This is a genomic window from Streptomyces sp. NPDC104761, assembly GCF_055583445.1.
The window spans coordinates 171,090-226,983 of the sequence record NZ_JBVJNZ010000011.1 but is presented as its reverse complement, the minus strand read 5'-3'; the positions used below and the strand labels follow the sequence as shown (position 1 = coordinate 226,983).

The 55,894-nt window shown below is 70.5% G+C and carries 54 protein-coding genes and 1 tRNA gene (2 of these 55 only partly in view); 30 read left to right on the top strand and 25 right to left on the bottom strand.

The window, feature by feature from the left end:
* Both ACZ63F_RS28420 and ACZ63F_RS28415 read right to left on the bottom strand, forming a co-directional pair.
* Position 1, bottom strand: a 1-nt sliver of a protein-coding gene (locus tag ACZ63F_RS28420) for a hypothetical protein (protein WP_469714949.1). The gene continues 551 nt to the left of window position 1, outside the view; just 1 of its 552 coding nucleotides falls inside the window; only part of the start codon is in view: it crosses the left edge, with 1 base visible at position 1; the stop codon falls past the left edge of the window.
* A gap of 54 nt (positions 2 to 55) precedes the next feature.
* On the bottom strand, positions 56 to 730 hold the full coding sequence (locus ACZ63F_RS28415; RefSeq protein ID WP_351956885.1) for a bifunctional DNA primase/polymerase: 675 nt from the start codon (positions 728 to 730) through the stop codon (positions 56 to 58).
* Positions 731 to 1,405: 675 nt separating this feature from the next.
* Between ACZ63F_RS28415 and ACZ63F_RS28410 the strand changes: the two genes are divergently transcribed.
* Together ACZ63F_RS28410 and ACZ63F_RS28405 are read left to right on the top strand one after the other, a co-directional pair.
* Positions 1,406 to 2,791: a PP2C family protein-serine/threonine phosphatase gene (locus tag ACZ63F_RS28410; RefSeq protein ID WP_469714946.1), complete on the top strand. Its 1,386-nt coding sequence runs from the start codon at positions 1,406 to 1,408 to the stop codon at positions 2,789 to 2,791.
* Positions 2,792 to 2,924: 133 nt separating this feature from the next.
* Positions 2,925 to 4,394, top strand: a complete 1,470-nt coding sequence (locus ACZ63F_RS28405; RefSeq protein WP_469714944.1) for an aminopeptidase P family protein — start codon at positions 2,925 to 2,927, stop codon at positions 4,392 to 4,394.
* Positions 4,395 to 4,486: 92 nt separating this feature from the next.
* Here the strand turns inward: ACZ63F_RS28405 and ACZ63F_RS28400 are convergent, their stop codons facing one another.
* The 4 genes from ACZ63F_RS28400 to ACZ63F_RS28385 form a co-directional block, all read right to left on the bottom strand.
* Positions 4,487 to 5,305 (bottom strand): triphosphoribosyl-dephospho-CoA synthase, encoded by an 819-nt coding sequence (locus tag ACZ63F_RS28400; protein ID WP_469714942.1) that lies wholly within the window; start codon positions 5,303 to 5,305, stop codon positions 4,487 to 4,489.
* A 10-nt stretch (positions 5,306 to 5,315) separates the two neighbouring features.
* Positions 5,316 to 5,534, bottom strand: coding sequence for a hypothetical protein (locus ACZ63F_RS28395; RefSeq protein WP_469714938.1), 219 nt, complete (start codon positions 5,532 to 5,534; stop codon positions 5,316 to 5,318).
* Between the two features lie 99 nt (positions 5,535 to 5,633).
* Positions 5,634 to 6,209, bottom strand: a complete 576-nt coding sequence (locus tag ACZ63F_RS28390) for a GNAT family N-acetyltransferase (protein ID WP_469714935.1) — start codon at positions 6,207 to 6,209, stop codon at positions 5,634 to 5,636.
* Positions 6,210 to 6,247: 38 nt separating this feature from the next.
* Positions 6,248 to 6,697: an ATP-binding protein gene (locus tag ACZ63F_RS28385; RefSeq protein WP_469714932.1), complete on the bottom strand. Its 450-nt coding sequence runs from the start codon at positions 6,695 to 6,697 to the stop codon at positions 6,248 to 6,250.
* 263 nt (positions 6,698 to 6,960) lie between these two features.
* Here ACZ63F_RS28385 and ACZ63F_RS28380 point away from each other — a divergent pair, with 263 nt between their 5' ends.
* The 9 genes from ACZ63F_RS28380 to ACZ63F_RS28340 all read left to right on the top strand — a co-directional run bounded on the left by ACZ63F_RS28380 (position 6,961) and on the right by ACZ63F_RS28340 (position 17,139).
* A complete protein-coding gene (locus tag ACZ63F_RS28380) occupies positions 6,961 to 7,830 on the top strand; it encodes a hypothetical protein (RefSeq protein WP_469714930.1) in 870 nt (289 codons plus the stop codon).
* A gap of 296 nt (positions 7,831 to 8,126) precedes the next feature.
* Positions 8,127 to 8,867, top strand: coding sequence for a YcnI family copper-binding membrane protein (locus ACZ63F_RS28375; RefSeq protein WP_469715189.1), 741 nt, complete (start codon positions 8,127 to 8,129; stop codon positions 8,865 to 8,867).
* Between the two features lie 113 nt (positions 8,868 to 8,980).
* On the top strand, positions 8,981 to 9,637 hold the full coding sequence (locus ACZ63F_RS28370) for an SCO family protein (RefSeq protein WP_469714927.1): 657 nt from the start codon (positions 8,981 to 8,983) through the stop codon (positions 9,635 to 9,637).
* Complete coding sequence (locus tag ACZ63F_RS28365; protein ID WP_469714924.1) at positions 9,634 to 10,149, top strand: copper chaperone PCu(A)C; 516 nt, start codon at positions 9,634 to 9,636, stop codon at positions 10,147 to 10,149. Before ACZ63F_RS28370 ends, ACZ63F_RS28365 begins: the two co-directional genes overlap by 4 nt.
* Before the next feature lie 13 nt (positions 10,150 to 10,162).
* Positions 10,163 to 12,178 (top strand): copper resistance CopC/CopD family protein, encoded by a 2,016-nt coding sequence (locus tag ACZ63F_RS28360; RefSeq protein ID WP_469714921.1) that lies wholly within the window; start codon positions 10,163 to 10,165, stop codon positions 12,176 to 12,178.
* A gap of 8 nt (positions 12,179 to 12,186) precedes the next feature.
* On the top strand, positions 12,187 to 13,467 hold the full coding sequence (gene efeB / locus ACZ63F_RS28355; RefSeq protein ID WP_469714919.1) for an iron uptake transporter deferrochelatase/peroxidase subunit: 1,281 nt from the start codon (positions 12,187 to 12,189) through the stop codon (positions 13,465 to 13,467).
* Between the two features lie 134 nt (positions 13,468 to 13,601).
* Positions 13,602 to 14,537 (top strand): prephenate dehydratase, encoded by a 936-nt coding sequence (gene pheA, locus ACZ63F_RS28350; RefSeq protein ID WP_469714917.1) that lies wholly within the window; start codon positions 13,602 to 13,604, stop codon positions 14,535 to 14,537.
* Between the two features lie 530 nt (positions 14,538 to 15,067).
* Complete coding sequence (serS, locus tag ACZ63F_RS28345; protein WP_351956874.1) at positions 15,068 to 16,345, top strand: serine--tRNA ligase; 1,278 nt, start codon at positions 15,068 to 15,070, stop codon at positions 16,343 to 16,345.
* On the top strand, positions 16,342 to 17,139 hold the full coding sequence (locus ACZ63F_RS28340; protein WP_469714915.1) for an HAD family hydrolase: 798 nt from the start codon (positions 16,342 to 16,344) through the stop codon (positions 17,137 to 17,139). The genes serS and ACZ63F_RS28340 overlap by 4 nt, the downstream gene beginning before the upstream one ends.
* Before the next feature lie 64 nt (positions 17,140 to 17,203).
* Here the strand turns inward: ACZ63F_RS28340 and ACZ63F_RS28335 are convergent.
* The 6 genes from ACZ63F_RS28335 to ACZ63F_RS28310 form a co-directional block, all read right to left on the bottom strand.
* Positions 17,204 to 17,291: transfer RNA gene (locus ACZ63F_RS28335), tRNA-Ser, on the bottom strand.
* Positions 17,292 to 17,570: 279 nt separating this feature from the next.
* Positions 17,571 to 17,789, bottom strand: a complete 219-nt coding sequence (locus ACZ63F_RS28330) for an SGM_3592 family protein (RefSeq protein WP_469714913.1) — start codon at positions 17,787 to 17,789, stop codon at positions 17,571 to 17,573.
* Between the two features lie 79 nt (positions 17,790 to 17,868).
* The gene (locus tag ACZ63F_RS28325) at positions 17,869 to 18,588 is read right to left on the bottom strand and encodes an ABC transporter permease subunit (protein ID WP_093500942.1); all 720 of its coding nucleotides are present in this window, start codon (positions 18,586 to 18,588) and stop codon (positions 17,869 to 17,871) included.
* Between the two features lie 10 nt (positions 18,589 to 18,598).
* Positions 18,599 to 19,510: an ABC transporter ATP-binding protein gene (locus ACZ63F_RS28320; RefSeq protein WP_093500940.1), complete on the bottom strand. Its 912-nt coding sequence runs from the start codon at positions 19,508 to 19,510 to the stop codon at positions 18,599 to 18,601.
* Positions 19,507 to 20,412, bottom strand: coding sequence for an ABC transporter permease subunit (locus tag ACZ63F_RS28315; RefSeq protein ID WP_469714910.1), 906 nt, complete (start codon positions 20,410 to 20,412; stop codon positions 19,507 to 19,509). The genes ACZ63F_RS28320 and ACZ63F_RS28315 overlap by 4 nt, the downstream gene beginning before the upstream one ends.
* Positions 20,402 to 21,379 carry an ABC transporter ATP-binding protein gene (locus tag ACZ63F_RS28310; protein WP_352365755.1) on the bottom strand — a complete coding sequence of 326 codons (978 nt, stop codon included), beginning with the start codon at positions 21,377 to 21,379 and terminating at the stop codon, positions 20,402 to 20,404. Before ACZ63F_RS28310 ends, ACZ63F_RS28315 begins: the two co-directional genes overlap by 11 nt.
* Positions 21,380 to 21,621: 242 nt before the next feature.
* On the opposite strand from ACZ63F_RS28310, the gene ACZ63F_RS28305 reads away from it, so the two are divergent.
* The 7 genes from ACZ63F_RS28305 (at position 21,622) to ACZ63F_RS28275 (ending at position 28,533) form a co-directional block, all read left to right on the top strand.
* Entirely contained in the window at positions 21,622 to 22,470 is an 849-nt protein-coding gene (locus tag ACZ63F_RS28305; RefSeq protein ID WP_469714908.1) for a M24 family metallopeptidase, read from the top strand.
* Between the two features lie 5 nt (positions 22,471 to 22,475).
* Complete coding sequence (locus ACZ63F_RS28300) at positions 22,476 to 24,227, top strand: SDR family oxidoreductase (RefSeq protein ID WP_469715185.1); 1,752 nt, start codon at positions 22,476 to 22,478, stop codon at positions 24,225 to 24,227.
* A 245-nt stretch (positions 24,228 to 24,472) separates the two neighbouring features.
* The gene (locus tag ACZ63F_RS28295) at positions 24,473 to 25,432 is read left to right on the top strand and encodes a MerR family transcriptional regulator (RefSeq protein ID WP_469714905.1); all 960 of its coding nucleotides are present in this window, start codon (positions 24,473 to 24,475) and stop codon (positions 25,430 to 25,432) included.
* A gap of 109 nt (positions 25,433 to 25,541) precedes the next feature.
* Positions 25,542 to 26,117, top strand: a complete 576-nt coding sequence (locus ACZ63F_RS28290) for an RNA 2'-phosphotransferase (protein ID WP_469714901.1) — start codon at positions 25,542 to 25,544, stop codon at positions 26,115 to 26,117.
* 19 nt (positions 26,118 to 26,136) lie between these two features.
* Positions 26,137 to 26,610: a hypothetical protein gene (locus tag ACZ63F_RS28285; protein WP_469714897.1), complete on the top strand. Its 474-nt coding sequence runs from the start codon at positions 26,137 to 26,139 to the stop codon at positions 26,608 to 26,610.
* A 41-nt stretch (positions 26,611 to 26,651) separates the two neighbouring features.
* Positions 26,652 to 27,554 (top strand): LLM class flavin-dependent oxidoreductase, encoded by a 903-nt coding sequence (locus ACZ63F_RS28280; protein ID WP_469714894.1) that lies wholly within the window; start codon positions 26,652 to 26,654, stop codon positions 27,552 to 27,554.
* A gap of 91 nt (positions 27,555 to 27,645) precedes the next feature.
* Entirely contained in the window at positions 27,646 to 28,533 is an 888-nt protein-coding gene (locus ACZ63F_RS28275) for an HAD-IIB family hydrolase (protein WP_469714891.1), read from the top strand.
* Positions 28,534 to 28,551: 18 nt separating this feature from the next.
* On the opposite strand, the gene cydD is transcribed toward ACZ63F_RS28275, so the two are convergent.
* From cydD to hisC, 4 genes are all read right to left on the bottom strand, one after another.
* A complete protein-coding gene (gene cydD, locus ACZ63F_RS28270) occupies positions 28,552 to 32,160 on the bottom strand; it encodes a thiol reductant ABC exporter subunit CydD (RefSeq protein ID WP_469714889.1) in 3,609 nt (1,202 codons plus the stop codon).
* A gap of 50 nt (positions 32,161 to 32,210) precedes the next feature.
* Positions 32,211 to 33,218, bottom strand: a complete 1,008-nt coding sequence (gene cydB / locus ACZ63F_RS28265) for a cytochrome d ubiquinol oxidase subunit II (RefSeq protein WP_469714886.1) — start codon at positions 33,216 to 33,218, stop codon at positions 32,211 to 32,213.
* Between the two features lie 18 nt (positions 33,219 to 33,236).
* Complete coding sequence (locus ACZ63F_RS28260; RefSeq protein ID WP_457701564.1) at positions 33,237 to 34,745, bottom strand: cytochrome ubiquinol oxidase subunit I; 1,509 nt, start codon at positions 34,743 to 34,745, stop codon at positions 33,237 to 33,239.
* 270 nt (positions 34,746 to 35,015) lie between these two features.
* Complete coding sequence (hisC, locus tag ACZ63F_RS28255) at positions 35,016 to 36,095, bottom strand: histidinol-phosphate transaminase (RefSeq protein WP_352355853.1); 1,080 nt, start codon at positions 36,093 to 36,095, stop codon at positions 35,016 to 35,018.
* A gap of 469 nt (positions 36,096 to 36,564) precedes the next feature.
* Here hisC and ACZ63F_RS28250 point away from each other — a divergent pair, with 469 nt between their 5' ends.
* The 3 genes from ACZ63F_RS28250 (at position 36,565) to ACZ63F_RS28240 (ending at position 40,072) form a co-directional block, all read left to right on the top strand.
* Positions 36,565 to 37,677 carry a LacI family DNA-binding transcriptional regulator gene (locus tag ACZ63F_RS28250; protein WP_351956859.1) on the top strand — a complete coding sequence of 371 codons (1,113 nt, stop codon included), beginning with the start codon at positions 36,565 to 36,567 and terminating at the stop codon, positions 37,675 to 37,677.
* A 255-nt stretch (positions 37,678 to 37,932) separates the two neighbouring features.
* The gene (locus ACZ63F_RS28245) at positions 37,933 to 39,021 is read left to right on the top strand and encodes a metallophosphoesterase (RefSeq protein WP_469714881.1); all 1,089 of its coding nucleotides are present in this window, start codon (positions 37,933 to 37,935) and stop codon (positions 39,019 to 39,021) included.
* A gap of 181 nt (positions 39,022 to 39,202) precedes the next feature.
* Entirely contained in the window at positions 39,203 to 40,072 is an 870-nt protein-coding gene (locus ACZ63F_RS28240) for a hypothetical protein (RefSeq protein WP_469714879.1), read from the top strand.
* A gap of 93 nt (positions 40,073 to 40,165) precedes the next feature.
* Here ACZ63F_RS28240 and thiC read toward each other — a convergent pair whose 3' ends face one another.
* Positions 40,166 to 41,968: a phosphomethylpyrimidine synthase ThiC gene (gene thiC, locus ACZ63F_RS28235; RefSeq protein WP_469714877.1), complete on the bottom strand. Its 1,803-nt coding sequence runs from the start codon at positions 41,966 to 41,968 to the stop codon at positions 40,166 to 40,168.
* A 241-nt stretch (positions 41,969 to 42,209) separates the two neighbouring features.
* On the opposite strand from thiC, the gene ACZ63F_RS28230 reads away from it, so the two are divergent.
* Positions 42,210 to 43,814: a YibE/F family protein gene (locus tag ACZ63F_RS28230; protein WP_469714875.1), complete on the top strand. Its 1,605-nt coding sequence runs from the start codon at positions 42,210 to 42,212 to the stop codon at positions 43,812 to 43,814.
* A gap of 178 nt (positions 43,815 to 43,992) precedes the next feature.
* Here ACZ63F_RS28230 and ACZ63F_RS28225 read toward each other — a convergent pair whose 3' ends face one another.
* The 4 genes from ACZ63F_RS28225 to ACZ63F_RS28210 all read right to left on the bottom strand — a co-directional run bounded on the left by ACZ63F_RS28225 (position 43,993) and on the right by ACZ63F_RS28210 (position 46,223).
* Entirely contained in the window at positions 43,993 to 44,430 is a 438-nt protein-coding gene (locus ACZ63F_RS28225) for an SsgA family sporulation/cell division regulator (protein ID WP_469714872.1), read from the bottom strand.
* Positions 44,431 to 44,528: 98 nt separating this feature from the next.
* Positions 44,529 to 45,395, bottom strand: a complete 867-nt coding sequence (locus ACZ63F_RS28220; protein ID WP_469714870.1) for an IclR family transcriptional regulator — start codon at positions 45,393 to 45,395, stop codon at positions 44,529 to 44,531.
* A gap of 133 nt (positions 45,396 to 45,528) precedes the next feature.
* The gene (locus tag ACZ63F_RS28215; RefSeq protein WP_089100495.1) at positions 45,529 to 45,741 is read right to left on the bottom strand and encodes a DUF5326 family protein; all 213 of its coding nucleotides are present in this window, start codon (positions 45,739 to 45,741) and stop codon (positions 45,529 to 45,531) included.
* Positions 45,742 to 45,905: 164 nt separating this feature from the next.
* On the bottom strand, positions 45,906 to 46,223 hold the full coding sequence (locus tag ACZ63F_RS28210) for a cupin domain-containing protein (RefSeq protein WP_352355842.1): 318 nt from the start codon (positions 46,221 to 46,223) through the stop codon (positions 45,906 to 45,908).
* Between the two features lie 59 nt (positions 46,224 to 46,282).
* Here ACZ63F_RS28210 and ACZ63F_RS28205 point away from each other — a divergent pair, with 59 nt between their 5' ends.
* From ACZ63F_RS28205 to ACZ63F_RS28185, 5 genes are all read left to right on the top strand, one after another.
* A complete protein-coding gene (locus tag ACZ63F_RS28205) occupies positions 46,283 to 46,660 on the top strand; it encodes a phage holin family protein (RefSeq protein WP_351956854.1) in 378 nt (125 codons plus the stop codon).
* Positions 46,661 to 46,667: 7 nt separating this feature from the next.
* Positions 46,668 to 47,159, top strand: coding sequence for a low molecular weight protein-tyrosine-phosphatase (locus ACZ63F_RS28200; RefSeq protein WP_352355839.1), 492 nt, complete (start codon positions 46,668 to 46,670; stop codon positions 47,157 to 47,159).
* Positions 47,156 to 48,286: a cystathionine gamma-lyase gene (locus tag ACZ63F_RS28195; protein ID WP_469714862.1), complete on the top strand. Its 1,131-nt coding sequence runs from the start codon at positions 47,156 to 47,158 to the stop codon at positions 48,284 to 48,286. Before ACZ63F_RS28200 ends, ACZ63F_RS28195 begins: the two co-directional genes overlap by 4 nt.
* Before the next feature lie 228 nt (positions 48,287 to 48,514).
* On the top strand, positions 48,515 to 49,420 hold the full coding sequence (locus ACZ63F_RS28190) for a LysR family transcriptional regulator (RefSeq protein WP_469714860.1): 906 nt from the start codon (positions 48,515 to 48,517) through the stop codon (positions 49,418 to 49,420).
* Between the two features lie 86 nt (positions 49,421 to 49,506).
* Positions 49,507 to 49,989, top strand: coding sequence for an NUDIX domain-containing protein (locus ACZ63F_RS28185; RefSeq protein WP_093500896.1), 483 nt, complete (start codon positions 49,507 to 49,509; stop codon positions 49,987 to 49,989).
* A gap of 4 nt (positions 49,990 to 49,993) precedes the next feature.
* Here ACZ63F_RS28185 and ACZ63F_RS28180 read toward each other — a convergent pair whose 3' ends face one another.
* Together ACZ63F_RS28180 and ACZ63F_RS28175 are read right to left on the bottom strand one after the other, a co-directional pair.
* Positions 49,994 to 51,076: a globin domain-containing protein gene (locus tag ACZ63F_RS28180; RefSeq protein ID WP_469714856.1), complete on the bottom strand. Its 1,083-nt coding sequence runs from the start codon at positions 51,074 to 51,076 to the stop codon at positions 49,994 to 49,996.
* Positions 51,077 to 51,760: 684 nt separating this feature from the next.
* Positions 51,761 to 52,393 carry an HAD family hydrolase gene (locus ACZ63F_RS28175; protein ID WP_469715183.1) on the bottom strand — a complete coding sequence of 211 codons (633 nt, stop codon included), beginning with the start codon at positions 52,391 to 52,393 and terminating at the stop codon, positions 51,761 to 51,763.
* A gap of 193 nt (positions 52,394 to 52,586) precedes the next feature.
* Between ACZ63F_RS28175 and ACZ63F_RS28170 the strand changes: the two genes are divergently transcribed.
* Positions 52,587 to 53,453: a GNAT family N-acetyltransferase gene (locus ACZ63F_RS28170; protein ID WP_469714854.1), complete on the top strand. Its 867-nt coding sequence runs from the start codon at positions 52,587 to 52,589 to the stop codon at positions 53,451 to 53,453.
* A 69-nt stretch (positions 53,454 to 53,522) separates the two neighbouring features.
* Here the strand turns inward: ACZ63F_RS28170 and ACZ63F_RS28165 are convergent, their stop codons facing one another.
* Positions 53,523 to 53,942 (bottom strand): GlcG/HbpS family heme-binding protein, encoded by a 420-nt coding sequence (locus ACZ63F_RS28165; protein WP_469714852.1) that lies wholly within the window; start codon positions 53,940 to 53,942, stop codon positions 53,523 to 53,525.
* Between the two features lie 45 nt (positions 53,943 to 53,987).
* Positions 53,988 to 55,196 (bottom strand): MFS transporter, encoded by a 1,209-nt coding sequence (locus tag ACZ63F_RS28160; RefSeq protein WP_469714850.1) that lies wholly within the window; start codon positions 55,194 to 55,196, stop codon positions 53,988 to 53,990.
* Positions 55,197 to 55,338: 142 nt separating this feature from the next.
* Here ACZ63F_RS28160 and ACZ63F_RS28155 point away from each other — a divergent pair, with 142 nt between their 5' ends.
* Positions 55,339 to 55,797, top strand: coding sequence for a MarR family winged helix-turn-helix transcriptional regulator (locus ACZ63F_RS28155; RefSeq protein WP_352355823.1), 459 nt, complete (start codon positions 55,339 to 55,341; stop codon positions 55,795 to 55,797).
* A 9-nt stretch (positions 55,798 to 55,806) separates the two neighbouring features.
* Positions 55,807 to 55,894: the start of a GNAT family N-acetyltransferase gene (locus ACZ63F_RS28150; RefSeq protein WP_352355821.1), read on the top strand. The gene runs 365 nt beyond the window's last position; 88 of the gene's 453 nt are visible here — the first part of the coding sequence; its start codon is at positions 55,807 to 55,809; the stop codon falls past the right edge of the window.

Genomic DNA, 55,894 nt, shown 5'->3' with positions numbered 1-55,894 from the left:
TGTGCGGAGGGTAACCAGACGGACGCGACAAGCCGGGTTTGCGCGCCCGACACCCCTACAACTCGGGTGCGCTCACACCCGTACGGGTGAGGGCGTCGACCACGGCGTCCACCACGGCCTCCACATCGGGCACCCAGGGCTTGGCCGAGCCGGGCAGCGGGGCCCGCTCCCAGCGGATGGCGCCCTGGCCGGTCTCGGAGGGCGGCAGGGCGAGATAGCCGCCCTCGCCGTGGAAACGGAGCGAGCCGGGGACGAAGTCCTTGGCGTAGAGCAGCTCACCCAGCTGCTCCATGGAGTACGGCTTGACCAGCAGCGCCCAGCGGGTGGGCGCGGCGACCACCGGACCGAGGCGCATGCCACGGCGGTCGAGGAGGGTGAGGGCGCGGGAGGCGGCGAGGGCCGGCAGGCTGACCGCGCAGGGCGCCTTGCCGCCGGCGGCTCCGGTGGCGAGGACGATCGGGGCCGTCGGCCGGTTCCCCCACCACCAGCGCACCATGCGCTCGTCGGTGGTGGCGGCGAGCAGGCCTGGGTCGAAGGGGTGTGCACCGGGCACCGTGCACTCGGGGTCGGGACACGCGCACCGGGCCCGCCCCTGAGGGTCGGGAGCCACGCCCGGGAGTACGGGCCACTGCCATTCCGTCGCGAAGGTCAGGGCCGCGCCGAGAAGCTCAGGCCCCTTGTCGTTCCGCCTGGACAGGAGCCTGCGTCGCCTTCCGAGGATCTCGCGCATGAGCGCTCGTTCCTTTCCGTTGCACCGCTGGCAACACCGTGGACCACATCACACCATGTGTCGATCACTTCACTGTGCGTACCTGTTGGCGCATCACACCCCTGCGCTGAGCAAGGGGAACCCCACCGGGGTCGAGCGGGGGCCGCGCCCGCGTTCACAAGAACTGCGTCGTACTGCTCGTACCGCGTACTGCTCGTACTGCGTCTCGTACTGCGTCTATCAAAAGCACGGCCACGGCGTGGGGGTGGCGAAGTCTGGCGTTTTGCCGTTCCGAGTGTTTCTCTCCGCCTCCGCCACGGGAGGATGGGGCACGGTCGTCGGTGGTTAAGACGCCCGGGTCCGTCGCCAGGTTCCGGGTGGTCCCCAACCACCCCTGGCCTTCACCGAGTACGTACCCATCACGACCGCTGTGACGCTCCGTGGAGCAAGGCCAGTCGACCGCAATGAACCGTTGCCCGAGTCAGTTTTAAGCCAACTTTGCCTTTGTGCAAGTGGTCCGGAAGACCCCTTCGAGAACATCTCAAGGGGCCCACGGACACCAGGAATCCCAGCAGGACAATGCTGGACATCCCCTCACGAGTGCGTGTACATGTGGAGACACCGCCGGCGGCGCAGAAAGACATGGGGGTTTGCGATGCTTTTGAGCAATACGCACAGGTCTGAAAGCCGGACGCGATGAACGCGCCGCACCCTCCGAAAGTGGCTGGAATCGATTCAACGGTCCCCACTCCGGCACACACTGTCCCGCCGGTCCCCCCCGCCCCGGCCGCACCTGTGGTTCCCAAGGCCCCCACCGCCCCGGCACCCGGCACCGTCCTCCAGGACCGGCTGGCCGGCTGGGTCTCCGACCTCACCACCCTCCACGAACTGACCGAACGGCTCGCCCGGACCGACGCGCTGGAGCAGGCCCTCCACGAACTGCTGCGCGCCGGTGCCGCCCTGGTGGGCGCCCGGCGCGGGGTGGCGGCGCTGGAGCCCGCCGACGGGCTGGGCCCGCACACCACGCTCGGCCTCGGGCTCGGCCGCGCCGACCTCGGCCACCTGGAGACCGTCCCGCGCGGCGCGCTGCCGTACGACACCGGTACCGCCGCCGAGACCGCGCACCCCGACCTGTTCGCCGAGGACGGCCTCGACCCACGCCACCGCGAGGTCGCCGTCCGCCTCGGCTACGCCGCCAGCTACGCGCTTCCCCTCGGCACCGGCGTCGCCGACCGCCTCGGCTCGGTCGCCTGGCTGTACGACGAGCCGGCCCAGCCCGACGAGCGCCGGCGCCATCTGGCCGGCCTGTACGTCAGGCACGCGGCCGCACACCTGGCCAGGCTGCTGGAGGTCGAGCGCACGCGCGCGTGCATGGCGACCATCGCCGAGGAACTGCTCCCCTCCCGGCTGCCCCGGGTGGCCGGTGTCCAGCTCGCCGCCCGGCACCGCACCGGCCCGCGCGGCGGCGGCGACTGGTACGACGCGCTGCCGCTGCCCGACGCCGCCCTCGGCCTCGCCGTCGGCTCGGTCACCGGCTCCGGGCCGAGCGCGGTCGCCGCGATGGGCCGGCTGCGCGCCTCGCTGCGGGCGTACGCGGTGATGGAGGGCGAGGACCCGGTCGCGGTCCTCTCCGATCTGGAGCTGCTGCTGCGGCTGACCGAGCCGGCCCGCTCCGCCACCGCCCTGTTCGCCTACTGCGAGCCCGCGCTGCGCAAGGTCACCCTCGCCGGCGCAGGGCACAGCCCGCCGCTGCTGATCGGGGAGCACCGCACGCAGTTCGCCGAGACCTCGGTGTCCGCACCGCTCGGCATGCTCGCCTGCTGGGAGGCGCCCAGCGTGGAGATCGAGGCGGAGGCCGGCGAGACCGTGCTCCTCTACACCGACGGACTGCTGCACCGCACCGGCGACCCCATGGACCGCGCCTTCGCCCGGCTGCACACCGCCGCCGCGAGCGTCCCGCGCGCACTGCGCCGCGACCCCGGCGCGATCGCCGACCACGTCCTGCGCACGGTGCTGCCGGACGGCCTGGACGAGGCCGACAGCGAGGAGGACGTGGTCCTGCTGGCGGCCCGCTTCGACTGACCGGTCAGTCAACAGGACGGAACACGGCGCAAGCGCACGCACCTCACACGGCCGCGGGCCCCGAGTCCCTGGGACGCCGTCCGGTACGACCGTACGATGGACGGGATCCACTGCAGTGTCGAGGAGGATAACCGTGTCCGACGAGCTCACCCCGGAACATCCGGAGACCCCGGAGACCGAGTCGGAAGAGCCGATCAAGCAGCGCAAGAACGGCCTGTACCCGGGCGTGTCCGACGAGCTCGCCGAGAGCATGAAGTCCGGCTGGGCCGACACGGAGCTGCGCGATCTCCAGCCCGTCGAGCAGGCCGGGCACACCGCCCGCCGCCGCGCCGAGCTGTCCGCCCGCTTCCCGGGCGAGCGCCTGGTGATCCCGGCCGGCAACCTGAAGACCCGTTCGAACGACACGGACTACCCGTTCCGGGCGTCCGTCGAGTACGTCTACCTGACCGGCAACCAGACCGAGGACGGCGTACTCGTCCTCGAGCCGAAGGACGACGGCCACGTGGCCACCGTCTACCTGCTGCCCCGCTCCGACCGTGAGAACGGCGAGTTCTGGCTCTCCGGCCAGGGCGAGCTGTGGGTCGGCCGCCGCCACTCCCTCACCGAGTCCGAGGCGCTCTACGGCATCCCCGCCGCCGACGTGCGCGAGCTGGCCGACAAGCTCCGCGAGGCCACCGGCCCGGTGCGGGTCGTCCGCGGGTACGACGCCGGCATCCAGGCCGCGCTGACCGACAAGGTCACCGCCGAGCGCGACGAGGAGCTGCGGGTCTTCCTCTCCGAGGCCCGGCTGGTCAAGGACGACTGGGAGATCGGCGAGCTGCAGAAGGCCGTCGACTCCACGGTCCGCGGCTTCGAGGACGTCGTGAAGGTCCTCGACAAGGCCGAGGCCACCAGCGAGCGCTACATCGAGGGCACCTTCTTCCTCCGCGCGCGCGTGGAGGGCAACGACATCGGCTACGGCTCCATCTGCGCGGCCGGCCCGCACGCCTGCACGCTGCACTGGGTCCGCAACGACGGCCCGGTGCGCTCCGGCGACCTGCTCCTGCTGGACGCCGGCGTCGAGACGCACAGCCTCTACACCGCCGACGTCACGCGCACGCTGCCGGTCAACGGCACGTACAGCGAGATCCAGAAGAAGATCTACGACGCCGTGTACGACGCCCAGGAGGCCGGCATCGCGGCGGTGCAGCCGGGCGCCAAGTACCGCGACTTCCACGATGCCGCGCAGCGGGTGCTGGCCGAACGGCTCGTCGAGTGGGGGCTCGTTCAGGGGCCGGTGGAGCGGGTGCTGGAGCTGGGCCTGCAGCGCCGGTGGACGCTGCACGGCACCGGGCACATGCTCGGGCTGGACGTCCACGACTGTGCTGCCGCGCGGACCGAGACGTATGTGGAGGGCGTCCTGGAGGCGGGGATGGTGCTGACCGTCGAGCCCGGGCTGTACTTCCAGGCCGACGACCTGACCGTGCCGGAGGAGTACCGGGGGATCGGCGTCCGGATCGAGGACGACATCCTCGTGACGGCCGACGGGAACCGGAACCTGAGCGCTGGGCTGCCTCGGCGGTCGGACGAGGTCGAGGCCTGGATGGCCTCGCTCAAGGGCTGACGGGTGTGACATGGCCGGGTACCTGGGAGGGTGCCCGGCCATCGTTGCGTTCTGCGGGTGGGTGGGGGCTGGTCGCGCAGTTCCCCGCGCCCCTAGGCAGGGATCGGCAACGCGTCCAGGAAGAGAGCTCCGGCCAGCAGGCCCGCGCTGCCGCGCGGGCTCCAGCCTTTCTCGTGCAGGCCTGCGTCAAGGTTTCGGAGCGCCTCCGCGCCCGCCTCTGTCGCCGTGCCGCCCGCCTCCAGTACATCCCGCGCGCCTGCCTGGACCTGGCGCAGGCCCAGCGGGCCCGCGGTGTAGAGGAGTTCGGTGTCCTGGAGGGTGGACATCACGGTGAGCAAGGCGTCCAGGCGGGCCTGGTTCTCGGTGGCGCCCGCGGTGCGGGCCGCGGTGAGGGCGTCCAGGGCCCTGCGCACGTGCGGGAATCCGGCCCGGGCCTCGCCCCGGGCACCGGCCGCGCCGTACTTGACGGAGATCGACGAACCCCGGGAGGGGCGCTTGGGGGCGCCCTTGTCGTTGAACGCGGCGATCTTCCGCGCGTTCAGGGCGATCTCGCGGGCCTTGGCGCGGGGGTCCAGGGCGACCGCGGCGACCAGGAAGCCGAGGGCCCACAGGGCGCCCTTGTGGCCGCCGCCGGCCAGGCCGACCGAGTGCTCGGTGCACCGGCCGATCGCGCCGAGTTCCGCCCGCAGCACCGGTGTGGCTTCGCCGGTACGGCGGGCGGAGGCGGCCATCGCCGCGAGGCCCGGCACCAGCGCCCTGGCCGACCAGCGCAGCCTGTCGTGCTCCCGGCGCGTACTGCGGGCGTCCAGGTCACGCGGGTCGGGCAGGCCCGGCTTGGGGGCCAGGGCCAGCTGACCGGTGAGCGCGGCCACGGCGGCCTGGGCCAGCGCGTCGTCCTCGCGACTTGTCATGTCCCGTACCTTACGAGGAGGCGGAGGCCGAAGGGGAGGCGCTGCCGGTCGCACCGGCGCCGGACGCGTCGGCTCCGGTCGCATCGGTGTCCGTCGTGGCGGTGTCCGTCGTGGCGGCGAAGGCCGACTGGAAGCCGGCGACCGCGAGGCCGCCGGCCGCCAGCGTGCCGCCGGAGACCGCGAGGGCACGGCGGCGGGTGCTCGACGTGTTCCTGTGGTTTCCCGTCATGGCCGACGAAGCTAAGGACGCCGTTTGTCAGGGGCATGGGCGGAGGCTGGCAACGGCCTGTGAACGCCCAGGAGGCTGAACCGGTCGGGAAGCCACTGGTCACAGCGCCGGGGCGCGGTCGTGCAGGATCCGCTGGAACAGCCTGCTGTCCCGCCATTCTCCATTGATGTGCAGATACTGCGGGGCATCCCCGATGGTCTCGAACCCGCATTTCTTCAGCACGCGTTGGGACGTCGTGTTCTCGATCAGCGTGGACGCCTCGATCCGGTGAAGTCCCATCACATCCCGGGCGATCTCGCAGACCCGCTCCAGGGCGGCGGTGGCCAGACCGCGGCCCTGTTGATCACCGGCCACCCAATAGCCGACGTAAGAACTGCAGAAAGGACCGAGGGAAATCCCGGAAAGGGTGATCGCCCCGACGATCCGGCCGTCCTCGGCCGCCTCCATGAGGCAGGGGGCCACGAGGCCGTCCGCGGCCTGCCCGAGCAGGCCTTCGATGCGTTCGGCCTGGCCGTCGACGGTGAAGAAGGACTCGGGTCTGACCGGTTCCCAGGGTTCCAGATGACGTCTGCTGCCGACGTATGCGGCGCACAGCGCTTTCGCGTCGCCGACGGCTATGGGACGCAATATCACGCCGGGGATGAGCTGGCTTTCTTTAATCTTTCTGAGAATCATGCGCGCACCCTAGCGCGGGTGTTATGCCGGGGCGAGAGTCATGCCGAAAGCAGGGAAGGATCTTTCTTCCACTTGAGAATCTTGTCGAAGCTGACCACGGTGCCGCCGCGGCCGGGCTTGTTGCCGATGTGGACGTGGTCCGCGAGTTCTCTGATGAGACAGAGGCCTCTCCCGTTCTCGGCGTCGGGACGGGCGGGCCTGATGTCCTGGGTGCGGGCGAACCCCGGCGCGAGCCCCGGTCCCGAATCGGCCACCTCGATACGGCACTTCTCGCCGTCCAGGTAGGCGGTGACCCGGTACGCCTCCGAGGTAGGGCCGACCCCGCCGTGTTCGACGGCGTTCGCACAGGCCTCGCTGAGGGCGACGGAGAGGTCGAAGGAGATGTCGGGGTCGACGCCCGCCGTCTCCATCGTGCCGATCAGCAGTCGGCGGGCTAGCGGCACGCTCGCGGCCTCACGCCGCAGATGGAGTGACCACCAGATGCTCATGCTCCAGCCTCCTGGCTGCGGCTCGACATACCGATACCTATTGCCACCCGTGCGCGGGTGTAAGCACTCCGTTCATGTGAGAACGCCCATCCGGGGGATGCGCGGGTGGAGGTTTCGGTGTATGAGCGGGCGGTTCGCCACAAGGATGATCTTTCGGCTTTTTTTCTCGATCACCGTCCAGGGCGCAACGGAAACTTCGTGTAAAGGAATCTTCCGGACCTGACGTAAGACGGGTGCGGGTCCAGTGCGATGATGAGCGCGCCATGACTGCCCCCCACCCGCGCGCGGCGCGCACCGGAAGCGGACTGCGGCTCCTGCGGGCCGCGGTGTTCGCCGCGCTGTGCGTCGTGCTGGCCGCGGCGGGGCACACTCTGGCCTCCTGCGCGACCGTCCCGCTGTGGACGCTCGGCGCGGGCTTCGTGGGCACTCTGGCGCTCGTCGCCCCGCTGACCGGCCGGGCCCGCTCGCTGCCGGGAATCGTGGCCCTGCTCGCGGTGGTGCAGACCGTCCTCCACACCCTGTTCGGTCTGGGTCAGCACGGCGGTTCCGCGATGTCCGGCGGCTCGATGTCCGGGTCGTCCATGTCGTCGATGCCGTCCATGTCGTCGATGTCCATGAGCGACGCCTCGCTGGTGGAGCGGGCCGCACGGCTGGTGTGCGGGGCCGGGGCCGCGCAGATCAGCCCCGCCCACGCCTACAAGATCCTCACGGACGCGCATCTCGGCACCTCGGCTCCGGCCACCGGCACGAGCGGGGCGGCCCATGCCGCGGACGCCACCGGGGCCTTCGGTTCACTGCTGCCCTCCGTGCCCATGCTGCTCGGACACGTTCTCGCGGCCGTCGTGGCCGGGTGGCTGCTGCGCCGGGGCGACCTGGCACTACTGCGGCTGATCCAGTTGTCGGCCGATTCGGCGCACGGGGTCGCCGAGGGGGCGCTGATCCGTGCCCTGCGCGGGGCGCTCGCGCTCGCGCGCGCCCTGTGCGCCGGGCTCGTGGCCGTGCCCGAGGCGCCCGCGCGTGGCCGTCGCAGCGCCTGGGACATACCGCCGGCCCCGCGCACCGTCGCACTCCAGCACTCCGTGATCCGGCGCGGGCCGCCGGTGGCCGCCGCCGTACTCGTTCTCGCTGCCTGACACGACGCGACCAGAGCACTCCCCCGGGTCTGCCCGGACCGGAGGGTCCTGCCGCCGTCGTGCGGCACGTGCGCGTGCGCTTTCCGACGGCCCCGTCCGATTTCCGGCTTCGGTGCTTCGGTGCTTCGGTGCTTCGTTGCTTCGTTGCTTCGTTGCTTCGTTGCTTCCGGCATCGGGTTTCGGGCTTTCGGGCTTTCGGGTTTCCACGCGCCCCCTCAACGACAGAACTCACTCGGAGTGGAGTGCTCCCTGCCATGAAGGCTTCCGTCATGACCGCCATGTCCGCCGTGTCCGCCATGAAGGCCTCGCGCGTCATCGCCGTCGCCGCCGTCACGGGTACGGCCGTACTGGCCGTCTCCTCGCCCGCGTTCGCGCACGTCAGCGTGCAGCCCGAGGGCACCGCCGCCAAGGGCGGTTACGCGGTCATCGACTTCAAGGTCCCCAACGAGCGCGACGACGCCTCGACCACCAAGGTCGAGGTCAACTTCCCCGCCGACCACCCGATCGCGTCCGTGATGCCGCAGCCGATGGCCGGCTGGAAGATCGACGTCACCAAGTCCAAGCTGGCCAAGCCGCTGGAGATGCACGGCGAGAAGATCGACCAGGCGGTCACCAAGGTCACCTGGACCGCCGAGGACAAGGGCATCGAGCCGGGCTACTTCCAGAAGTTCCCGCTCTCCGTGGGCGCCCTGCCCGAGAACACCGACGAACTGGTCTTCAAGGCCGTCCAGACGTACTCCAACAAGGAGGTCGTCCGGTGGATCGAGGTCCAGCAGAAGGGCCAGGACGAGCCGGAGAACCCGGCCCCGGTCCTCGCGCTGTCCGCCGCCACCGATGATCACCACGGCTCGACCACGGCCGAGGACACCGCGGCCAGCACCGAGGCCGCGGCATCTTCCGACGACTCCGGCTCCTCGAGCGGCACCGACACCACCGCCCGCGTCCTCGGCGTCGTCGGCATCGCCGTCGGCGCGGCCGGGGTCGCCTACGGCGTCCTCGCCGGCCGCCGCCGGTCCACCACCGGCACCGAGGCCTGAGTTCCGCGTCCGTAACGCGCACGGGGGGTCGTGCGACGCTGTGACAGCTGTCGGGCAGCTGTCGTACGGCCCCCCGGTGCGCGCCGGATCTCTCACATCTGGGACATTTTCGTATGCGCAAGAAGACGTTCGCCGCGGCCGCGCTGCTCGCCGCCGCCACCCTGACCCTCTCCGCCTGCGGCAGCGGCGACAACGACGCGAAGTCACCCGTCACCGTGGTCTCCGGGGACACCTCGAACAAGGCCGCGACCATCCTGGACACGCCGTTCGAGAAGCCCGACCTGGTGCTCACCGACACCCAGGGCAAGAAGTACGACCTGCGCGCGGAGACCAGGGGCAGGCCGACGCTGATCTACTTCGGCTACACGCACTGCCCCGACGTCTGCCCGCTGACCATGAACAACCTCGCGGTCGCCAAGAAGGCGCTGTCCAAGGCCGACCAGGCGAAGCTGCGGGTCGTGTTCGTCACCACCGACCCGGCCCGCGACACCCCCTCCGAGCTCGGCAAGTGGCTCAAGGGCATCGACCCGAGCTTCGTCGGGCTGACCGGCGACTTCGCCACCATCCAGGCCGGTGCCCGCACCCTCGGCATCTCCATCGAGCCGACCCACAAGGACAAGAAGACCGGCAAGGTCGTCTCGGTGCACGGTACCCAGGTCATCGCGTTCTCGCCGAAGACCGACGGCGGATACGTCCTGTACGGGGAGGACGCCACCGTCGACGACTACACCAAGGACCTCCCCAAGCTCATCAAGGGGGAGAACCCGTGAAGTCCGTGACGTCCGTGAACCCGGCGAGGCCCGGGAACCCCGGGAAACGCCTCGCCCTGACCGGGATAGCCGTCGCGGGGGCGCTCGCCCTCGCGGGGTGCGGCGGTTCGGGCTCTTCGGGAGCCTCGGGCTCCTCGGGGGCCGAGCTGTCCGTCCAGGCCTCCTACATGCCCCAGCCGGTCTCCGCCGACATGGCCGCCGGATTCCTGACGATCACCAACAAGGGCGGCACGAAGGACGAGCTCACCTCCGTCACCAGCGACTCCGCCGGTGAGATCACCATGCACGAGACCAACGGCGGGGCGATGGAGGAGGTCAACTCCTTCGAGGTGCCCGCCCACGGTCAACTCGTGTTCAAAAGTGGTGGCAACCATCTGATGTTCGAGAAGCTGAAGCACCGCCCGGAGCAGGGCGACACGATCACCTTGAAACTCACGTTCGCCGAATCCGGTCCGCTCACCGTCGAGATGCCGGTGAAGTCCGCCACGTACAACCCGTCGACCGGACACTGAGGGAGGACCGACCTTGATGCGGACCATCACCCCCCGCCTGCGCACCCTGGTGCTGCTGTTCCTCGCCGTCACCGGCGCGCTGCTGGCCGGCGCCAGGCCGGCCTCGGCGCACGCCGCGCTGACCGGCAGCGACCCCTCCCAGGGGGTGGTGGTCACCAAGGCGCCCGACCAGGTCTCGCTCACGTTCTCCGAGAACGTCTCGATGAACGACAACTCGATCCGGGTCCTCGACCCCCGGGGCAAGCGGGTGGACCTCGCCAAGCCCGGCAACCTGAGCGGGACGACGTACGGCGTGCAGCTCAAGAGCGGGCTGGGCAAGGGCACGTACACCGTCGCCTGGCAGGTCGTCTCGGCGGACAGCCACCCCGTCGCCGGCGCCTTCACCTTCTCCGTCGGGGCGCCCTCCAGGACCGTCGCCTCGGTCGGGGACCAGGAGGCGGGCGGCGGCGTCGTCGGCTGGCTCTACGGCTTCGGGCGGTACATGTCGTACGCCGGGTACATCGTGCTCGTCGGCGGCGCCGCCTTCGTCCTCGCCTGCTGGCAGCGCGGCTCCGGGGTGCGGGCGATGCAGCGTCTGGTCGTCGGCGGCTGGCTGACGCTCACCGCGGCCACCCTCTGGCTGCTGCTCCTGCGCGGCTCCTACACGACCTCCGGAAGCGTCGGCGACATCTTCGACCTGAACCTCCTCGGCCAGGTGCTGCAGACCAAGACCGGCGCGGCCCTGGTCTCCCGGCTGCTGCTGCTCGCGGCGGCCGCTCTCTTCATCGCCGTCCTGTTCGGCGCCTACGACAAGCGCGAGGACGACGAGAAGCGCGACCTGACCTTCGGGCTGGCCGTCGGCGGAACCGTCGTGGCCGCCGGGCTCGCGGCGAGCTGGGCCATGGCCGAGCACGCCTCCACCGGACTCCAGCCGGGCATCGCGATGCCGGTCGACGTCATCCACCTGCTCGCCGTCGCCACCTGGCTGGGCGGGCTCACGGCCCTGCTGGTCGCCCTCTACCGGGCGCCCGCCGACACGCCGGTCGAGTCCGCCGCCGTACAGCGCTTCTCCCGCGTCGCCTTCGGGTCTGTGCTCGCGCTGGTCGCCACCGGCATCTACCAGTCCTGGCGCCAGCTCGGCTCCTGGTCGGCGTTCACCGACACGGCCTACGGCGAGCTGCTGCTGGTCAAGATCGGGCTCGTGGCGCTGCTCGTCGGCATCGCGTCCATCTCGCGACGGTGGACGGGGCGGCTCGCGGCTGCGGGGGTGACGGAGACCGTCGAAGAGACCGTGGAGAAAGAGGCGGCGGAGGCGGCGGAGGAAGCGGAGACCAAGGAGACGGTCAAGGCGTCCGCCGCCACGAAGGAGGCCTCCGGCAAGGCCGCCAAGTCCGGCCCCGGTGTTTCCGCCGTCTCCGGCGGCACCGGCGTCTCCGGCAAGGCCACGGCTACCGACGAGGACCCAGGGCGCGCCGCCCAGCTCGCCCGGCAGCAGTCCGCCATGGAGACCGCCCGGCAGAAGCGGCTCCGGGACGCCGACCCGCACCGCTTCGGCCTGCGCCGCTCGGTGCTGGCCGAGGCCGGGGTCGCCGTCGCCCTGCTCGCGGTCACGACCGTGCTGACGCAGACCGAGCCCGGCCGTACCGAGCAGGACGCCAAGGCCGCCACCGCGCCCGCCTCGTCCTCCTCCACGTCGAACTCGTCCTCGGGCGCGCTGACCCTCGACATGTCCTTCGACACCGGCGGCAAGGACGGCAAGGGCGTCGTCCGCGTCGACCTGGACCCCGCGTCCGTCGGCAGCAACGAGATGCACGTCTACGTCCAGCGTCCCAACGGCCGGGCCTTCGACATCCCCGAGGTGAAGGTCGCCTTCACCCTCGACGCCAAGAAGCTCGGGCCGATTCCCGTGAACCCCGACCACATCACCACCGGACACTGGGCGGCCAACGGGGTGCAGATCCCCATCGCCGGCGACTGGAAGGTCTCCGTCACCGTGCGGACCTCCGACATCGACCAGGTGACCGTCTCCAAGAGCGCGCAGATCGGCTGAACCGCACCATGCCCGAACAGTCCCAGTCCGTCACCGAGGACCGCACCGCAGCCGCCGAGGCGCCCCCGGCCGGGGGCGTCAGCCGGCGCGCCCTGCTCGGCACCGCCGGAGCCACCGGACTCGTACTCGGCGCCACGGGCGCCGGCGTCGGCTACGCGGCCGCCCCCACCCAGGCCGTCCCGCTCAGCTCGGTCGGATCCGACCGGGCGATGTTTCACGGGAAACATCAGCCGGGCATCACCGAGGGCCTCCAGGCGCGCGGCCATCTCGTCGCCTTCGACCTGGCGGCGGGCGCGGGCCGTACCGAGGCCGCCGCGCTGCTGCGCCGCTGGTCGACGACGGCCGAGCGGCTGATGGCGGGCGAGCCGATGACGCAGGACGACACCGACGTGGCCCGCGATGCGGGTCCCTCGGCGCTGACGGTCACCTTCGGCTTCGGCAACAGCTTCTTCACCCGTACCGGCCTGGAGAAACAACGGCCCTCCTCGCTGGACCCGCTGCCCGACTTCTCCTCGGACCACCTCGACAGGTCGCGCAGCAACGGCGACCTGTGGGTGCAGATCGGCGCCGACGACGCCCTGGTCGCCTTCCACGCCCTGCGGGCGATACAGAAGGACGCGGGCAGCGCCGCGAAGGTCCGCTGGCAGATGAACGGCTTCAACCGCACCCCGGGCGCCACCGCGCACCCCATGACGGCCCGCAACCTCATGGGCCAGCTGGACGGCACCCGCAATCCCAAGCCGACGGACTCGGACTTCGACCGGCGGATCTTCGTGCCGGCCAGCGGTTCGAGCGACCCCGCGTGGATGGCGAACGGCTCCTACGCCGTCGTACGCCGGATCCGCATGCTCCTCGACGACTGGGAGAAGCTGTCGCTCGCGGCCCAGGAGAACGTGATCGGACGGAAGAAGTCGAACGGGGCGCCGCTGACCGGGGGCACCGAGACGACGGCGATGGACCTGGAGAAGGCCAGGGCGGACGGGGAGTACGTCGTCCCGGTCAACGCGCACGCCCGGATCACCCGGCCCGACCAGAACGGGGGCGCGGCGATCCTGCGGCGCCCGTTCTCGTACCACGACGGCATCGACGCGGACGGGACACCGGACGCGGGGCTGCTCTTCGTCTGCTGGCAGGCGGATCCGCTGCGCGGGTTCGTGCCGCTGCAGCGGAAACTGGACCGTGGGGACGCGCTCTCGCAGTACATCCGGCACGAGGCGAGCGGCCTGTTCGCGGTGCCGGGCGGTGCTGCCGCCGGGGAGTATGTCGGGCAGCGGCTGCTGGAGGGGTGACATCCGCCTGCCGCAGCGATACCAGAGTGGTTTCTGATCACTATTGGTGCATTTCCGGGTTTCAAACCACCCGGTCGAGTGGATCCGATGAGACAAGTGAGCCGCGTCTCCCTGCGCCCATTAGGGTGAGGGACATGCCAGCGAGCTATGCGTATCTCGGTCCCGAAGGCACCTTCACCGAAGTCGCCCTGCGCACGCTTCCGGAGGCCGCCACCCGGGAGCTCATCCCGTACGTCTCCGTGCAGTCCGCGCTGGACGCCGTACGCAACGGTGAGGCCGAGGCCGCGTTCGTGCCGATCGAGAACTCCGTCGAGGGCGGGGTCACCACGACCCTCGACGAACTGGTCGCGGGCAAGCCGCTGATGATCTACCGCGAGGTGCTGCTGTCGATCACCTTCGCGCTGCTGGTCCGACCCGGCACCAAGCTCTCCGAGATCAAGACGGTCACCGCCCATCCGGTCGCCCAGCCGCAGGTCCGCAACTGGCTGCGGGCCCACCTCCCGGACGCCGTCTGGGAGTCCGCCGCCTCGAACGCGGACGGTGCCCGCCTGGTCCAGGAGGGCCGTTACGACGCGGCCTTCGCGGGTGAGTTCGCGGCCGAGCGGTACGGCCTGGAGGCCCTGGAGACCGGGATCCACGACGCGGAGAACGCGCAGACCCGGTTCGTCCTGGTCGGGCGCCCGGCCCGGCCCGCGGCCCCGACCGGCGCGGACAAGACGTCGGTCGTGCTCTGGCAGAACGACGACCACCCCGGCGGGCTCCGTGACCTGCTCGGCGAGTTCGCCACCCGGGGCATCAACCTCATGCTGCTGCAGTCCCGGCCGACCGGCGCCGGCATCGGCAACTACTGCTTCTGCATCGACGCCGAGGGCCACATCTCCGACCGGCGGGTGGCGGAGGCCCTGATGGGGCTGAAGCGGATCTGCCGCCAGGTGCGGTTCCTGGGGTCCTACCCGCGGGCGGACGTCGCGCCGGGCGAGACCGTGGGGCCCACACTGCCGGGGACGTCGGACGAGGAGTTCGTGGCGGCCTCGGACTGGGTGGCGCGCTGCCAGGACGGCCGTTTCTAGCCGGTCGTACGCTCATATCTTCGTTATCCACAGGGGTTATCCACAGGTGCCCATCTCGACCTGGGGACAAGTCGACAGTGACGCGTGAGTCTGTCGACAAATCGGCCTACGGGCCGTCGGCGCGGCTCCGCCCGCCCGCATCACCCTTCGTCCACTCGTTTCCCATGGTTCATCTTTTGGAGCGACGCCTTTCCACTCGAAAGAGGGTGTTGCCCCGGTTTGATGTGGGAATTCCTCTCTTCACGCGCCGCTCGCGGAGTGATCAATTCCGGAGTCCACACGTCATCCACACACCCTGTGGATAACTCTCGGGAGGGTGTGGATTCCTGTGGACAACCGCGCCTGCAAGTCCCGGTCTCCACAAGGGAATCCAGTCAACCGCGGGCCGCACGCCTGCCCCGTCCCGGGGAGTGAGACACTTTTTATTGACACGCTCGGCAATTCCCCCATAACGGAACGTAAGCCGCGATTCGGAACACGTATGAATAGTGATTCGTGGGCGGCAACCCCGCACCGGTAGCCTTGGCTCCGTGATTGACCTTCGCCTGCTCCGTGAGGACCCCGACCGTGTGCGCGCGTCCCAGCGCGCCCGTGGAGAGGACGTCGCGCTCGTCGACGCCCTCCTCTCCGCCGACGAGCGGCGCAGGTCCTCCGGCGTCCGCTTCGACGAGCTGCGCAACGAGCAGAAGTCGCTCGGCAAGCTCATCCCCAAGGCCTCCGGTGACGAGAAGGCCGAGCTGCTGAAGAAGGCCGGCCAGCTCGCCGCCGACGTCAAGGCCGCCGACGCCGAGCGCGACGCGGCCGACGCCGAGACCCAGGAGCTGCTGCTCCGGCTCGGCAACCTCGTCCACCCCGACGTGCCCGTCGGCGGCGAGGAGGACTTCGTCACCCTCGAGGAGCACGGCACGATCCGGGACTTCGGCGCCGAGGGCTTCGAGCCCAAGGACCACCTGGAGCTGGGCCAGCTGCTCGGCGCGATCGACGTCGAGCGCGGCGCCAAGGTCTCCGGCTCCCGCTTCTACTTCCTGACCGGTGTCGGCGCCCTGCTGGAGCTGGCGCTCGTCAACGCGGCGATCGCGCAGGCCACCGAGGCCGGCTTCACGCCGATGCTGACCCCGGCGCTGGTCCGTCCGCAGTCCATGGCGGGCACCGGCTTCCTCGGCCAGGCGGCCCAGGACGTCTACCACCTCGACAAGGACGACCTCTACCTGGTCGGCACGTCCGAGGTCCCGCTCGCCGCGTACCACATGGACGAGATCATCGAAGCGGAGCGCCTGCCCCTCCGCTACGCCGGCTTCTCCCCCTGCTTCCGCCGCGAGGCCGGCTCGCACGGCAAGGACACCAAGGGCATCTTCCGTGTCCACCAGTTCGACAAGGTGGAGATGTTCTCCTACGTCGCCCCCGAGGACTCGGAGGCGGAGCACCAGCGGCTGCTGGCCTGGGAGAAGCAGTGGCTGACCTCGCTGGAGCTGCCGTTCCGCGTCATCGACGTCGCCACCGGCGACCTCGGCGCCTCGGCCGCCCGCAAGTTCGACTGCGAGGCGTGGATCCCGACCCAGGGCAAGTACCGCGAGCTGACCTCGACGTCGGACTGCACCGAGTTCCAGTCCCGCCGGCTGTCCATCCGGGTCCGCGACGGCAAGCAGGTCAAGCCGCTGGCCACGCTCAACGGCACCCTGTGCGCCGTACCGCGCACCATCGTGGCGATCCTGGAGAACCACCAGCAGGCCGACGGCTCGGTGTACGTGCCCGAGGTGCTGCGCCCGTACCTGGGCGGCCGGGAGGTCCTGGAGCCGGTGTCCCGGTGAGCTTCCCCTACGGGCTCATCGCCACCGACCTCGACGGGACGCTGCTGCGCTCCGACGAGTCGGTCTCCCCGCGCACCCGTGAAGCGCTCGCCGCGGCCACCGCGGCGGGCGCCGCGCACATCGTCGTCACCGGCCGCGGGGTCCCCTGGACCCGGCACATCCTCGACGACCTCGGCTACGACGGCCTCGCCGTCTGCGGCCAGGGGGCGCAGGTGTACGACGCCGGAGCGCATCGCCTCCTCACCTCCGTGACACTGGACCGGCAGCTGGCCGGGGTCGCCCTCGCGAAGATCGAGGCGGAGGTCGGCCCGCTGCACCTGGCGGCGAGCCGTGACGGCCTCGACGGCGACGTGCTGGTGGGGCCGGGGTACGCGGTGACGGGCCACCTCCCGTCGATCCCCTTCACGGACGTGGCCGACCTCTGGGCGGCGCCTCTGAACAAGATCTACATACAGCACCCACAGCTGTCCGACGACGAGCTCGCGGAAGCGGCCCGGCAGGCGGCCGGAGGCTTCGTCACGGTGGCCATGGCGGGCGAGGGCATCGTGGAACTGCTCCCCCTCGGTCTTTCGAAGGCGACGGGTCTCTCCCTGGCCGCGCGTCGCCTGGGCCTCAAGTCCGCCGACACGATCGCCTTCGGTGACATGCCGAACGACATCCCGATGTTCGCCTGGGCGGCTCGGGGAGTGGCCATGGCCAACGCCCATGAGGAGCTGAAGGCTGTGGCCCACGAGGTGACGTCTTCCAACGAGGAGGACGGCATCGCGGTGGTGCTGGAGCAGTTGCTGGGATAAGCGCCGGGACCTTCTTGACCAGCCCCAGCCCGGCCCTGTCGGCCAGGTCTCAGTACAACGTCTGCGGAGGATGCACGGATCGAACGTGCGCGGGCTTTCCAGGCCCGACCACGGCTTAGCAAGCCGGTGCCTTACCACTCGGCCAATCCTCCGGGTGGGCGGCCCACGCGAGAGCGACCATCGCGTGCTCGAAGCGGCCGCCCCGGGCAGCTACACGGCGACCCGCCGACGGCTGCCCTGACGGGAGCGGGACGTACTGTCGTGCATGGACATCGTCCGGCTCCTCTCCCGGCTCATGGGCTGACACAACAACTGTGCCTTTGAGCCGAGTTGGCCGCCACTGATTAAAAAAGAGGCCCGCTGAGGCGCCCCTTGGGGGCGCGGGGAACTGCGCGACCGGCCCCCACCGGCCCGCAGTTCACAACGACGGCCTACCGCCGCCACCACTTGCGCCGGCCCTTGCTGAAGAACCACCCGGCAGGCGGCTCGTCCGACCGCCACGGCTGAGGTTCCGGCGCCTCCGCCCGCCACTTCGCGGCCAGCATCCGCGCTCGCGCGGACGGCTCCGACGCCCCCGCGGACCGTATGAACTCCTCGTCCAGGACGATGCCGTCCCACTCTGCGTCGGCGTCCCGGAAACCCTCGGCCATCCCCGTTCCTCTCCACGGAACATCCCCTTTGCCCAGTGTGCCCGGACCCGGGTGAAGCCCCCGTCAATAAAGCGGGCGTCTACTCCTCGCCCGCAAGCGTCAGTGAGCGCAGCTTCTGGCCGGCGTACCAGGTGGCCAGGACGGTCACCACGACCAGCAGCACCGTGCCCGTCGTCAGGGAGACGTCGGACGTGACCAGGTCGCCGCCGGTCACCTTGTGGGCGACCGCCAGGGACCACTGCTGGACGCTCAGCGTCCGCGCTCCGGGCACCAGGGAGCCGAACAGGGCCTCCCAGACCAGGGCGTAGACGAGCCCGAAGACCACGGCGTGCCGCGACACCGTGCCGAGCAGCAGGAAGAGCGCGGCGTAGGCGATGGAGGCGACCAGCGCGGCGACCGTGTAGGCGACGGCGATCTGCTGGCCGTTGCCGTTGAGGATGAATCCCGCGATCAACGTCGGAAGGGCCGAGAACACCATGGTCACGGCGATCGCCACGATCAGCTTGGTGAAGATGATCGTCGGGCGTTTGATCGGCTTGGACAGCAGGTACACCACCGATCCGTCGTCGATCTCCGGGCCGATCGCGCCGGTGCCGGCGATGACGCCGATGATCGGCACCATGGTGGCGAGCCCGAGGCCGCCGAGCAGGTCGGCGGCCGTCTGGTCGTCGGCGCCCGCGAGGCCGCGGACGACGACGGAGATCGCGATCAGCAGCAACGGCAGGGCGCCCAGGATGAGCGCCCGGCGGCGGCCTAGCAGGGCCCGGTAGGTGAGGCGGGCGACTGTGGGGTCGTACATCTTCGGCCTCCTACGCCGCGACCAGATACGAGAACACGGATTCGAGGGACTCGTCGGACGGCGAGACCGTGAGCAGCCGGATGCCGTGGTCGCGGGCGACCTTGGGCAGCAGGGCGGTGAAGCGGCCGAAGTCGACGGCCTGGATGCGCAGCGCGCCCTCGGCGAGGTCGACCTCGATGCCCGAGGTGGACGGGTCGGCGATGAGGGCGGCCGCGAGGGCGCGGTCGTCGCTGGAGCGGACCAGGTAGCGGTGCGGGCGGTCGGTCATCAGGCGGCGGATCTTGCGGAAGTCGCCGCTGGCCGCGTGCCGTCCGGCGACCACGACCTCGATGTGCCAGGCGAGCTGCTCGACCTCCTCGAGGATGTGGGAGGAGAACAGGACCGTGCGGCCCTCGTCGCCCATCCGCCGCAGCAGTTCCATGAGCTGCATGCGCTGGCGCGGGTCCATGCCGTTGAAGGGCTCGTCGAGGAGGAGCAGCGAGGGGTCGTGGACCAGGGCGGACGCCATCTTCACGCGCTGGCGCATGCCCTTGGAGTACGTCGAGATCTTGCGGTCCTGCGCGTACTCCATCTCGACCGTGGCGAGGGCCTTCTGGGCGGCCTTGGCGCCGAGGCCGTGCAACTCGGCGTTGGCGACGACGAATTCGCGGCCGGTGAGGAAGTCGTACATCGCCTCGCGCTCGGGAACGATGCCGATGTGCCGGTAGATGGCCTCGTTGCGCCAGGTCGGCTGCCCGTCGAGGGTGACCGTGCCGGTGGAGGGGGCGAGGAAACCGCCCATCATGTTGATGAGGGTGGACTTTCCGGCGCCGTTGGGGCCGAGGAGGCCGGTGACGCCGGGGCCGATGGTCATGGTGATGTCGTTGACGGCGACCACGTTGCCGAACCAGCGGGAGACGTGGTCGATGGAGAGCGTGGTCACAGTCCCACCTTCTTGTAGCGGCGCAGCAGAAGGCCGTAGCAGGCGGCGATCAGGCCGAGGACGACGAGCAGGTACACGGCGCCCTGGGCGTGGGAGGGGCCGTCGCCGCCCGGGAAGGTGTTGGTGCCGCCGAGCAGGGCGGTGCTCAGGCCGCCGATCAGGGTGACCGGCGAGAACAGGCCGATCCACGGGATGGCGCCGGTGCTGCCCTGGGAGTCGGCGATGGCCTGGAGGGTGGAGACCGCGCCGTAGGAGATGGTCAGCACGGCGATCACGGCGGCGATGCCGAAGCCGCGGCGCGGGGTGACCGACGCGATGACCAGGCCGATGCCGGCGAAGAGGAGGGAGAGCAGGGCCACCGATACCAGCCCCTGGCCGAACCCCTTGGTCTGGTGGCCGAAGTCCATCTTGGAGAGCAGGGCGCCCAGGTACAGCACGACCAGCGGGGCGCCGGTCAGGATGAACATCGCGGAGGCGAGGGCCGCGAACTTGGCCTGGACGTAGTCGGCGGTCTCGATGGGCCGCGAGAAGTACAGCGGGATGGTCTTGAAGCGCAGGTCGCGGGAGACCGCCTGGGGGGCCTGCGAGGCGACGTACAGGCTGATGACGGCCTGCATGATGATCGCGTACCGCGTGTAGGTGACCGGCAGGTCGTGCGCCTTGGTGGCGACGGCGACGGCGACCATGATGGCCGCCGGCACGCACATCACCGCGAACAGCAGCATCGGCAGCACCTTGGACTTCACCGAGCGGCCGAGGCCGTAGGAGCCGCGCAGGGTCTGCGAGTACAGGGACAGGCGGGCGTACCCGCGGCCGAGGCGCGGGCCGTCGTAGCCGCGGTAGCCGATGTCGTGGATGCGGGACTGGTCGCCCGGTCCCGCGATGGGCTGGTCAACCGCCATGGACGGTCGCCTCCTTCCGCTGCTCGTCGTCCCGCTGCTCGTCGCTGGTGAAGACCTCGGAGATGTGGTGCCGGCGCTGCTCCATGCGCACCAGGCCGAGCCCGAGGTCGGCGACGACGTCGCGGACGAGGTCGTAGGTCTCCTCGCCCTGGGCGGTGAGCAGGAGGATGTGGCCGGCGCCGGGGAGGCCGCCGCCCTCGTTGTCCGTCTCCACCCCGCGCGCGTGGAGCGCGTCGCGGACCGCGCGGGTGCCGTCCGGGTGCTCGTCGCTGTCGGTGACCTCGATGGCGAGGGTGGTCGTGGACTGGGTGAAGTCGGTGGTGGAGCTGGAGCGCAGCAGCTTGCCGCCGTCGACGACGACCACGTGGTCGCAGGTGCGTTCCAGTTCGCCGAGCAGGTGCGAGGTGACCAGGACCGAGATGCCGAAGTCGGTGTGGATGCGACGGATCAGGCCGAGCATCTCGTCGCGGCCGACCGGGTCGAGCCCGTTGGTCGGCTCGTCGAGGAAGACCAGCTGTGGGTCGTGCACCAGGGCCTGGGCGAGCTTCACGCGCTGCTTCATGCCGGTGGAGTAGCCGCCGATGGGGCGGTACCGCTCCTCGTAGAGCCCGACGTGGCGCAGGGTGTCGGCGGTGCGCTCGCGGGCGGCGGCGGGCGGCAGGCCGGACATGCGGGCCATGTGCACGACGAACTCGGTGGCCGAGACGTCGGGCGGCAGGCAGTCGTGCTCCGGCATGTAGCCCACGCGCTCGCGGATGGCGGCGCCCTTGGTCGCGACGTCGAGGCCGAGCACTTCGGCGCGGCCCTCGGTCGCGGGGGACAGACCCAGCAGGATCTTGATCAGGGTGGACTTGCCGGCGCCGTTGGCTCCGACGAGCCCGGTCACACCGGGTCCGATGTCCACGGACAGCCGGTCGAGCGCGGTCACCCGGGGGAACCGCTTGCTCAGGCTTTCGGTCGCGATCACAGTCACGCCATAGAAGGTAGTGACCCGCGCCACTGAGGTCGTCAGACCCTGGAGCCGTCTTCACATCACTCTCGAGTATTACGGGGCCCTAGGGGATCCCCTGCCTGAGAGCTACTCAGAGTTATCCACAGGCCTTGCCTCGCCTATTGACGTCGCCTCTAACAACTGTCACATTCACCAGTGTCAAGTTACGGGCACGTACCGCAGTCGACGAAGACGCGGGCGGGGACGGGCGGGGCGGGATGACGACGGCAGTGGCATCGAAGGAAGAACGCGCCACGGAGCTCCAGGGTTTCCGGCGGGTGCAGCGGCTCGCGTACGAGTGCGCGGAGGCGGTCGCGGCCCGGCTGGAGCCGGGGATCACCGAGCGCGAGGCGGCCCGGATGCAGCGCGCGTGGCTGCGCGCCCGGGGCGTGCGGGACTGGTTCCACCTCCCTTTCGCCTGGTTCGGCGACCGCACGGCGTTCACGGACTTCCGCATACCGCTGCAGTTCTTCCCGACCGACCGCCGGCTGGCACCCGGCATGCCGTTCATCCTCGACCTGGCCCCGGTGTACGAGGGGTACACGGCCGACATCGGCTACTCGGGCTCCCTCGGCCCCCACCCCGTCCAGGACCGGCTGATGGCCGACCTGGAGGCGCACCGGGAGCTGATCCTGCGCGAGGTGCGCGAGCGGCGCCCGCTGCGCGAGATCTACGAGGACGTGGACCGCCTCATGGTCCGCCAGGGCTACGCCAACCGGCACCGCGCGTACCCCTTCGGCGTGATCGCCCACAAGGTGGACAGGGTGAAGCAGCGCCGCTGGTCACCGCACCTCTTCGGGTTCGGCACCCAGTCCCTGAAGGGCCTCGCGGCCGACGCACTGCACGGGCACCGCGAGGGCTGGTCGCCCCTGTGGTCGCCGTACCGCTTCTCCGACCACCCGCCGCAGCCGGGCCTGTGGGCGGTCGAACCGCACCTCGGCTTCCGCGGCACGGGCGCCAAGTTCGAGGAGATCCTCGTGGTCACCGACTCCCGGGACCCCGAGCAGAGCGCCTTCTGGCTGGACGACGATCTGCCGCACGTGCGGCGCTGGGCGGAGGACAAGTGAACGGGATGGAAGGCGCGCGCGAGCGCCGGGTGCGTACGGGCGGCATCGACCTGTGCGTGGCGGAGCTGGGCGACCCGGCGGACCCGACGGTCGTCCTCGTCCACGGCTACCCGGACAGCAAGGAGATCTGGTCCGAGGTCGCGGCCCGCCTCGCCGCGCGCTTCCACGTCGTCCTGTACGACGTCCGCGGCCACGGCCGCTCCACCGCCCCCAAGCCGCTGCGCGGCGGCTTCACCCTCGCCAAGCTCACGGACGACTTCCTGGCGGTGGTCGACGCGGTCAGCCCGGACCGCCCGGTGCACCTCGTCGGCCACGACTGGGGCTCGGTGCAGTCCTGGGAGTTCGCCACGGCGGGTCGCACGGAGGGCCGTATCGCCTCCTTCACGTCGATGTCGGGACCCTCCCTGGACCACTTCGGGCACTGGATCAACGCGCGCGTGCGGCGCCCGACCCCCCGCCGGGTGGGCCAGCTCCTCGGCCAGGGCGCCAAGTCCTGGTACGTGTACCTGCTGCACACCCCCGCCCTGCCCGAACTGGCCTGGCGCGGCCCCCTCGGCAAGGCCTGGCCGGGCATTCTGCAACGGGCGGAGAAGCTGCCCGCGGGTGACTACCCCACGTCCTCCCTGCCCTCGGACGCGGCACACGGCGCCTGGCTGTACCGCGACAACGTGCGGGCCCGGCTGCGCCGCCCGCGCGAGGACGCGTACGCGCACGCGCCCGTGCAGCTCATCACGCCCCTCGGCGACGCGTTCCTCTCAGAGCGGCTCTACGACGACCTGGAGCGCTGGGTGCCCCGGCTCACCCGCCGCACCCTGCCGGCCAAGCACTGGATCCCGCGCACGCGGCCGGACCAGGTGGCGGCCTGGATCGAGGAGTTCGTGAGATCGGTGGAGGACGGCCCGGGGTCGCAGTCGAAGCCCGCCGACCGCCACGCCCAGCGGTTCGCAGGCCAGTTGGTGCTGGTCACCGGCGCGGGCAGCGGCATCGGGCGGGCTACGGCGTTCGCGTTCGCGGAGGCGGGCGCGCGGGTGGTGTCGGTGGACCGGGACGCGGAGGCAGCGGCCCGCACGGCCGAGCTGTCCCGGCTGATCGGCGCGACGGAGGCCTGGGCGGAGACGGCCGACGTCTCCGACGAGCAGGCCATGGAGAAGCTCGCGGAGAAGGTCCACCGCGAGTACGGCGTCCTGGACGTGCTGGTCAACAACGCGGGCATCGGCCTGTCCGGCTCCTTCTTCACGACGACGACGGAGGACTGGCGGCGCGTCCTGGACGTCAACCTCTGGGGGGTGATCCACGGTTGCCGTCTCTTCGGGGCCCGGATGGCGGACCGCGCCCAGGGCGGCCACATCGTGAACGTCGCGTCGGCGGCGGCCTACCAGCCCTCCCGCGCCCTGCCGGCCTACAGCACCTCCAAGGCGGCGGTCCTGATGCTCTCCGAGTGCCTGCGCGCCGAACTGGCGGGCCGGCGCATCGGGGTGACGGCGATCTGCCCCGGCTTCATCAACACCAACATCACGTCGACGGCGCGCTTTACGGGCGTGGACGCGGAGGAGGAGCGCCGTCGGCAGCAGCGCTCGGCACGGCTGTACGGGATGCGCAACTACCCTCCGGAGAAGGTCGCTTCGGCGATCCTGGAGGCGGTGGAGCACAACCGCGCGGTGGTACCGGTCACACCGGAGGCGAGGGGGGCACGGGCGCTGTCGCGATGGGCGCCGGGAGTTTTGCGGCGGATCGCAAGGGTCGAGCCGAAGTTGTAGAGGGTCGTCGTCCAACTGCGGACCGGCGAGGGCTGATCGCGCAGTTCCTCCCCCAGCTTTCGGGCGGGGGCGCGCCTTGTCGGCTGATCCAGCCTGCGGGCAGTCGTGCCGCTGGGGCGGCACGGGTGGGCGCAGGCGGTACCCCGTCGGCGCGGGCAAGCGAAACCCCCGCACCAGCCGCACCAGCCGCACCAGCCGCACCAGCCGCACCAGCCGCACCAGCCGCACCAGCCAAGGAACCCCACATGACCGACCCCCCGGCCACCCCCACCCACCGCATCGAGGACCTCGCCCGCCTCTCCCGCACCACCGTCCGAACCATCCGTGCCTACCAGGACAAGGGCCTCCTGCCCCGCCCCGAACGCCAGGGCCGCGCCAACCTCTACTCCGACGTCCACCTCACCCGCCTCCACCAGATCGCCGACCTCCTCTCCCGCGGCTACACCCTCGCCTCCATCAAGGAGTTGCTCGACGCCTGGGACACCGGCCGCGGCCTGGCCGGCGTCCTGGGGCTCGTCACCGAGGCCGAGGGCCCCTGGACCGACGAGGAACCGGTGCGCCTGACCCGCGCCGACCTGGACGCCCGCTTCGGCGGCACCCCCGACGACGCGGCCGTGGCCGAGGCCGTGGCACTGGGCGTGCTGGAACCGGTGGCCGACGACCCCGGTTCCTTCCTCGTCCCGAGCCCCCAGGAGCTCGCTGTGGCCGCCGAGTTGTATGCGGCCGGTGTCCCCCTCTCCGCGATCTCCGAGCATCTGCGGGAGTTGAGACTCCAGGTCGAGCACATAGCCGCTCGTTTCCTGGAGTTCACCACCGAGCACGTCTTCGCCCGCTACCTCGACGACCCCGACCGCCGCACCGACGCCGGCGCGGCCGAGGCCGCCTCGCTGGTTCGGCGCCTGCGCCCCCTGGCCCGGCAGACGGTCGACGCCGAACTGGCCCGCGCCATGCGCCTGTTCGCGACCCGTGAGGTGCGTCGCCGGCTCGGCACGGGGGAACGGCCGAAAGCCCCGGACGAGACCCGTTCCGTGCCGCTCCCCGCCGAGACGATTCAGGCCGTGCGGCGCCTCGTTGGCCCGGACCGCATCGCGGAGTTCATCGCCCTTGCGGCCGAACGCGAGGTCGATGCGCGGCACTTGGATGCTCTGGCCGCAGATCACAACCCCGTTACCGAACTTGACGAAACACCGCGAACCGCCCAGTAGTTGTCCACAGTGCGGCCAATTCCCCTGTGGATAACCGCACTTGGTTGTGGATCAAACCCGAGGCGAAAAATATCTGCGTGATCCGCGTCTCGCCCGGCACGCTGATGGCATGAACGCGAGACACAACGAGGGAACACCGGACGAACGGCGCACCGTGAAGGTGTCGAAGTACCTCTCGAAACACCTGCGCCACCAGCCCGAACGGATCGGGCTCAACCTGGACGAGGCGGGCTGGGTGGAGATCGACACGCTGCTCGCGGCGGCAGCGGCGCACGGTTTCCCGGTCAGCCGCGAGGAACTGGACCACGTGGTCGCCGCCAACGACAAGCAGCGGTTCGCCGTCGAAGGCACCCGTATCCGCGCCAGCCAGGGCCACAGCATCGACGTCGACCTCGGACTGCCCCCGGCGACCCCGCCGCCGTACCTCTACCACGGCACCGTCGCACGGCACCTGGACGCGATCCGGAGTGAGGGCCTCAGGCCGATGAACAGGCACGACGTGCATCTGTCGGCGGACCGGGAGACCGCGACGCGAGTCGGTGCCCGGCGCGGTCGCCCCGTCGTGCTGTCGGTGGACGCGGCCGCGATGCACCGGGACGGGCACGTCTTCCACGTCAGCGCGAACGGCGTGTGGCTGACGCGGGCGGTTCCGCCACCGTACCTGCGCTTCCCCGAACCCCACTGAACCCGGAATGATGAGTGGTATGGACCACTCCGGACGCCGGGCACACCAGGACCACTTTCCGACCACCGAGGCGGCCGTCGCCGCACTCCACGCGGTCGCGGCCGAACACGGGCGCGAGATCGAGGTCACGCACGACATCGGCGCCGACCAGACCTCGCGGCGCAGCGCGGCGGGTTTCGGGGTCACCACCGACCCGGACGGTTCGCTGCCGCACGAGGCGTACGCCGAGTTCGGCGGCCTGCCCCGGGTGAGCGTGCGGCTCTTCCCTGAGGACGACGCGCTGATCACCGTCGAGGGCGTGGTCTTCCACGACGTCCCGCGCGACGACGTGCCCGCCTTCCTGCACTCCGTCTTCGGCGGCCTGGCCCACGTCCGGGGCCGCAGCTTCCCGCCCACGGCCTCGCTGGTCGTACCGCTGGCCGGGGACCGCACGTACCGGGAACACCTGGCCGCGCACCTGCTCACGCCGTGGCTGAGCAGCCGCATGCGGTGAGCGTTTCGGCCGTCGCGGGTGGTCCCTTTAGTCTCGGACGCATGAGTCTGCGTCTGAGCACCGTGATCCTCCCGTACCGCCGCTGGAGCGAGGGCGGCGCCGCCGCCTGGACGCGGGCCGAGGAGCTGGGCTTCCACACCGCGTACACCTACGACCACCTGTCCTGGCGCAGCTTCCGGGACGGCCCGTGGTTCGGGGCGATCCCGACGCTCACCGCCGCCGCGTCCGTCACCGACCGACTGCGTCTCGGCACCCTCGTCACCTCGCCGAACTTCCGGCATCCGGTGCCCCTCGCCAAGGAGCTGATCTCCCTCGACGACATCTCCGGCGGCCGCGTCACCCTCGGTATCGGCGCCGGCGGCAACGGCTTCGACGCCACCGCACTGGGCCAGGAGCCCTGGACCCCGCGCGAGCGCGCCGACCGGTTCGCCGAGTTCGTCCCGCTCCTCGACCGGCTGCTCACCGAGGACTCGGTGACGTACGAGGGTGAGTTCTACTCGGCCCACGAGGCGCGCGACATCCCGGGCTGTGTGCAGCGGCCCCGGCTGCCCTTCGCTGTGGCGGCCACCGGGCCGCGCGGACTGAAGCTGGCCGCGCGGCACGGCCAGGCCTGGGTGACCACCGGCGACCCGAAGCTGTACGAGAACGGCACGCCCGAGCAGTCGGTCGAGGCGCTCCGCGGGCAGATCGGAAAGCTCGGCGGGGCGTGCGCGGCGATCGGCCGGGACGTGGCGGAGCTGGACAAGGTCCTGCTCACCGGGTTCACCCCGGACCGCGGCCGCCCCCTGGAGTCCCTGGACGCCTTCGTGGACTTCGCCGGCCGCCACCAGGAGCTTGGCTTCACCGAGCTGGTGATCCACTGGCCCATCCCCGACTCGGACTTCGCGGCCGACCAGAAGGTCTTCGAGCAGATCGCCATGGAGGCCCCGGCCCAGCTCGGCTGAGTCCCCTTCAGCAAGGCCGCGGCGCGGTGGGGGACGCTTCGGAGTCGTCTGTGTCTCATCTGTGCGCCCGGCCGCACGGCCGTGCGGGCATATGCGCGAGAATGGCGCGGTGACCTCAGCGACCCGACAGCCCGAGACCCCTGCCTTCGCGACCCCGCCCCGGCTGGTCGCCACCGATCTCGACGGCACCCTGCTGCGCGACGACAAGTCGGTCTCCCCGAGGACGGTCGCCGCGCTGGCCGCCGCCGAGGAGGCGGGGATCGAGGTCTTCTTCGTCACCGGCCGCCCGGCCCGCTGGATGGACGTCGTCAGCGAGCACGTCCACGGCCACGGCCTGGCGATCTGCGGCAACGGCGCGGCCGTGGTCGACCTGCACGGCGGCCCCGGCGCGCACCGCTTCGTGAAGGTGCGCGACCTGGCCCGGGAGAACGCGCTGGACGCGGTACGACTGCTGCGCGAGGCCGCGCCCGGCACCGTGTACGCGATCGAGCAGACGTACGGCTTCCACCAGGAGCCGGCCTATCCCAAGCTGCACCTGGAGATACCGGACCACCTGCTCGCCGCCGAGGAGATCCTCGCGGCCGACGGTCCGAGCGCCGGCGAGCCCGTCCTCAAGATCCTCGCCTTCCACCCCGAGCTCGACCCCGACGCCTTCCTCACCCTCGCCCGCCTCGCCGTCGGCGACCGCGCCACCGTCACCCGGTCCAGCCCGAGCGCCCTGCTGGAGATCAGCGGGCCGGGCGTCTCCAAGGCCAGCACACTCGCTCTGGAGTGTGCCGAGCGCGGCATCTCGCGCGAGGAGGTCGTGGCCTTCGGGGACATGCCCAACGATGTCGAGATGCTGACCTGGGCCGGCCGGTCGTACGCCATGGGCAACGCCCACCCCGCCGCCGTCGCCGCCGCCTCGGCACGCACGGTCGCCAACAACGACGACGGGGTGGCCGTGGTGATCGAGCGGCTGCTGGCTGCCCGCGCCTGAGGCCGCCCGCCGCGGCGGCTACCGCGCTCCCACCAGAGAGTCCGCCGCCGCCTCCCGCTCCGCCATGTCGCGCAGCGGTCCGGCCGCGGCGACCAGCTCGGCATGACTCCCGCGCTGCACCACCCGGCCCGCGTCGAGGACGACCACCTCGTCCACGGCCTCCAGGCCCGCCAGCCGGTGCGTGACGAGCAGTGTCGTACGGCCCTCGGTGGCGGCCAGCAGGTCCGCGGTGAGCGCGTCCGCCGTGGGCAGGTCGAGATGCTCGGCCGGCTCGTCCAGCACGAGCACCGGGAAGTCGGCGAGCAGGGCCCGGGCGAGGGCCAGCCGCTGCCGCTGCCCGCCGGACAGCCGTGCCCCGTGCTCGCCGACCAGGGTGTCGAGTCCGTCGGGCAGCCCGTCCACCCAGTCGAGCAGCCGGGCCCGGTCCAGCGCGTCCCGCAGGTCCTCCTCGGTGGCGTCCTTCCGGGCGAGCAGCAGGTTCTCGCGCACGGAACTGTCGAAGAGGTGCGCGTCCTGGGCGCACAGCCCGACGAGCCGCCGTACGTCGTCGCTGTCCATGCCGTACGCGTCCACGCCGGCGAGCGTGTAGGAGCCCGCGTCCGGGTCGAGGAACCGCAGCAGGACCTGGGCGAGGGTCGACTTGCCGGCGCCGGAGGCCCCGACCACAGCCACCCTGCGCCCCTCGTGCAGGGTGAGGTCGAGCCCGCCGAGGGCATTCCGCGGCTGCCCCGGGTACCGGGCCGTCAGGCCCTTCAGTACGACGGGGAAGGGCGCGGCGGGCGCCTGACGCGGCAGCTCCGGCTCCCGTACGGGCTCGGGCGCGTCCAGCACCTCGTAGATGCGCTCGGCGCTCCTGCGCACCCGCTGCCGGTGCCGCACGGCCAGCGGCAGCCCGAGTACGGCCTCGAAGGCGGCCAGCGGAGTGAGCACGACGACCGCCATCGCCACGCCGCTCAGCCGCCCGTCAGCGACCCCCTGGGCGCCCAGCAGCGCGACGGCCGCGACGGTCAGGCCGGTCAGCAGCGCGGTCAGCCCGTCGCCGAGCGCGGTGGCCGTGGCCCCGCGCGAGGCGATCCGGGTGAGCGTGCGGTCGGCCCGCCGGGCCTCGTCGGTACGGGCCGGCAGCGCGCCGGCGACGGTCAGTTCGGCGGTGCCGGTGAGCAGGTCGGTCACCCGGGTGGCAAGCAGCCCTCGGGCCGGTGCCAACCGGTGCTCAGCGCGCCGGGCCACGGCCGAGGTCACCAGCGGAACGCCGGCACCGGCCACCAGCAGCCCCACCGCGAGCGCGGCACCGGCCTCGGGCAGGAGCCAGGCCGTGAAGCCCACGGCCCCGGCGGACACCGCCACCGCGGCCCCGACCGGAAGCAGCCATCGCAGCCAGTAGTCCTGCAGCGTGTCCACGTCGGCGACCAGCCGGCTGAGCAGATCGCCCCGCCTGGTCGTCCGCAGCCCGGCAGGAGCGAGCCGCTCCAGCCGCCGGTACACGGCGACCCTCGTGTCGGCCAGCATCCGCAGCACGGCGTCGTGCGACACCAGCCGCTCGCCGTACCGGAACACGGCCCGCCCGATCCCGAAGGCCCGCGTGGCCGTCACGGCGACCATCAGATACAGCACCGGCGGCTGCTGCGAGGCCCGCGAGATCAGCCACCCCGAGGTCGCCATCAGCCCGACGGCACTGGCGAGCGCCAGCGCCCCCAGCAACAGCGCGAGCAGCAACCGCCCCCGCCGGGCGCCCGAGCCGGCACGAACCCGCCCGAGAACATCCCGGCGCCCCACAGCCGCCGACTCCGCAGCGCCGCCCCATCGAGGACTGCTCAGCCCACCGCGCCCCTCCGCGCCCTCACCTTCCAGCTGACCGAGCCGCCCCACAACCTCGCCCGCCAGCCCACCGACCCGGCCCGCGACCTCGCCTTCCAGCTGACCGAGTCGGGTGGTGGGTGGGCGAAGGTTCTGGGGGTCCAGGGGGCGGAGCCCCCTGGAGGCCTCGCCACCGGAGAGCCGCACCACCCGGTCCGCCGCCGACAGCAGCGCCGGCCGGTGCACGACCAGCAACACGGTGCGCCCCTCGGAAAGCCTCCGTACCGCCGCCACCACCTCCCCCTCGGTCGCCCCGTCCAGCGCAGCCGTCGGCTCATCCAGCAACAGCACCGGCCTGTCGGCCAGAAACGCCCGTGCCAGCGCCAGCCGCTGCCGCTGCCCCGCGGACAGTCCGGCCCCGTCCTCACCGAGAACCGTCTGCGCCCCCTCCGGCAGCGCGTCCACGAACTCCAGCGCCCCGGCGTCCCGCAGCGCACCCCGGACGGCGTCGTCGTCCGCGTCGGGACGCGCGAGCCGTACGTTCTCGGCGATCGTCCCGGCGTAGACATGCGGCCGCTGCGGCACCCACGCGACCCGCGACCGCCACTCCGCCAGGTCGACGTCGGCAAGATCGGCGTCCCCGATCCGCACCCGCCCCCGCGCCGGACGCACGAACCCCAACAGGACGTTGAGCAGCGTCGACTTGCCCACACCGCTCGGGCCGACCAGCGCGACGGTCTCCCCGGGTTCGACCGTGAACGACACATCGGTCACCGCATCCGCCGAGCGCCCCGGGTAGCGGACCGTCACGCCCTCGAAGGTCAGGGCCGCAGCGGAAGGCACCGCGTCCGAACCCGACGCCGGCACCGGCGTCTCCAGCACCGCGAAGATCTCCTCCGCGGCCGCAAGCCCCTCCGCCGCCGCGTGGAACTGAGCCCCCACCTGCCGCAACGGCAGATACGCCTCGGGCGCCAGCACCAGGATGACCAGCCCGATGTACAGATCCATGTCGCCGTGGACGAGCCGCATACCGACGGTCACGGCGACCAGCGCCACCGACAGCGTGGCGAGCAGCTCCAGAGCGAACGAGGAGAGGAACGCGATCCGCAGCGTCCGCATGGTCGCCTGCCGGTACTCACCCGTGATCCGACGGATGGACTCGGCCTGCGCCTTGGCCCGGCCGAACACCTTCAGCGTGGGCAGCCCGGCCACCACGTCCAGGAAGTGGCCGGAGAGCCGCGACAGCAGCCGCCACTGACGGTCCGTCCGGGACTGGGTGGCCCAGCCGATCAGGACCATGAAGACCGGGATCAGCGGCAGGGTCCCCACGATGATCGCCGCGGAGACCCAGTCCTCGGTGACGATCCGCGCCAGCACCGCGACGGGCACGACCACCGCCAGTCCCAGCTGCGGCAGGTAGCGCGAGAAGTAGTCGTCGAGGGCGTCGACCCCACGCGTGGCGAGAGTGACCAGCGACCCGGTCTGCTGTCCGCTCAGCCATCCGGGGCCGAGTGCCACCGCACGGTCGAGGAGCCGGCCGCGCAGCTCGGACTTGACCGCCGCGCTCGCTCGGTGTGCGGCGAGTTCAGTGAGCCAGGAGACCAGCGCCCGGCCGACGGCCACGGCCGCCAACAGCAGCAGAGAGGTGCGGAGTTCGGAGACGGAGTGACCACGCTGGAAGGCGCCGACCACGACGTCGGCGATAAGCATGGCCTGGGCGATGACCAGCCCGGCACCGACGGCACCGAGGCCGACGACGGCCACCAGGAAGAGGCGGGTGGCGCGGGCGTAGCGCAGCAGACGGGGATCGATTGGTTTCACGTGAAACATGCCCTTCGGCCCAGAGTGGGTGTTTCACGTGAAACACCCACTCCTCGGACTCAGTGCGCGGCTTCGGTGGCGATGTGCTGCGTACCGATCCGCTTGCGGAACACCCAGTAGGTCCACCCTTGGTAGAGCAGGACGAGCGGCGTGGCGATCGCCGCGAGCCACGTCATGATCTTCAGGGTGTACGGACTCGACGAGGCATTGGTGACCGTGAGGCTCCAGTCCCCGTTGAGCGACGACGGCATGACATTCGGGAAGAGCGACAGGAAGAGCATCGCGACGGCGGCCACGATGGTCACGCCGGACAGGGCGAACGCCCATCCCTCACGGCCCCGCAGATTGGCTCCGAGGGCTGCCACCAGGGCGGCGACCGCCACGATGAGCGCCACCAGACTCTTGCCGTCACCGCTGTCGGCCTGGGTCCACAGCAGGAAGGTCAGCGCCAGCGCCGCGGTGAGGACACCGACCTTGGTGGCGAGCTTCCGCGCCCGTACCCGAATGTCACCGACCGTCTTGAGTGCGGTGAACACCGAGCCGTGGAAGGTGAACAGGGTCAGTGTGACGAGTCCGCCGAGGAGGGCGTACGGGTTGAGCAGGTCCCAGACGGTGCCGACGTACTCGAAATTCCGGTCGATCTTGACACCGTGCGTGATGTTCCCGAAGGCCACACCCCACAGGAACGCAGGGATCAGCGAGGTCCAGAAGATCGCGGTCTCCCAGTTGCGCTGCCAGTTCTCTTCGGGCCGCTTGGCCCGGTACTCGAAGGCGACGCCCCGGACGATCAGGCAGACCAGGATGACCAGCAGAGGCAGGTAGAAGCCGGAGAAGAGCGTGGCGTACCACTCGGGGAAGGCGGCGAAGGTCGCGCCACCCGCGGTGAGCAGCCACACCTCGTTGCCGTCCCAGACCGGGCCGATCGTGTTGATCAGCACCCGCTTCTCCAGGCGGTCGCGGGCGAGCAGCTTGGTGAGGATGCCGACCCCGAAGTCGAATCCCTCCAGGAAGAAGTAGCCGGTCCACAGGACGGCGATCAGGACGAACCAGACGTCGTGAAGTTCCATGACTGCGTCTCCCTCGGCCTAGTACGAGAAGGCCATCGGCTTGTCGGCGTCACGGGCCTCGCCGCCGATCTTCGTGGGCGGGTTGAGATCGTCCTCGGTGAGCTCGGGCGGGCCGGCCTTGATGTACTTCACGAGCAGCTTGACCTCGACGACTGCGAGGACGGCGTAGAGCGCTGTGAAGGTGATCAGCGAGATGAGGATCTCGGTCTGGGAGACACCGGGGGAGACCGCGTCGCGGGTCTGCAGGACGCCGTAGACGACCCAGGGCTGGCGGCCCATCTCGGTGAAGATCCAGCCCCAGGAGTTGGCTATCAGCGGGAAGCCCAGCGTCCATATCGCCACCAGCCAGTACAGCCTGCCGAGCTTGGGGCTGAGCGCCTTGTTCCTGAAGAGGACCAGGTTCGGCACCTCGTCCTCACCAACCCTCAGGTGCTGCGGCAGCATGAACTTCTTGCGGGTCAGCCAGAGGCCGGCGAGGCCGATGGCGAAGGACGCCATGCCGAAGCCGATCATCCAGCGGAACGCCCAGAAGGTGACGGGGATGATGGGCCGGTAGTCGCCGGCGCCGTACTTCTGCTGCTCGGCCTTGTTGGTGTCGTTGATGCCGGGGACGTACGAGTTGAAGCTGTCGTCGGCCAGGAAGGACAGCAGGCCCGGGACGGACAGTTCGACGGTGTTGTGGCCCTTGCTGACGTCTCCGTAGGCGAAGATCGAGAAGGGCGCCGGCTTCTGGCCGTCCCACAGGGCCTCGGCGGCGGCCATCTTCATCGGCTGCTGCTTGAACATGACCTTGCCGAGGGTGTCACCGCTGATCGCGGTGAGCATGCCGGCGATGACGACGGTGACCAGGCCGAGCCGCAGCGAGGTCTTCATCACGGTGATGTGCTTCTTGCGGAACAGGTGGAAGGCGGCGATGCCGACCATGAACGCGCCACCGGTCAGGAAGGACGCGGACAGCGTGTGGAAGGCCTGGGCCAGCGCGGTGTTCTGGGTGAGGACGGCCCAGAAGTCGGTGAGTTCGGCCCGCCCCTTCGCCTTGTCGATCTTGTAGCCGACGGGGTGCTGCATCCACGAGTTGGCCGCGAGGATGAAGTACGCGGACAGGATCGTGCCGATGGAGACCATCCATATGCAGGCCAGGTGGATCTTCTTGGGCAGCTTGTCCCAGCCGAAGATCCACAGCCCGATGAAGGTGGACTCGAAGAAGAAGGCGATCAGTGCCTCGAAGGCGAGCGGGGCGCCGAAGATGTCGCCGACGAACCGCGAGTAGTCGGACCAGTTCATGCCGAACTGGAACTCCTGCACGATGCCGGTGACCACACCCATCGCGATGTTGATCAGGAAGAGCTTGCCCCAGAACTTGGTCGCCCTGAGGTACTTCTCCTTCTCCGTGCGCACCCAGGCGGTCTGCAGGCCGGCCGTGAGGGCGGCCAGCGAGATCGTCAGCGGGACGAACAGGAAGTGGTAGACGGTGGTGATGCCGAACTGCCAGCGCGCCAGTGTCTCCGGCGCCAGAGCCAGGTCCACGTCGTCAGTCTCCTTACGTCGCCGTGGTACAGCGGCATGTGCACCCATTTGTCACGTACATCACGGAGCAAACGGGACGCGCTTGTGAATGCATTCACATTCACAAGCCATTATGGCGCACTCACTCTCGAACATCGAAGGGGGGTCGCACTTGAGCCGTCCGGCCCCTGCGGAACATGCGAACGGGGCCGCTCGGCCCTCGTTCCGGCCGCGCGACCCCGCACACCTGGCACCCGTCGGCCGCGGCACCCTCGCCGCGGCCCGCGGACGCTACAGCTCCTTGCGGAACGCCTCCGTCACCTTCAGGAAGATGTCGTTCGCCTCGGTCTCGCCGACCGTCACCCGCACGCCCTCGCCGGGGAACGGCCGGACGACCACGCCGTGCTCCTCGCAGAGCTGCGCGAAGGCGGTCGTACGCTCCCCCAGCCGCAGCCACACGAAATTGGCCTGGGTCTCCGGCACCGTCCAGCCCTGGCCGCGCAGCGCCTCGACCACGCGCTGCCGCTCGCACACCAGCGAGCCGACTCGACCCAGCAGCTCGTCCTCGGCCCGCAGCGAGGCGATCGCCGCCTCCTGGGCGAGCTGGCTCACACCGAAGGGGACCGCCGTCTTGCGCAGCGCCGCGGCCACCGGCTCGTGCGCGATCGCGAAGCCGACGCGCAGCCCGGCGAGGCCGTACGCCTTGGAGAAGGTCCGCAGCACGCAGACGTTCGGCCGCTCACGGTAGATCGCGACGCCGTCGGGGACCTCGGGATCGCGGATGAACTCCCGGTAGGCCTCGTCCAGGACCACCAGCACGTCGCTCGGCACCCGGTCCAGGAACCGCTCCAGCTCGGCCCGCTTCACGACCGTACCGGTCGGGTTGTTGGGGTTGCAGACGAAGATCAGGCGGGTGCGGTCGGTGATGGCGTCCGCCATCGCGTCCAGGTCGTGCACATCGCCGGGCGTGAGCGGCACCTGGACGGACCGGGCACCGCTGATCTGCGTGATGATCGGATAAGCCTCGAAGGATCGCCACGCGTAGATCACCTCGTCGCCCGGCCCGCTGGTGGCCTGGACCAGCTGCTGGGCGACCCCGACCGACCCGGTGCCGGTGGCCAGGTGCCCGAGCGGCACGCCGAAGCGGTCCGAGAGCTCGTTCACCAGCCCGGTGCACGCCAGGTCCGGGTAGCGGTTGAAGGAGGCGGCGGCCGCGGTGACGGACTCCATCACGCCGGGCAGCGGGGGATACGGGTTCTCGTTGGAGGACAGCTTGTACGCGACCGGGCCGCCGGCCGCCGCCGGCTTGCCGGGCTTGTAGGTGGGGATACCCTCCAGCTCGGCGCGCAGCTTGGGGCTCGTCTCGCTCACCGCAGTCCTCCTCGCGACCACCGGCGGACCGTCCACGCCGCCGGCATCCAATACTGCTCACCTTATGAGGATTCGGCGCCACCGCGTACAGGGAAGAGCGCGCGAGGAACCGGACCGGCACGGCGGCGGGCGAGCGAGGCGCCGGAACCACGAGCCTCATCGGTACCACTCGCATCACGGGCATCACCGCACGAAGGCGCATTTGTCGGGGGCGCGCCCTACATATATCTACGCGCCGGTGGCTCACGCCGTAGCGCGCATCACCCGTGCAGGTGAGTTGAGACCTCTTCGAAACATCGGGCACTTGGCAGGCCCATCCGTGCCGACAAGTCACGTCCTACCATTGGATCGTTCAACTGACTTTTTTTCTAAGGCAGTTGACCCACATTGACCTTGCAGAAACGTGCCTGTCAACGCGTGCATATGCGTCCGCACTACCCCACCGCATGAGCCCTACTATCGGCTCGCCATGACAGCAGCAGGGAAGCACCAGGTGAGCCGCGCGGAAACCTCTCGGCGAGGCAGCCGGCCGGGCCGGGCGGGCATCAGAGACGTGGCCGCCGCCGCCGGAGTCTCCATCACGACCGTCTCCGACGCCCTGAACGGCAAGGGGCGGCTCCCGGATGCCACCCGCCGCCACGTCAGAGAGGTCGCCGACCGGCTGGGGTACCGCCCCTCGGCCGCCGCCCGCACCCTCCGTACCGGCAAGTCGGGACTCATCGGCCTGACCGTGACGACGTACGGGGATGAACCTTTCACCTTCACCGAGTTCGCGTACTTCGCCGAGATGGCGCGGGCCGCCACCTCGGCCGCGCTCGCCCGCGGCTACGCCCTCGTCATCCTCCCCGCCACCTCTCGGCACGACGTGTGGTCGAACGTCGCCCTGGACGGCACGGTCGTCATCGACCCCTCCGACCAGGACCCGGTGGTCAGCGAACTGGTCCGGCAGGGCCTCCCGGTGGTCTCCGACGGCCGCCCGGCCGGCGCGCTCCCGGTCACGGCCTGGGTGGACAACGACCACGAGGCCGCCGTACTCGGCATCCTCGACCATCTCGCCGCCGCCGGCGCCCGCCGGATCGGCCTGCTGACCGGCACCACGACGGACACGTACACGCACCTGTCGACCACCGCCTACCTCCGCTGGTGCGAGCGCGTCGGCCAGGACCCGGTCTACGAGGCCTACCCGGCCCACGACCCCTGCGCGGGCGCCGTCGCCGCCGACCGGCTGCTGGCCCGCCCGGACCGTCCCGACGCCGTCTACGGTCTGTTCGACCCCAACGGCACCGACCTGCTCGCCGCCGCCCGCCGCTACGGGCTGCGCGTCCCCGACGACCTGCTCCTGGTGTGCTGCAGCGAGTCGACCGTGTACGCCAACACCGAGCCGCCCATCACCACGCTCTCCCTGAAGCCGCGCCGCATCGGCACGGCGGTGGTCCAGCTGCTCATCGACGCGATCGAGGGAGTCGAGTCGGACCAGCCGGTCGAACAGGTGATACCGACCGAACTGATCGTGCGTACCTCCTCCCAGCGACGTGCGCAGCGCACCACGGTCAGCCCGCCACGGGCACCGGAGGAGGAGTAGCACGGACACGCCGAGCACGGGGCGGCGCGGCTGCCGGGCGTCGCCCGACGACGGCCGGCAGCCGAACGACGGGTGGTCGAACCCCTGCCCAACCGGGGCGAAAGCGACCCTGAACTGGAGTCCTGCCCGGATTCACCACCCCTGGGTCATCACACGGCGCGACGGGCATTCCTATGATGGGCCCACGACACCGCGGGCCGCTGCGACCAGGCAGTCCGAAGCGGTGCAGATGCGGCGCGATGGTGGAGGGGTCTGATGACTCAGGGGGCCGGTCAGGGACCCGAGGCGGAGCGGACGGCGACGTTGCGCGACTTCCGGGTGCCCGGGTACGTCAACGAGACCGGTCCGTACGCCCCCAGCACCCACCCCGGCGACGTCGCCCCGCCCCTCGACGACATGTATCCCGAGGGGTATCCGGACGGGTACACGCCCACCGAGCGCGACCTGCCCGTCATCAACCGCGGCGACACGCTCCAGGTGCCCGTCGAGCCGGCCGCAGTCCCGGCCGGACAGTCCGCGGACGGTCCCGGCCCGCTGTACGTCGTCGGTGACGTGCACGGTTACTTCGACGAGCTGGTCACCGCGCTGCGCGAGCAGGGCCTGATCGACGCGGACGGGCACTGGTGTGCGGGCGTCGCCCGGCTGTGGTTCCTCGGCGACTTCACCGACCGGGGTCCGGACGGTATCGGCGTCATCGACCTGGTGATGCGGCTGTCCGCCGAGGCCGCCGCGGCCGGCGGCTACTGCAAGGCCCTCATGGGCAACCACGAGCTGCTGCTGCTCGGCGCCAAGCGGTTCGGCGACACCCCCGTCAACTCCGGGGCGGGCACCGCCACCTTCCAGGCGGCCTGGCTGCTCAACGGCGGCCAGAAGACCGACATGGACCGGCTCCAGGACCACCACCTGCAGTGGATGGCCCGCCTGGACGCCGTCGAGGAGGTCGACGGCTACCTGCTGGTCCACTCCGACACCACCGCCTACCTCGACTACGGCGACTCGATCGAGGCGGTCAACGACACGGTCCGCGAGACCATCACCCGTAATGACGCGGACGAGGTGTGGGATCTCTTCCGCAAGTTCACCAAGCGCTTCTCCTTCCGCGACGAGGGGGGTGCAGACGCCGTCCGTTCCCTTCTCGATACGTACGGCGGTACCCGCATCGTTCACGGGCACAGCCCGATTCCCTATCTGCTGGGCGAAGTCGGCTCCGAAGAGGGCGAAGAGGGCAGCGGCCCCGCCGTGGAGGGACCGCACGTCTACGCCGACGGGCTGGCCATCGCCATGGACGGCGGCGTGACCATGGCCGGAAAGCTGCTGGTGAGGAAACTCCCGTTGAACGCCTGAGCGTTGGGCGGGCGGCTTCATCCCCCCGATGTCACGCACGGGCCACCCCCAATTTCCGGCAACCCCCTGTCACCGCGTGCCGTAACGGCTCTACCATCGGTTTATCCGTAGCAGGCTCCCCTCCGTTTCTGCCCGACGGCTCGCCGGCGTGCGAGCCACCAGCCCTACGGAGCATCGGGGGATGCACATGAACAGCGTTCCGCAGCACCTGCACAGCGAGGACCGCCAGGAGTACGAGCGGATCCTCGACGAGGCGCTGCGCTCCGCCCCGTCCCGTCCCGAACTGGCCGGTATAGGCCGGCACTTGAACACTGAACAGCTGCGCACCATGGCGCTCAACGCCACCGCATTGATCACGGCGGCCGCGGCGACCGAGTACCAGCACTACGTGAAGGTCCGCGAGGAACTGCGCAATCCGGCGCGGTCCACCCCGGCCGCCGTCCAGGACTCCGGCTCCGCAGAGCCGGACGCGGGAGGCGCGATGGGGCTCGCCACCACCCTCGGCGAGGCCGCCGAAACCACCGGTGCGGGAGGCTTCGCCCTCGCCCTGGTCCTGGCGCCGGTGCTCGCCGGCACCGCCGCCGCGATCTTCCTGCTCGTCGGGTACGTCCTGAAGATGCTGGACCCGGCCCCGGCGTTCGCCCAGACCATGCTCACCGCGGGCTGGGTGTTCGGCGTCCTGACCGCGGCCGCCATCATCATGGCCGGAGCGGGTCTGCTGCTCACCGCACTGCGCAACAGCCCCTCGCTGGAGGCCGGAGCCTACGGCGAACCCGGCGGGGAGGTGGCCAAGGCCCGGGAGGCCTGGCGGGACGCCGTGCTGGAGCGGGGCATCCTGCCCTTCCTGCGGGAAGCGCTGACCGCCGACTCCGGCACGGCGGGACTGCGCCGTACCGCCCCCTCGGGCCCGGCGGGCCGGATGCCGCGTCTCGGTTACGACCGCCCCGGCTTCAGCACCGACGACGGCGCCGCACCCGCCCCCCGCCCGAGCTTCACCAGCCCGGACTACACCAGCCCGGACTTCGGAGGCCCGGAACACCAGCCGGAATAACCCGGCTTGCGCCCCCGGCCAGGGGGCGCAGGCCGGACACCCGGCCCGGGTGAACCCGCTTCCCGAACCTCCGCACGCGCACGGGTCCCGCCGTCACTCCGCGATCGGCAGATACACCCGGTTCCCCGCGGCCGCGAACTCCTTGGACTTCTGCGCCATACCCGCCTCGACCTCGGCCTGACTACCGCCGTGTTCACGCCGGATGTCCTGCGAGATCTTCATCGAGCAGAACTTCGGCCCGCACATGGAGCAGAAGTGGGCGGTCTTCGCAGGCTCCGCCGGAAGTGTCTCGTCGTGGAACTCGCGGGCCGTGTCCGGGTCCAGGGCGAGGTTGAACTGGTCTTCCCACCGGAACTCGAAACGGGCGTCGGACAACGCGTCGTCCCACTCCTGCGCGCCCGGGTGGCCCTTGGCCAGGTCGGCCGCGTGGGCTGCGATCTTGTAGGTGATGACGCCGGTCTTGACGTCGTCCCGGTTGGGTAGCCCCAGGTGCTCCTTGGGCGTGACGTAGCAGAGCATCGCCGTGCCCCACCAGGCGATCATCGCGGCACCGATACCGGAGGTGATGTGGTCGTACGCCGGCGCGACGTCCGTGGTCAGCGGGCCGAGCGTATAGAACGGAGCTTCATCGCAGATCTCCTGCTGAAGGTCGATGTTCTCCTTGATCTTGTGCATCGGGACATGGCCCGGGCCCTCGATCATCGTCTGAACATGGAAACGCCTGGCGATCCGGTTGAGTTCCCCGAGCGTGCGCAACTCCGCGAACTGGGCCTCGTCGTTGGCGTCCGCGATGGAACCCGGGCGCAGCCCGTCACCCAGGGAGTACGTGACGTCGTAGGCGGCCAGGATCTCGCAGAGTTCCTCGAAGTTCTCGTACAGGAACGACTCCTTGTGGTGCGCGAGGCACCAGGCCGCCATGATCGAGCCGCCGCGCGAGACGATGCCGGTCTTGCGGTTGGCGGTGAGCGGCACGTACGGCAGGCGCACGCCCGCGTGGACCGTCATGTAGTCCACGCCCTGCTCGGCCTGTTCGACGACCGTGTCCTTGTAGATCTCCCAGGTCAGCTCCTCGGCCCTGCCGTCGACCTTCTCCAGTGCCTGGTAGAGCGGCACCGTGCCGATGGGGACGGGGGAGTTGCGCAGCACCCACTCGCGGGTGGTGTGGATGTTGCGGCCGGTGGAGAGGTCCATGACCGTGTCGGCGCCCCAGCGGGTCGCCCAGGTCATCTTCTCGACCTCCTCCTCGATGGAGGAGGTGACCGCGGAGTTGCCGATGTTGGCGTTGACCTTCACCAGGAACCGCTTACCGATGATCATCGGCTCGATCTCCGGGTGGTTGACGTTGGCGGGCAGCACGGCCCTGCCGGCCGCGATCTCCTCGCGGACCACCTCGGGAGCGACGTTCTCGCGGATGGCCACGTACTCCATCTCCGGAGTGATCTCGCCCCGGCGGGCGTACGCGAGCTGCGTCACCGCCTCGCCTCCCCGGCTGCGGCGCGGCTGGCGCGGACGGCCCGGGAAGACCGCGTCCAGGTTCCGCAGGCCTCCGCGCGGCGAAGTGTGCTTGATCCCGTCGTCCTCGGGACGGACGGGCCGGCCCGCGTACTCCTCGGTGTCGCCGCGAGCGACGATCCAGTTCTCCCGCAGCGGCGGCAGGCCCCTGCGGACGTCGGTCTCGACGAGCGGATCGGTGTACGGACCCGAGGTGTCGTACAGCGTGACCGACTGCCCGTTGGTGAGATGCACCTGACGGACCGGCACCCGCAGGTCGGGGCGGGAGCCCTCGACATACCCCTTGTGCCAGCCGATGGACTTCCCGGCCTCCGAGGACGGTTGGCCCGTAATGGGCTGTTCGTCCTGGCTGAAGGCAGGCGTGCGTACGTCCTTGTTGGTCATGAGACCTACTCCCTACGCCGGCATTACCCGGTAACAGGTTCGGCGGTCGACGCAGCGGCTTCCGTCGGGCGGCGTTTCATGTGAAACATCACTCGTTCCACGTGAAACATCGCGAATACGGAGGTCAGCGCCCTCTCAGCCCGGTGCTCCGAGCTCCCGCGTGTGCAAAGGTGCCTCCACGCTAGCGTCAATTCGGGCGCGGTGAACAGAGGGCCCCTGCCGTTCTTGCGATGATCGGGCGGTGACCTCGACACAGCAGCACCCCTATCCGCCCCCCGACCCGCGGCGCGGCAACGGCGCCCCGCAGGGTGGCGGCCCCGGCCACGGGGGCCATGGTGCCGGTGACGGACACATCCACGGGCAGAGCGAGTCGTACGACCCCGGGCAGGCCCTCAGCCATGCCCACCGTCCCGACAACGGCCATGCCCACGGCCACGGTGAGACCGAGCATCACTCGTCCCACGGCCAGGCACACGGCCATTCGCCCGCTCCGCGCCCCGGCCAGGGCGGCTCCGGATCAGGCGGCGGTCACGGCCACTCGCACGGGCACAGCCACAGCCACGGTCCCGCCGCCCCCGTCTCCAAGCACCTGCGGAAGGTCATCGCGGCGATCCTCATCCCCTTCACCGCCGCGGTGGTGGTCGGCCTGGTGGTGCTGTGGCCCGGCGGCGCCCCGCCGCACGAGCGCACGGGTGTGGGCTTCGACCGCCAGACACAGGCGGCGACGGTCACCAAGGTCGTCTCGGTCAGCTGCAAGTCGGTCAACGCCTCCGGAGGCGGCTCGACCGGCGACACCTCGACCTCCGACGGCACCTCCTCGAAGGAGGAGGGCGGCACCTGCAAGAAGGCCACGGTCCGGGTCGACACCGGCAAGGACAAGGGCCGCACCTTCACCGAGATCGTGCAGCCCGACCAGTCGCGGCAGTTGCACGAGGGCGAGCAGGTCGTCGCCGCGTACGAGCCCTCCGCACCCAGGGACCTGCAGTACTCGGTCACCGACGTGAACCGGAAGTTCCCGATGGCGCTGCTGGCCGGGATCTTCGCGCTCGCCGTCGTGGTGGTGGGCCGGCTGCGCGGTGTGATGGCGCTGGTCGCGCTGGCCGTCAGCTTCCTGGTGCTGACCATGTTCATCCTGCCGGGGATCCTGCAGGGCTCGAATCCGCTGCTGATGGCGGTGGTCGGGTCGAGCGCCATCATGCTGATCGCGCTGTACATCTGCCACGGGCTGTCGGCGCGGACCTCGGTGGCGGTGCTCGGCACACTGGTCTCGCTGTGCCTGATCGGACTGCTCGGCTCGGAGTTCATCGACTGGGCCGCGCTCACCGGCAACACCGACGACAACACCGGCCTGATCCACGGCCTGTACCCGTCGATCGACATGAGCGGCCTGCTGCTGGCCGGTGTCATCATCGGTTCGCTGGGTGTCCTGGACGACGTGACGGTGACCCAGACCTCTGCTGTCTGGGAACTGCACGAGGCCAACCCGACGATGGGCTGGCGCGGGCTGTACCGGGCGGGCATCCGCATCGGCCGCGACCACATCGCCTCCGTCGTCAACACCCTCGTGCTGGCCTACGCGGGCGCCGCGCTGCCCCTGTTGCTGCTCTTCTCGATCGCGCAGAGCAGTGTGGTCACGGTCGCCAACAGCGAACTGGTGGCCGAGGAGATCGTGCGCACCCTGGTCGGCTCGATCGGCCTGGTCGCCTCGGTGCCGGTCACCACGCTGCTCGCGGCCCTGGTGGTGTCGGCCGACCGGCCGGGCGCCGAGACGGCCCTGTCCGCCGCGGCCGCCCCTGCCGGGCCGGCCGCGGCACGCGGTGGGCGGGGGCGGCGCCGGAAGCGGTGAGCCGCGGTGGACGGCCCGGGAGAAGGCCGTCCACGAGGTGGGGGCGCGAGCCGCGCGCCGACGCGGTGGGGAAGCGTTCCGGCAAGGGCCGCCATCGGGGCCCAGGGGCACGCAGAAGCGTTCCTGCGCGTCCTCATGCGGCTCGGACGAGCGGCGCGCGACTCCGTGCCGTAACGCTTCAGCCAGTGCTCGGTTCCTCGGCCAGGATGCGGTCCAGAGCCTCGTCGAGGTGGGCGTCGAAGTCGGCGAGCGAGCCCTCCTGGCCGAGCGGCACCAGTTTGTCCGTGCGGTCCAGGAAGGCCACCAACGGGGGTGCGGAGGACCGGAACACCGCCTGGTCGCCTCCGACCTGAAGCCGGATCAGCACCTCGCCCAGCACCTCGGAATCGGCGGGCGCGATGTGCACATCGCCCTCCCCGCACGGCCGCCCCACCCCGTCGATCAGCAGCTCCCGGCCGAAGGCCCAGGTCACCGGAGCATCCCCGGGCAGATGGAAGGTGAGCCGGACGGCATAGGGATCACAGGTCTCGTAGCCCAACTCCACGGGGATGCGGAAGGAGAGCTCCTCCGAGACGAGAAAGCTCATCATGACTTCTGCTTGTACGGACTCGCGCATTGCCTACCCCGTCATATGGCACCGACTGGCCGGGATTTATCCCTTGATGGTGGTCAAATCTTGCTGAAAGTACACGGGAGATCACAAGGAGTGAGTTTTCAGATACTGATAGCGATCGCCAGGGACCCCAGATGTCGGCCCACTTCGGCCTGCAACTGCCGGACGGCGGGCAGCAGCCGGTCGGCCTGGTGGAGAGGGAGCGAGATGGCGATCGTGGCGGCCGTGGTGCCCACCGTGAGGGGGATCGCCGCGCACACCGTCCCCAGCGTGTACTCCTGGCGCTCCACCACCGGCTCCATCCGCCGCGCGCGCTCCAGCCGGCGCAGCAGCGTCTGGTCGTCACGGACCGTGTACGGGGTGAGGTGCCGCACGGGATAGCGACGGAGATGGTCGCGCCGGACGTCCTGGTCCAGCTGGGAGAGGAGGCACTGGCCGACGGCGTGCGCGTGTCCGGTCTCGCGGAAGTCGGCCCACTCCTCGACCGCCGGGATGGCCGGGGAGTCGGAGACGGTCATGACCTCGATCTCGCCGTCCCGGTACATGGCGTAGTACACCGGGACACCGATCGAGTCCCGCCAGTGGGCAAGGGTGTCGACGACGGCGCTGCGACGTTTCTGCTGCGCTCCGCTGCTGCTCAGCCGCTCCGCCGCGTCACCGAGGAAGAACAGGCCCTTGTCGCGGCGCAGATAGCCCTCGTGAACCAGGGTGCGCAGCAGGTGGTAGGCGGTGGGCAGGGCCAGCCCAGTCTCGCGGGCGAGTTGTTTGGCGGGTGCGCCGTGTTCGTGTCCGGCGACGCACTCCAGCAGGCGCATCGCACGCTGCACGGAGCCGATGAGGGTGGCCGAATGCGGCTGTGCGGAGTCGGCCGGGGAAGCCGGCCGCTGCACGGGGGGTGTGCCGGAACTCCGTTGGGTCGGGGGCGGGGGGTGTTCCGTGGGTGCGGAGGTGGCGTCAAGCGTGGCCAAGAGTCACTCCCGGAGCGCGAGGGGGTCAGCGACTCTAACCGTCCGCCGCCGCTCCCGGTCGGCCCGTACGGGAAACTTCCCCCGCCCGAGGGAACCGGTGATTCCTGTTACCGGCCACCGATTCCCACGGTCCTCACCAGTCGCTCTTCGACGAGGAGTTCGACATGAACTTCCGCACGATGTAGATGAGTCCGCCGACCAGCGCCACGAAGATCAGGAGCTTGAAGAGGAGGAAGACCACCCAGCTGATCACGGCCGTGATCAGACCGCCGAACACCACCAGCGCGATGACCGGCACCGCGATCCACTTCACCCACCACGGCAGTCCCGTGAAGATCTCTCGCATGGCCCTGTCCTCCGCCTTCTCGTGCGCTCCGGCACGTACGGTCTCGTGCGTCCCGCACGATGCGATGTCCTGCACCCGATGCTAGAGCCGCGAAGGGGTGTGCGGGGGCCCTGGATCCCTTGTCCTCCCCTGACCCGTCCCCTAGGGAACCCCGAGGCCCGGAGTCAGGCCTCGGGCGGAGAGAAGATGACCAGAACCCGCAGATCCTCGCTGATGTGATGGAACTTGTGGGCCACCCCGGCCGGCACGTACACCACGCTGCCCCGCGCCACCTGAGTGGTCTCCATGCCGACGGTGATCGCGGCACGGCCGCTGACGACGAAGTAGACCTCGTCCTGGTTGTGCGGCTGCTGCGGGTCGTGCGAGCCGGCATCGAGGGCGTAGAGGCCGACCGACATGTTCCGCTCCCGCAGGAACTGCAGGTAGGCCCCGTCGTTGGCGGCACGTTCCGCCTCCAGTTCGTCCAGCCGGAATGCCTTCATCGCCTTCGCCGCCCTCGCCCCACTGCTCGTATCCGATCTCTTCTGCCACGATCAGACACATGAAGAATTTCGTAGTCAAGACGATCGCCAACGCGGGCGCCCTGGCGGTCGCCGTATGGCTGCTCGACAAGATCACCCTGACCGGCGACAGCACCACCAAGAAGGTCTGGACGCTGATCCTGGTCGCCCTGGTCTTCGGCCTGGTCAACTTCCTGGTCAAGCCGATCGTGAAGATCCTGACCTTCCCGCTGTTCATCCTCACGCTCGGCCTGATCACCCTGGTGGTCAACGCGCTGATGCTGCTGCTGACGTCGTGGGTGTGCGACAAGCTCGACCTGAGCTTCCACGTGGAGGGCTTCTGGACGGCCGTCCTCGGCGGTCTGATCATCTCGGTCGTGTCCTGGGCCCTCAACATGATCCTTCCCGACACGGACTGAGCTCCCGATGACCTACCGCGTCTGCTTCGTCTGCACCGGCAACATCTGCCGCTCCCCGATGGCCGAATCCGTCTTCCGTGCCCGCACGGCCGAGGCCGGGCTCGACGACCTTGTAGAGACCGACAGCGCCGGCACCGGCGGCTGGCACGAGGGTGACGGTGCCGATCCGCGCACCGTCCGTGTCCTGCAGGAGCACGGCTACGACAGCGAGCACACCGCCCGCCAGTTCCAGGCGTCCTGGTTCGCCCGCCTCGACCTCGTGATCGCCCTGGACTCCGGGCACCTCAAGTCCCTGCGCCGTCTGGCTCCCACCGAGGAGGACGCGCGCAAGGTGCGGCTGCTGCGGTCGTACGACCCGGCCGCCGGTGACGACCTGGACGTACCGGATCCCTACTACGGCGGTCTGGACGGCTTCGAGGAGTGCCTTGAGATGGTGGAGGCGGCGAGCGCGGGCCTGCTCGCCGCGGTACGGACCGAAGTGGAGGGAACGGCGGCATGAGCGAGGCAGCCATGGGCGAGGGCACGCGCGCGGTGCGAGCGGGACTGCCCGAGCCGGTCAAGAACGAGCCGACCCTGCCCGGGCCGGTCTTCGCCGCACACTTCCATCTGCCCGGTGAGGTGAGCGGGCCGTACGCATACGGCCGTGACGAGAACCCGACCTGGACCCATCTGGAGCGGGCCATCGGCGAGTTGGAGTCACCCGGCGAGGACGTGGAGACGCTGGTGTTCGCCTCCGGTGTGGCGGCCATCGGGGCGGTGCTGTTCTCCCAGCTGCGCGCCGGTGACGCGGTCGTCCTGCCCTCCGACGGCTACCAGGTGCTGCCGCTGGTCCGCGCCCAGCTGGAGGCGTACGGCATCGAGGTGCGCACCGCGCCGACCGCCGGCGACGCCCAGCTCGACGTCCTGGACGGCGCGAAGCTGCTGCTGATCGAGTCGCCGTGCAACCCCGGGCTGGACGTCTGCGACATCCGGCGGCTGGCCGAGGCGGCCCACGCGCGTGGCGCCCTGGTCGCCGTCGACAACACCCTCGCCACCCCGCTCGGCCAGCGGCCGCTGGCGCTGGGTGCCGACTTCTCCGTGGCCAGTGGCACCAAGCAGCTCACCGGCCACGGGGACGTTCTGCTGGGGTACGTCGCCGGGCGCGACGCGGAGGCCATGGCCGCGGTGCGCCGCTGGCGGAAGATCATCGGGGCGATCTCCGGGCCCATGGAAGCCTGGCTGGCCCATCGCTCCCTGGCCACCCTCCAGCTGCGGGTGGACCGGCAGAACGCCACCGCCCTGCTGCTCGCGGAGGCGCTGCGCGAGCGGCCCGAGGTGACCGGCCTGCGCTACCCGGGGCTGCCCGACGACCCGGCGCACAAGATCGCCTCGCAGCAGATGCGGCGCTACGGCTCGGTGCTCTCCTTCACGCTGCCCACGCGTGCGCGTGCCGAGCGATTTCTCGAGTCCCTGCGGCTGGTCGACGATGCCACGAGCTTCGGCGGAGTGCGTTCCACGGCCGAGCGGCGGCGGCGCTGGGGCGGGGACGACGTACCGGACGGCTTCATCCGGCTCTCGGTCGGGGCCGAGGATCCCGAGGATCTCGTAGCCGATGTGCTGCGCGCGCTCGACGAGTCGGACCGGTGACCGGATTACGGACGCCGCCTCGGGTCCCGGCTACGCATAACGGACGGTCCGAGCCTCCCCCCTCGTGGCTCGGACCGTCCCGGTTCCCGCGCGCCAAGAACCGCGCGACCAAGGCTAGTTGACTCTGCGTCAGTGTCCAATCACTGTAGCGACAGAGACCTATCGACTTATTTATAGTTGAGGCCTGCCCGAAGGCCCGAAAGGGCGGGCGAAACGGGAGGGTGTGCGATGGATCTGGCCTTGCTGCGCACCTTCGTCACCGTGCACCGGGCCGGCTCCTTCACCCGCGCCGCCGCCCTGCTCGGCCTCTCGCAGCCGGCCGTGACCTCGCAGATCCGGACCCTGGAACGGCAACTGGGCCGACCGCTCTTCCTGCGCCAGGCCCGCGGGGTGACCCCCACGACGATCGGCGACGAACTCGCCCACAAGGCTGCCCCGCATCTCGACGCCCTCGTGGAGATAGCAGAGCGCGGTCTCGACGACGACTCCTCGGTGCGTACCCTGCACCTCGCCGGCCCGCCCGAGTTCACCGCCGAGCGCGCCCTCCCCGCTCTCGCGGAACTCGCCGGGGACGGGGGCCAGGGCTTCGCGCTGCGCGCCTCGTTCGGGAACGCCGAGGACACCCTGGAGGGACTGTCCGCCGGTCACCACGACCTGGCCATCAGTACGGTCCGGCCGCGCGGCCCCCTGCTCACCGCAACCGCGCTCTGCGACGAGGAGCATGTACTGGTCGCCGCTCCGCGCTGGTCTGCGGAGATCGGCGCCGACGCCGTGGCCGGCAAGGGGGCGGCCGCCCTGGAGAACCTCCCGGTCGTCGAGGTCCACGAGTCGCTGCCGTTCGTCTCGCGCTACTGGGGCTCCGTCTTCGACACGCGCCCTGCCGCCTCGGGCACGGTCGTGGTGCCGGATCTGCGCGCGGTTCTCGCCTGTGCGGTCGCGGGTGCCGGCCTCGCCGTGCTGCCCCGCTATCTGTGCTCGGCCGCCCTGGAGCGCGGTGAGGTCGTGGCACTGCATGATCCTGCGGTCCCCCCGCTTCGGACGTACTTTCTTGTGGTGCGCACCGGCACACTCGCCATGCCGCATGTGGCACGGGCGCACGAGTGGCTGCAGCACGCGTCCGCGGACTGGGCCTGAGTACATTCCGCGGTGTTGACGCTATGCGGCCGTGCGGTGGCGCTTCGCGATGTTTCACGTGGAACCAGCTGGGCCACATTTCTCCCATGACCGTCCGACCAGTGGTCAAGCGCACCGCCCGTGCCGTTCTCCTGGACGGCGACGACCTGATTCTGATCAAGCGCACCAAGCCCGGTGTCGATCCCTACTGGGTTACGCCTGGTGGCGGGGTCGAGCCGGAGGACACCACCGTCGTCGACGCCCTGCACCGCGAGGTGGACGAAGAGCTCGGCGCCAAGATCACCGACGTGGTGCCCTGTTTCGTGGACACCGTGGAGCACATCGGTGACAGCGGCAGCACGACCGGTGTGAAGGTGCAGCACTTCTTCGTCTGCCGGCTGGAGTCCATGGACCCTGCCCTGCGGCACGGCCCCGAAGTCGACGAGCCCGCCGGCGAGTATGAGATCGTGCGCGTCCCCTTCACCCGCGTCGGGATCGCCTCCGTCCACCTCGTACCTCTGTCGCTCCGGCACTACCTGGACGGCAACATCGAGGGCGTGCGGGCCATGCACGCTCCCGATCTCGGGTGATGGGTCAGTCGCCGGCGACGACCAGTTCCTCGACCGAGTCGTGCCGGATGCGGTGCGCGGCGATGCCGGCGGCCCGTAGCGCGGGGATCCCGTTGCGGATCATGCCGGGCGGACCGGACAGATAGGCGTCGTACTCGGTCCACGGGCCGTATCCGCGGATGGCGTCGGGGAGCTGGACGTGGGCCCGCTGGTCGACTACGGCACGGACCGTGAGCCAGGGATGGCTCTGCTGCAGCCGGAGCAGGGTGTCGATGTCGTACAGGTCGTGATCGGTACGGGCGCCGTAGAACACCTCGACCGGGCGGCGCGAGCCGCGTTCGGCGAGGTCCTCGACCATCGCCTTGACGGGTGCGATGCCTGTGCCGCCGCCCAGGCAGAGCAGTCCGTTGTCCCGCGCGTGGTCGACGGTCATCGAACCACCGGCCGGGCCGAGGCGGACGACGTCACCCGGGCGGGCGCGGTGCACCAGCGAGTTGGAGACCCAGCCGGCCGGGACGGCCTTCACATGGAACGTGAGCAGGCCGTCCGAACGGGGCGCGGAGGCGAAGGAATAGTGCCGCCACACCCGCGGCCACCAGGGTGTCTCCAGGCTCGCGTACTGCCCGGCAAGGAAGGGGTACGGCTGGTCCGGACGGAGCGTGAGCACCGCGACGTCCGCGGTCCTGAGGTCGTGGGCGACGACCTCCGCGTGCCACCACGCCGGGGCGCGCAGTTCGTCCGTGGCCGCGGCGTCGATCATCACCTGGGACATCGTCGTGTACGCCCGTACCCAGGCCGCCTCCGTCTCGCGGTCCCAGATGCCCGTGGCGTACTTGCTCAGTGCGCCGATGAGGCATTCGCCGACAGCGGGATAGTGCTCGGGCCGGGTGCCGTACTTGCGGTGGCCGCGGCCCAGGTTCTGGAGGTACTCGACCAGGACGGGCGGGTTGTCGATGTGCTCGGCCGCGGTGAGCAGCGCCTTCAGCAGCCGGTCCCGCTGCGTGTCCATGGCGGCCGGGAACAGCGAACGCAGTTCGGGGTGGCGGACGAAGAGCAGTGCGTAGAAGTACGAGGTGACCTTGTCGGCGATCGGGCCGATCTCGCCCATGGTGCCGCGGATACGAACCGCGTCCGGGGAGGCGTCCTGCGACTGCTGTGTGCTGCGCTGTGGCGGGACGCGCTGACCGGAGGATCCCGGTGCAGGGTGCCCGGGCGCGGAAGCGAAGGAGCCGGGTGCCGCATGGTGTCCGGCGGGCGGGGGCTGAGCGGCTTCCTGACGGCGCGCCGGCTCCGTCGCCGACCGTATTCGCTCCCGGGACTCTGCGGGCACGAGAGGGCGGCTCTGGGGCGGTTCCTGCCCGCCGCCCGGCGACGCGGCCGGAGGCCCGGCGGAAGGATCCACTGCAGGCCTGTCGTGCGACGTGAACCAGTTGCCTCCGCCGGCCCCGTCGTTGCCCGCCGACGTGGTGGTCGGAGCGTCCATGGTGTGCCCTCGCCTCGAACATCTTGCGGTCGGTCTGCACACTTCTCTCGGAAGGTGCCTGCTTTCCCCCGGATGACGGCTAGCTCTCCCCGGTCGGGCCCAGTGGCCGACACGACCACATTCAACCCGCGATTCCCCCGTGTACGGACAAGTAAGGCGAGAGTGTGACATGGGCCGCAATCACTCCCGCAGGGAGTGTCCGGCCCCGGACGTTAACCGGAGTCGACCCTACCGGCCGTCGCCCCGCACACAAGTCCCCCCTGTATCCCCCGGTAAAACCGGCAACGGGCGAACCATCGGTTCCCTCAATTACCGGGCGCCACGCGTCAATTCGTAGGCATCCCACAGATCCTGTCCTGTGTACGAGTACGTCGCCAGACCGGCGAGATGTCCGTCCGCATTGACCGCCACGGACACGGGAACCGCGCCGAACAAGTCCCTGTCCGAGATCGAGTCACCGTAGGCGACGCAGTCCGCCCGACCGACCCCGAACTGCTCGCACAGGCGGTCCGCGATCGTCACCTTGGCCGCGGCGGTGAGGACGCCCGCCGGGTCCACGGGCTCGGCGAACGGCACTGCCGGGAAACGGGATCCGAAGGCCTCGTGGGCTCCCCAGTCCAGCAGACGCTCGACGAAGAACGAGGGTGAGAGCGAGACCACCGCGCAGTAGTCCCCCGATCCCCTGATCTCGGCCCAGACGTCCCGGATACGAGCCAGCCACGGCGCCCCGTCGAACGCCGCCGTCACATGGGCGTCAGTCAGCTCGGCCCAGAGGGTGTACACCCGCGCCGCGTACTCCGGCGGATCGATCCGTCCAGCCGAAATCGCCCGATCAAGCTCGATGGTCTCTGCTTCCAGGCCGAGCTGACGGGATATCTCGACGGGTGCGGAGGTGCCGTGCAGCAATGTGCCGTCGAGATCGAAGAGGTGAAGTCTCGCCATGGGCCCGAGATTATCGAGCAGCCGCATGGCTCCTTGGCGCGGCAACGCACCGGGGGCCGTACGGCGCTGTTTCACGTGAAACGTCCCGCACCTGTCCAGAGGCTGAGCGGCGTGCCACGACATGGCCAAAAGCACGTGTGTCCGGCCTGAAACGGGTGGACGCCGGGGGTGTCGGTCGGCAAGCCTGACCTGCGTGTCAACTCCTTCCGACGGTCCTCTGCCCATCCGCCGACTGACGCCACGCGATCTGAGCGCCTGCGCCGACTTGTCCGAGGACCGGGGGTGGCCCCGTGAGGAACACAAGTGGCGCTTGCTCCTCACGGCCGGGAAGGGATACGGCATCGACGACCCCGGCGGAGGCCTGGTCGCCGCCGGCGTCATCACGGAGTACGGCCCGGGGGAACGCCCGCATCTCGGCGCGGTCGGCATGGTCCTGGTCGCCGAACGGCACGCCCGCCAGGGCATCGGGCGCCGACTGATGCGGCACATCATCTCGGTGATGGGGACGACTCCCCTGACCCTGTACGCGACGCCGTACGGCCGGCCGCTCTACGAGGAGCTCGGATTCAAGGTCACGGGACGCTCGGAGATGCTCCGCGGCCCCTTCACGCCGGGCGGGCCCGAGCCGCGGGTGGTGACCCGGGCGGCCACCGCCGAGGACCTCGGTTCCATCCTCCGGCTGGACGAGGAGGTGTTCGGAGCCGACCGCACCCTGCTCATCACTCGGCTGCCCGCTTTCTCGGATCTGCTGCGGGTCGCCGTGGACGACGGAAGGATCGTCGGGTACGCGGCCGCCTGGCCCAACATGGACACACATGTCGTCGGACCACTGATCGCCCGGGACACGGAGACGGCGAAGTCCCTGATCTCCTCGCTTGCCGCCCGTACCGACCGCCCGCTCCGAACGGACATCGACGTCCGGCACGAGGAACTGCTGGCCTGGGCGAAGGCCCGCGGGCTGGTCTCCGTCGCCGAGAACTCGGTGATGACCTACGGGATGACGGAGTTGCCGGGCGACTGGACACGGCGGTTCGCGCCGCTGACGGTGGCGGCGGGCTGAGCAGCCTTCGGCCGCGGCGGACGCCGGCTTCCCCGGGGGAGCCGGCGTCCGCCGTCGAGCGAGGTGCTGTCAGGCGAGTGCAGCCACGGCGGCGGACGCGAAGCCGTGGTCCTGGTCGGGCGCACCGCCGCCGACACCGATCGCCCCGATGATCCGGCCGTCGCGCCGGACGGGGACACCGCCCGCGATGAACAGCAGCGGCCTGTCGAGCGCCGTGGGCAGGGTGTGGAAGAGACCTCCCGGCTGCACGGCGTCGACGAGGTCGGCGGTAGGCGTGTTCAGCTGGAGTGCCGTGTAGGCCTTGCGAGTGCTCGTCTCGCCGGATATCAACACGGCGCGGTCGTCCCGGCGGAAGGCCAGCAGATGGCCCCCGGCGTCCAGGACGGTGACGCTGACGGTGACCCCGGCGGCCTCGGCGGCACGGCCTGCCTCGGTGACCAGGAACTCGGCGTCCTGGATGGTGAGCGCTGCGACGGTGGTGGTGCTCATGGTTCTCCTTGGATGCTTCTGGTGTGCAGTGAGAGATGCGGGCGGTCAGTGGTGGACCGACGCCCGCTGTCCTGCGGACGTGCCGCCGGTGACCACCGCGCTGGGGACGCTGTCGCGGCGCTCCAGCGCGGCCGACAGGAAGGCGAGGACGAGGGCGGCCGCGGCCAGGGCGGCGCCGACCCAGTTGGGGGAGGTGTAGCCGAAGCCTGCGGCGATCACCATGCCGCCGAGCCAGGCGGACAGGGCGTTGCCGAGGTTGAAGGCGCCGATGTTCACGGCCGAGGCCAGGGTCGGAGCGCCGTGTGCCTGGTCCAGGACGCGCTTCTGGAGCGGCGGGACGGTGGCGAAGCCCAGGGCGCCGATGAGGGCCACGGTCACGCCGGCCGCGATCTTGCTGTGCGCGGTGAGCGTGAAGAGGGCGAGGACGACGGCCAGGGCGCCCAGGGACACATACAGCATGGGCATCAGGGCGCGGTCGGCGAACTTGCCGCCGACGAGGTTGCCGCCGACCATGCCGACGCCGAAGAGGACCAGCAGCCAGGTGACCGAGCCGTCGGCGAAGCCGGTGACCTGGGTCATCATCGGCGCGATGTAGGTGATGGCCGCGAAGACCCCGCCGAAGCCGAGGACGGTCATCGCCATGGCGAGCAGGACCTGGGTGTTCTTGAAGGCGGCCAGCTCGTGCCGCAGGTGCACGCCCTGCGGTTTGGGCAACTCGGGGACCAGCTTGGCGATGCCGGCCAGGCCGACGACGCCGAGGGCGGCGATGATCCCGAAGGTCACGCGCCAGCCGGCGTGCTGCCCCACGAGGGTGCCCAGCGGGACGCCTAGGACGTTGGCGACGGTGAGGCCGGTGAACATCATCGCGATGGCTCCTGCCTTCTTGCTCGGGGCGACCAGTTCGGCCGCCACGACCGAGCCGATGCCGAAGAAGGCGCCGTGGGCGAGGGAGGCGACCACTCGGCCGATCAGCATGACGGCGAAGACGGGGGCCACAGCGGTGAGCAGGTTGCCGGCGATGAAGAAGCCCATCAGGAGCATCAGCATCCGCTTGCGGGGAACCTTCGTGCCCAGCACGGTCATCAACGGGGCGCCGATGACGACGCCGAGCGCATAGCCGGTGACGAGCAGGCCGGCGGTCGGGATGGAGACCCCGAAGTCACCCGCGACCTCGGGCAGCAAGCCCATGATCCCGAATTCGGTCGTTCCGATTCCGAAGGCCCCGATCGCGAGGGCCAGAAGCGCGAGAGGCATGGAGAGTGGACCTTCCCAGACGATTGCAGGTGCGCTTTGCGTGCGTTCACAATAGTTGCAGACGCGGGCTATATGCAAGCGGGGGATATTGCGTGCCTGCTCTATCCTGGGTTAAGCCGCTCCGGGACGGAGGAGAACGCCAATGACAGCGACGGACCCCGCGCTCACCGCACTCGCCCAGGGCTGGTGCGCCCTCTCCCTGCTGCACGGGAGGATCGAGGCCCACATCGAGCGCGCCCTGCAGGCCAGGCACGACCTGAGCGTGCGCGAGTACTCCCTGCTCGACGTGCTCAGCCGGCAGCACGACGGCGAAGGGGGCCATCTGCAGATGAAGCAGGTGGCCGACGCGGTCGTACTCAGCCAGAGCGCCACCACCCGGTTGGTCACGCGCCTGGAGGACCGCGGTCTCCTGGAGCGCTACCTCTGCCCGACCGACCGACGCGGCATCTACACCAACGTCACCGAGGCAGGCCTACGGCTGCTGGAAGAGGCTCGCCCCACCAACGACACGGCACTGCGCGAGGCCCTCGATGAGGCGGCCAGGAATCCGGAACTGGCCCCCCTGGTCCGGGCCGTGGAGGCGCTGCACGTGCCCGCTTAGGCTGTCGGCATGGGAGACCTTGACATACGTACCGCGGTCGCCGACGACGTCCCGGCCATCGTTGGCCTGCTCGCCGACGACCCGCTGGGCGCCCGGC

Coding starts and splice junctions, on each gene's coding strand:
- ACZ63F_RS28390 (WP_469714935.1), bottom strand. CDS start 6,209: ATGATTCTCAGAAAGATTAAAGAAAGCCAGCTCATCCCCGGCGTGATA.
- ACZ63F_RS28155 (WP_352355823.1), top strand. CDS start 55,339: ATGACAGCGACGGACCCCGCGCTCACCGCACTCGCCCAGGGCTGGTGC.
- ACZ63F_RS28410 (WP_469714946.1), top strand. CDS start 1,406: ATGAACGCGCCGCACCCTCCGAAAGTGGCTGGAATCGATTCAACGGTC.
- ACZ63F_RS28300 (WP_469715185.1), top strand. CDS start 22,476: ATGGAAGGCGCGCGCGAGCGCCGGGTGCGTACGGGCGGCATCGACCTG.
- ACZ63F_RS28415 (WP_351956885.1), bottom strand. CDS start 730: ATGCGCGAGATCCTCGGAAGGCGACGCAGGCTCCTGTCCAGGCGGAAC.
- ACZ63F_RS28330 (WP_469714913.1), bottom strand. CDS start 17,789: ATGGCCGAGGGTTTCCGGGACGCCGACGCAGAGTGGGACGGCATCGTC.
- ACZ63F_RS28375 (WP_469715189.1), top strand. CDS start 8,127: ATGAAGGCCTCGCGCGTCATCGCCGTCGCCGCCGTCACGGGTACGGCC.
- cydB (WP_469714886.1), bottom strand. CDS start 33,218: ATGGAACTTCACGACGTCTGGTTCGTCCTGATCGCCGTCCTGTGGACC.
- ACZ63F_RS28395 (WP_469714938.1), bottom strand. CDS start 5,534: ATGACGGGAAACCACAGGAACACGTCGAGCACCCGCCGCCGTGCCCTC.
- ACZ63F_RS28280 (WP_469714894.1), top strand. CDS start 26,652: ATGAGTCTGCGTCTGAGCACCGTGATCCTCCCGTACCGCCGCTGGAGC.
- ACZ63F_RS28185 (WP_093500896.1), top strand. CDS start 49,507: ATGACCGTCCGACCAGTGGTCAAGCGCACCGCCCGTGCCGTTCTCCTG.
- ACZ63F_RS28240 (WP_469714879.1), top strand. CDS start 39,203: ATGCACATGAACAGCGTTCCGCAGCACCTGCACAGCGAGGACCGCCAG.
- ACZ63F_RS28225 (WP_469714872.1), bottom strand. CDS start 44,430: ATGCGCGAGTCCGTACAAGCAGAAGTCATGATGAGCTTTCTCGTCTCG.
- ACZ63F_RS28400 (WP_469714942.1), bottom strand. CDS start 5,305: ATGACAAGTCGCGAGGACGACGCGCTGGCCCAGGCCGCCGTGGCCGCG.
- ACZ63F_RS28370 (WP_469714927.1), top strand. CDS start 8,981: ATGCGCAAGAAGACGTTCGCCGCGGCCGCGCTGCTCGCCGCCGCCACC.
- ACZ63F_RS28195 (WP_469714862.1), top strand. CDS start 47,156: ATGAGCGAGGCAGCCATGGGCGAGGGCACGCGCGCGGTGCGAGCGGGA.
- ACZ63F_RS28325 (WP_093500942.1), bottom strand. CDS start 18,588: ATGTACGACCCCACAGTCGCCCGCCTCACCTACCGGGCCCTGCTAGGC.
- ACZ63F_RS28380 (WP_469714930.1), top strand. CDS start 6,961: ATGACTGCCCCCCACCCGCGCGCGGCGCGCACCGGAAGCGGACTGCGG.
- ACZ63F_RS28165 (WP_469714852.1), bottom strand. CDS start 53,942: ATGAGCACCACCACCGTCGCAGCGCTCACCATCCAGGACGCCGAGTTC.
- ACZ63F_RS28305 (WP_469714908.1), top strand. CDS start 21,622: ATGACGACGGCAGTGGCATCGAAGGAAGAACGCGCCACGGAGCTCCAG.
- ACZ63F_RS28315 (WP_469714910.1), bottom strand. CDS start 20,412: ATGGCGGTTGACCAGCCCATCGCGGGACCGGGCGACCAGTCCCGCATC.
- ACZ63F_RS28295 (WP_469714905.1), top strand. CDS start 24,473: ATGACCGACCCCCCGGCCACCCCCACCCACCGCATCGAGGACCTCGCC.
- ACZ63F_RS28385 (WP_469714932.1), bottom strand. CDS start 6,697: ATGAGCATCTGGTGGTCACTCCATCTGCGGCGTGAGGCCGCGAGCGTG.
- ACZ63F_RS28210 (WP_352355842.1), bottom strand. CDS start 46,223: ATGAAGGCATTCCGGCTGGACGAACTGGAGGCGGAACGTGCCGCCAAC.
- ACZ63F_RS28205 (WP_351956854.1), top strand. CDS start 46,283: ATGAAGAATTTCGTAGTCAAGACGATCGCCAACGCGGGCGCCCTGGCG.
- ACZ63F_RS28175 (WP_469715183.1), bottom strand. CDS start 52,393: ATGGCGAGACTTCACCTCTTCGATCTCGACGGCACATTGCTGCACGGC.
- ACZ63F_RS28275 (WP_469714891.1), top strand. CDS start 27,646: ATGCGCGAGAATGGCGCGGTGACCTCAGCGACCCGACAGCCCGAGACC.
- ACZ63F_RS28250 (WP_351956859.1), top strand. CDS start 36,565: ATGACAGCAGCAGGGAAGCACCAGGTGAGCCGCGCGGAAACCTCTCGG.
- ACZ63F_RS28215 (WP_089100495.1), bottom strand. CDS start 45,741: ATGCGAGAGATCTTCACGGGACTGCCGTGGTGGGTGAAGTGGATCGCG.
- efeB (WP_469714919.1), top strand. CDS start 12,187: ATGCCCGAACAGTCCCAGTCCGTCACCGAGGACCGCACCGCAGCCGCC.
- ACZ63F_RS28290 (WP_469714901.1), top strand. CDS start 25,542: ATGAACGCGAGACACAACGAGGGAACACCGGACGAACGGCGCACCGTG.
- pheA (WP_469714917.1), top strand. CDS start 13,602: ATGCCAGCGAGCTATGCGTATCTCGGTCCCGAAGGCACCTTCACCGAA.
- thiC (WP_469714877.1), bottom strand. CDS start 41,968: ATGACCAACAAGGACGTACGCACGCCTGCCTTCAGCCAGGACGAACAG.
- ACZ63F_RS28245 (WP_469714881.1), top strand. CDS start 37,933: ATGACTCAGGGGGCCGGTCAGGGACCCGAGGCGGAGCGGACGGCGACG.
- ACZ63F_RS28190 (WP_469714860.1), top strand. CDS start 48,515: ATGGATCTGGCCTTGCTGCGCACCTTCGTCACCGTGCACCGGGCCGGC.
- ACZ63F_RS28160 (WP_469714850.1), bottom strand. CDS start 55,196: ATGCCTCTCGCGCTTCTGGCCCTCGCGATCGGGGCCTTCGGAATCGGA.
- cydD (WP_469714889.1), bottom strand. CDS start 32,160: ATGTTTCACGTGAAACCAATCGATCCCCGTCTGCTGCGCTACGCCCGC.
- ACZ63F_RS28285 (WP_469714897.1), top strand. CDS start 26,137: ATGGACCACTCCGGACGCCGGGCACACCAGGACCACTTTCCGACCACC.
- ACZ63F_RS28180 (WP_469714856.1), bottom strand. CDS start 51,076: ATGGGCGAGATCGGCCCGATCGCCGACAAGGTCACCTCGTACTTCTAC.
- ACZ63F_RS28200 (WP_352355839.1), top strand. CDS start 46,668: ATGACCTACCGCGTCTGCTTCGTCTGCACCGGCAACATCTGCCGCTCC.